This window comes from Brachybacterium sp. AOP29-B2-41, assembly GCF_052378395.1.
Lineage (GTDB): Bacteria > Actinomycetota > Actinomycetes > Actinomycetales > Dermabacteraceae > Brachybacterium.
Genome location: NZ_JBQSXR010000023.1, coordinates 1 through 41,262, shown reverse-complemented (window position 1 = coordinate 41,262; position 41,262 = coordinate 1). Strand labels below are relative to the sequence as shown.

30 protein-coding genes are annotated in these 41,262 nt (G+C 66.3%); 21 read left to right on the top strand and 9 right to left on the bottom strand.

Translation table 11 applies throughout. The features are described 5' to 3' along the window. Positions 1 to 166: 166 nt before the first annotated feature. On the top strand, positions 167 to 904 hold the full coding sequence (locus ACT3T9_RS16700) for a hypothetical protein (RefSeq protein WP_444607107.1): 738 nt from the start codon (positions 167 to 169) through the stop codon (positions 902 to 904). Next, positions 901 to 1,245, top strand: a complete 345-nt coding sequence (locus ACT3T9_RS16695; RefSeq protein WP_444607106.1) for a hypothetical protein — start codon at positions 901 to 903, stop codon at positions 1,243 to 1,245. Before ACT3T9_RS16700 ends, ACT3T9_RS16695 begins: the two co-directional genes overlap by 4 nt. A 19-nt stretch (positions 1,246 to 1,264) precedes the next feature. On the opposite strand, the gene ACT3T9_RS16690 is transcribed toward ACT3T9_RS16695, so the two are convergent. Continuing rightward, complete coding sequence (locus ACT3T9_RS16690; protein WP_444607105.1) at positions 1,265 to 1,723, bottom strand: GNAT family N-acetyltransferase; 459 nt, start codon at positions 1,721 to 1,723, stop codon at positions 1,265 to 1,267. Between the two features lie 104 nt (positions 1,724 to 1,827). On the opposite strand from ACT3T9_RS16690, the gene ACT3T9_RS16685 reads away from it, so the two are divergent. Further along, positions 1,828 to 2,664, top strand: a complete 837-nt coding sequence (locus tag ACT3T9_RS16685; protein WP_444607104.1) for a M23 family metallopeptidase — start codon at positions 1,828 to 1,830, stop codon at positions 2,662 to 2,664. A gap of 83 nt (positions 2,665 to 2,747) precedes the next feature. Here the strand turns inward: ACT3T9_RS16685 and ACT3T9_RS16680 are convergent, their stop codons facing one another. From ACT3T9_RS16680 to ACT3T9_RS16660, 5 genes are all read right to left on the bottom strand, one after another. Then, positions 2,748 to 4,319 (bottom strand): AbgT family transporter, encoded by a 1,572-nt coding sequence (locus ACT3T9_RS16680; protein WP_444607103.1) that lies wholly within the window; start codon positions 4,317 to 4,319, stop codon positions 2,748 to 2,750. A gap of 3 nt (positions 4,320 to 4,322) precedes the next feature. Continuing rightward, positions 4,323 to 5,492: an NAD(P)/FAD-dependent oxidoreductase gene (locus tag ACT3T9_RS16675; RefSeq protein ID WP_444607102.1), complete on the bottom strand. Its 1,170-nt coding sequence runs from the start codon at positions 5,490 to 5,492 to the stop codon at positions 4,323 to 4,325. Then, positions 5,485 to 6,726 (bottom strand): lyase family protein, encoded by a 1,242-nt coding sequence (locus ACT3T9_RS16670; protein ID WP_444607101.1) that lies wholly within the window; start codon positions 6,724 to 6,726, stop codon positions 5,485 to 5,487. Before ACT3T9_RS16670 ends, ACT3T9_RS16675 begins: the two co-directional genes overlap by 8 nt. Positions 6,727 to 6,878: 152 nt before the next feature. Next, complete coding sequence (locus ACT3T9_RS16665) at positions 6,879 to 8,063, bottom strand: PucR family transcriptional regulator (protein ID WP_444607100.1); 1,185 nt, start codon at positions 8,061 to 8,063, stop codon at positions 6,879 to 6,881. A 429-nt stretch (positions 8,064 to 8,492) separates the two neighbouring features. Continuing rightward, complete coding sequence (locus tag ACT3T9_RS16660) at positions 8,493 to 9,212, bottom strand: FadR/GntR family transcriptional regulator (protein ID WP_444607099.1); 720 nt, start codon at positions 9,210 to 9,212, stop codon at positions 8,493 to 8,495. A 142-nt stretch (positions 9,213 to 9,354) separates the two neighbouring features. On the opposite strand from ACT3T9_RS16660, the gene ACT3T9_RS16655 reads away from it, so the two are divergent. Genes ACT3T9_RS16655 through ACT3T9_RS16630 form a run of 6 tightly spaced genes read left to right on the top strand, consistent with a single transcriptional unit; the run spans position 9,355 to position 15,219 of the window. After that, the gene (locus ACT3T9_RS16655; protein WP_444607098.1) at positions 9,355 to 10,413 is read left to right on the top strand and encodes a zinc-dependent alcohol dehydrogenase; all 1,059 of its coding nucleotides are present in this window, start codon (positions 9,355 to 9,357) and stop codon (positions 10,411 to 10,413) included. Beyond that, on the top strand, positions 10,410 to 10,952 hold the full coding sequence (locus ACT3T9_RS16650; RefSeq protein ID WP_444607097.1) for a TRAP transporter small permease: 543 nt from the start codon (positions 10,410 to 10,412) through the stop codon (positions 10,950 to 10,952). Before ACT3T9_RS16655 ends, ACT3T9_RS16650 begins: the two co-directional genes overlap by 4 nt. A gap of 1 nt (position 10,953) precedes the next feature. Beyond that, positions 10,954 to 12,213, top strand: a complete 1,260-nt coding sequence (locus ACT3T9_RS16645) for a TRAP transporter large permease (protein ID WP_444607096.1) — start codon at positions 10,954 to 10,956, stop codon at positions 12,211 to 12,213. Positions 12,214 to 12,238: 25 nt separating this feature from the next. Then, complete coding sequence (locus tag ACT3T9_RS16640; protein WP_444607095.1) at positions 12,239 to 13,234, top strand: DctP family TRAP transporter solute-binding subunit; 996 nt, start codon at positions 12,239 to 12,241, stop codon at positions 13,232 to 13,234. A gap of 57 nt (positions 13,235 to 13,291) precedes the next feature. Further along, positions 13,292 to 14,557 carry a 3-oxo-tetronate kinase gene (gene otnK / locus ACT3T9_RS16635; protein WP_444607094.1) on the top strand — a complete coding sequence of 422 codons (1,266 nt, stop codon included), beginning with the start codon at positions 13,292 to 13,294 and terminating at the stop codon, positions 14,555 to 14,557. Then, positions 14,554 to 15,219, top strand: a complete 666-nt coding sequence (locus tag ACT3T9_RS16630; RefSeq protein WP_444607093.1) for a class II aldolase/adducin family protein — start codon at positions 14,554 to 14,556, stop codon at positions 15,217 to 15,219. The genes otnK and ACT3T9_RS16630 overlap by 4 nt, the downstream gene beginning before the upstream one ends. A 30-nt stretch (positions 15,220 to 15,249) precedes the next feature. On the opposite strand, the gene ACT3T9_RS16625 is transcribed toward ACT3T9_RS16630, so the two are convergent. Next, the gene (locus tag ACT3T9_RS16625; protein WP_444607092.1) at positions 15,250 to 16,788 is read right to left on the bottom strand and encodes a glycoside hydrolase family 3 protein; all 1,539 of its coding nucleotides are present in this window, start codon (positions 16,786 to 16,788) and stop codon (positions 15,250 to 15,252) included. A 267-nt stretch (positions 16,789 to 17,055) separates the two neighbouring features. On the opposite strand from ACT3T9_RS16625, the gene ACT3T9_RS16620 reads away from it, so the two are divergent. From ACT3T9_RS16620 to ACT3T9_RS16600, 5 genes are all read left to right on the top strand, one after another. Then, complete coding sequence (locus ACT3T9_RS16620; protein ID WP_444607091.1) at positions 17,056 to 17,994, top strand: glucuronyl esterase domain-containing protein; 939 nt, start codon at positions 17,056 to 17,058, stop codon at positions 17,992 to 17,994. A gap of 76 nt (positions 17,995 to 18,070) precedes the next feature. Then, complete coding sequence (locus ACT3T9_RS16615; RefSeq protein ID WP_444607090.1) at positions 18,071 to 20,476, top strand: hypothetical protein; 2,406 nt, start codon at positions 18,071 to 18,073, stop codon at positions 20,474 to 20,476. 41 nt (positions 20,477 to 20,517) lie between these two features. Further along, entirely contained in the window at positions 20,518 to 21,861 is a 1,344-nt protein-coding gene (locus ACT3T9_RS16610) for an ABC transporter substrate-binding protein (RefSeq protein ID WP_444607089.1), read from the top strand. A gap of 6 nt (positions 21,862 to 21,867) precedes the next feature. After that, positions 21,868 to 22,848, top strand: a complete 981-nt coding sequence (locus tag ACT3T9_RS16605; RefSeq protein WP_444607088.1) for a carbohydrate ABC transporter permease — start codon at positions 21,868 to 21,870, stop codon at positions 22,846 to 22,848. Further along, positions 22,838 to 23,746, top strand: coding sequence for a carbohydrate ABC transporter permease (locus ACT3T9_RS16600; protein WP_444607087.1), 909 nt, complete (start codon positions 22,838 to 22,840; stop codon positions 23,744 to 23,746). The genes ACT3T9_RS16605 and ACT3T9_RS16600 overlap by 11 nt, the downstream gene beginning before the upstream one ends. 18 nt (positions 23,747 to 23,764) lie before the next feature. On the opposite strand, the gene ACT3T9_RS16595 is transcribed toward ACT3T9_RS16600, so the two are convergent. Further along, complete coding sequence (locus ACT3T9_RS16595) at positions 23,765 to 24,817, bottom strand: hypothetical protein (RefSeq protein ID WP_444607086.1); 1,053 nt, start codon at positions 24,815 to 24,817, stop codon at positions 23,765 to 23,767. Positions 24,818 to 25,257: 440 nt separating this feature from the next. Here ACT3T9_RS16595 and ACT3T9_RS16590 point away from each other — a divergent pair, with 440 nt between their 5' ends. From ACT3T9_RS16590 to ACT3T9_RS16560, 7 genes are all read left to right on the top strand, one after another. Then, a complete protein-coding gene (locus tag ACT3T9_RS16590) occupies positions 25,258 to 26,511 on the top strand; it encodes a glycosyltransferase (protein WP_444607085.1) in 1,254 nt (417 codons plus the stop codon). Between the two features lie 34 nt (positions 26,512 to 26,545). Continuing rightward, entirely contained in the window at positions 26,546 to 28,258 is a 1,713-nt protein-coding gene (locus tag ACT3T9_RS16585; protein ID WP_444607084.1) for a heparinase II/III domain-containing protein, read from the top strand. 261 nt (positions 28,259 to 28,519) lie between these two features. Beyond that, entirely contained in the window at positions 28,520 to 29,773 is a 1,254-nt protein-coding gene (gene wecC, locus ACT3T9_RS16580; protein WP_444607083.1) for a UDP-N-acetyl-D-mannosamine dehydrogenase, read from the top strand. A gap of 270 nt (positions 29,774 to 30,043) precedes the next feature. Continuing rightward, on the top strand, positions 30,044 to 34,762 hold the full coding sequence (locus tag ACT3T9_RS16575; RefSeq protein ID WP_444607082.1) for a glycosyltransferase: 4,719 nt from the start codon (positions 30,044 to 30,046) through the stop codon (positions 34,760 to 34,762). Between the two features lie 44 nt (positions 34,763 to 34,806). Beyond that, complete coding sequence (locus tag ACT3T9_RS16570; protein ID WP_444607081.1) at positions 34,807 to 36,540, top strand: heparinase II/III domain-containing protein; 1,734 nt, start codon at positions 34,807 to 34,809, stop codon at positions 36,538 to 36,540. 43 nt (positions 36,541 to 36,583) lie between these two features. After that, entirely contained in the window at positions 36,584 to 38,419 is a 1,836-nt protein-coding gene (locus ACT3T9_RS16565; protein WP_444607080.1) for a hypothetical protein, read from the top strand. Then, entirely contained in the window at positions 38,419 to 40,119 is a 1,701-nt protein-coding gene (locus tag ACT3T9_RS16560; protein ID WP_444607079.1) for a DUF6270 domain-containing protein, read from the top strand. Before ACT3T9_RS16565 ends, ACT3T9_RS16560 begins: the two co-directional genes overlap by 1 nt. Positions 40,120 to 40,125: 6 nt before the next feature. Here the strand turns inward: ACT3T9_RS16560 and ACT3T9_RS16555 are convergent. Beyond that, a partial coding sequence (locus tag ACT3T9_RS16555; protein WP_444607078.1) for a hypothetical protein occupies positions 40,126 to 41,262 on the bottom strand: 1,137 nt, incomplete at its 5' end.

Genomic DNA, 41,262 nt, shown 5'->3' with positions numbered 1-41,262 from the left:
GGAAAAGCTTCCCTTCGATGCTCTCCGGGTGGTGTAGCACGACTACCCCGGTGGGTGGTTCGAACAGGAGCCCAGCAGTGCCGAGGAAGGTCGCCGTCGCATCGAGACCTTCCGTTCCCTGCTCACCTCTGATGTCGCCCTGCTTCTGGTCGACGGCCAGAAGCTGGTGGATAACGCCGGTGAGGAGGACCGCTACCTGCAGGCGCTCTTCGCCAACTTCAACACCGGACTGCTGAATCTTCGCGACGACCTGCTCGAAGACGACAAGCCCCTCATCACGTTCCCCCGGATCTGGGTGATGGCACTGTCCAAGGCGGATCTCCTACCCGACATGACGGCACACGATTTCAGCACCCTTCTCATCGAGAAGGCCGGCGGGCACATGGCCGAGCTTCGCCGCACGATCGCGCTGATGGTCGAGGGCGATGCCGCGCTCTCGGTGGGCGAGGACTTCATCGTGCTGTCCTCCGCGAAGTTCACCCCCGGCAAGATCGATGTCTCCGACCGCATCGGCATCAACCTGCTTCTCCCTCTCGCTGCAGCGCTGCCATTCGAGCGTCATGTGCGGTGGGCGAAGAAGAAGGAGATCCCCGCCAGGGTCGCGCAGCAGATCCTCAATAACTCGCAGACGATCTTCACCACCCTCGCTGTCCTCGCACCCTTCGCGAAGCTACTGAAGAGAGTGCCGCTTCCTGGCCCAGTGGGCCTCATCTCGAAGTACGCGGTCATCCTGTTCACCGGCGGCTATCTGACGAAGATGGCAGACCTCGCCGGGGAGAAGCTCGCCGAGGTGAATGAAGAGGCCAAGGCGAAGAACCACAAGATGACAGCCGTGCTGACCGGCTTCCTGCTCGCTCTCGAGAAGGGCGAGGAAGACCAGGTCCTGCTCCGGAGCAACCGATGAGCCTCATCTGGGCCACCCGAGGGAAGTCCTGGGGATTCCGGTTCCTCCGGTCAGGCGGATCCGCCGATCCGCTGATCGACTACGAGGACGTGTTCTCCGGACTGGATGACCAGTCGCAGGCGTTCCGGCGCCTCGGCGACCGTGTTGCCCTGCGCTTCACCGACCCCGAAGCACGCAAGGACGCTGCCGGCCGGCCCATCCCCCACGAGTTCGTGCTGACCGGCGAGACCGCAAAGGGGATGAGCTCGCTGGAAAAAGCACGGGAGAAGATCTGGCCGCTGGTCGCTGACGAGTACGCGAAGATCTGGGACCAGCCGTCGCCGCCTGCGGCCCGCGACTGACTGCCGCAAGCCCTCCCCCTCACCGCTCGTAGCGGTACACCCGCTCCCAGGGCCAATCCTCGGCGAGCCACTGCGCAACGGCGTCTGCCAGCGGCGTATCGAGCTCCGCGTGGGAGGCCCGCACCCAGGACTGCACCTCCGCGTGATGCTCGGGCGAGGGAGTCGGGTAGATGTACACGCAGCCGATCACGTCGCCGCCTGCCGAATCCAGCACGGTGAAGGTGAAGCCTCGGCGTGCCGTGAAGTCGGCAGCGTGGCGTTCGAGGTCCTGCCGGTTGCGTTCGGGGGTCATGCCCTCGGGTGGCGGCCTGGAGCCGTCGGGGTAGCCGGGGGTGGCGCGGATGTGCGCGACGCTCGAGGTCCAGGCGGCGAGATCGGCCTCGTTGTGCTGGGGACCGAGCGGCTCGAGCCGGAAATGCTCGCGCACAAGAGAGGTGGGCGGCACGAAATCGGCGGGGACGAAGGCGTCGGGGTCCATGTCCCGACCGTAACCGCGGCCCGTCATCGCGGCCACGGGTTTTCCGCGCGGCCCGCGGCACGTACGGTGCAGGGAGCCCGCCCCTCTCGTGACAAGGAAGCCCTGTGGCTCTTCTGCTCCGCCTCTCCGGTCCCGCAATCGCGCTCGGCGCGGTGCTGATCATCGTGACCGTCTCGTTCGGCGACGGGATCGGGCCGCTGTACCTGGCGGGCGTTTCGCTGCTGGTGCTGGGGATGGCGGGGCAGGTGCTGCGTGCTCGCCGCCAGCGCCCGACCCAGGAGCGGGAGCCGCTGCTGATCGGGACGCCCGTGGCCGGGCGGTGGCGGGGCCTGAACTCCCCCGCCTCGAAGGTCCCCTCGCACATGCACGGCCTCGCCCAGACCTACGCCCTAGACATCACGCACGAGCCGCCGGGCGCCTCACCGCGGGCGATGGACTGGCTGTGGCCGCAGATGCGCCGCCCGCAGGAGTTCCCGTCCTTCGGCAGGCCGGTGCTCGCCCCCTTCGACGGCGTGGTGGTCGCGGCGCGAGGGACGAGCCGGGACCATCTCACGCGCCTGTCCCCGCTGGGGCTGATCGTCATGCTCCTCGAGGGCTTCGTACGCAGCCTGGGCGCGCCCCGGCATCTGCTGGGCAACCATGTGCTGCTCCGCGTGGACGCCGACGACAGCACGCCCGACGACACCGTGGTGGCCGTGCTGGCGCACCTGCGTCGCGGCTCGCTGCAGGTGGCGGCCGGCGAGCGGGTGGTCGCGGGGCAGCAGATCGCCGAGTGCGGCAACTCCGGCAACTCCTCGGACCCGCACGTGCACTTCCAGCTGATGGACAGCCCAGACATCACCACCGCGCACGGCCTGCCGTTCGAGTGGGAGTACCGCGGCGAGGACGGTGCTCCGAGGCGAGGGGTGCCGGCGAACGAGGAGCTGTTCGTGGTGGAATGACCGGAAAAGGGCGGAGTCATCGCGCCGGACCTGCCACGGAGTCTAGGCACCAGGCGGTCGCCCTGTCGTCACTGCCGCTCAGCTCACGGCCCCAGCGGTATCCCCAGCCCGGTCCAGAGCAGGAAGAAGAGCATCCACACCACGCCCATCCCGAGGGCCATCGGGATGGTCATCGAAGCCAGCGTTCCGATGCCCGCGCTGGGGATGTACTTCTTCAACAGTGTCACCACCCAGAGGAAGTAGGGGTTGATCGGATTCGTCGGGTTCATCGAGCTGTCACCGATGCGGTAGGCGGTCTGCGTGGTCTCGGGATCGATGCCGACGCTGAAGAGCATCGGTACCAGCACCAGCCCGACCATCGCGTACATCGCCGCGCCGCCCAGTGTGGTGAGGTCGAGGATGGCGACCACAACGATGATCAGGGCGAGTAGCAGCGGGATCGGCATGTCCACGTTCTGCAGCCAGGTGGAGCCCTCGATGGACATCACCTGGGCGAGGTTCGTCCATTTGAAGTAGACCGTGAACTGGGAAATGATGAAGAACAGCACGATCATCGGGGCCAGCTCTACGACGCCGTGAGCCATGAACTTCGGCAGGTCCTTCTGCAGAGAAGCCATCTTCCCCGAGACCAGCCCGTAGACCACCCCAGCTGCCATGAACATAGTGGCGCTGATCGCTGCGATACCCGCGAAGACCGGCGCCCCCTCGAGGGACCCCTCTGCAGTGCGCAGCGGCGACCAGCTGGGGATGATCGAGATCAGCAGGAGCGCCAGGAATCCGAACAACACCACGGTGGCGAGCGCGACGGCACGGCGCTCTCGCGGCGTCTTGGACTCGCCGCTGCGGTCGAGATTCTGGAAATAGTCCGGCAGCTGGTCGATGGGCCCAAGCGCGGCGACTCGCTTGTCGATGATCAGCTCCGTGATGCCCGAGAGCACGAGCGCCAGCACCAATGAAGAAGCCGCTGTGAAGAAGAGGGTGTCGATCGGGCTGACGTGGTAGCCGGGTTCAATGAGCTGGGCAGCCTCGGTGGTCAGGCCCGCAAAAGTGGCATCCGACGGGGTGACGGACGGCGCTGCGGCATAGGCCGCTCCGGCGGAGACGTAGGCGAGCACGAGACCGGTGATCGGGTTGCGGCCGACCAGGTAGAAGGCGATCGCTCCCAGCGGGGCCATGATCACGTACGAGGCGTCGCCTGCGACGTGCGCGATCATCGCAAGGTAGGAGACGGCGAAGGTCACGAGCTTCTTAGGGACCTTCTGCACCACGCCCATGAGCAGTGCCTGCAAGTATCCGCTCTGGGTCGCGACGGAGACGCCGATCATGATCACCAGCACGGTGCCGAAGGGGCTGAAGGTCATGAAGTTGTCCAGCGAGGTCTCGACCGCCATGCGGATGCCTTCGATGGACAACAGGCTGCGCACCTCAACACGCTCTCCGGCAGCATCCACGGCCCCGGCCCCGAAGGCCGCCAGGGTGGCGCTCGCAACTGCGACAGCGAAAATGAGAGCGGCGAACAGGAACAGCGGATGCGGGATCTTGTTGCCCACCACCTCGATGGTGTTGAGGAACTTCGCCAGGATCCCCGTGCCTCCGCCGGAAGTTGGTGGTCGCTCGGACGGAGCGTCGGCGTCTTTGTCGAGCTCTGCAGTCATCGGTCAGCCTTTCTGGAATCTGTAAGGTCGGAAATCCACGAGCTCGGGGACATCCGTGCCCCGCAGCTCTTGGTGCACGCACTGCGCGAGGTACGGGGCGAGGGTGACTCCGCTGTGGGTGAGGACGACGTACACGCCCTCGGTGAGCCAGCCGCAGACGGTCCGCCCATCACGCGGCCAGACCCGTGGCCCGATCCGTACGCTGCGGGCTCTGATCTCGCCAAGTTGCGGCACCAGGGCCTGCGCCCTCGCGAGCAGAGTTGCGGGGAGGTCGAGCAGCTCGGGGTCCGAGAGTGAGAACGAGGCTGCGGTGGCGTGGTCGGCGATCACCGCTCCCCCATCCCTGGTAGGGCGGAGGGAGACCCCGTGGGAGCGCAGCACCGAGGTGGGCAGATTCTCCAGCGGGAAGGTTTCGATACTGAGGCCGACGTGCTCGCTCTCCGCCCCGTCCTCGAGCAAGGAGAGTCCGGGGCACAGTCCGTCGATCAGAGCGGGTGCCCCATTTCCATTGGCGATGACCACCTGACGGGCACGGAGCACCCGACCGTCGGCCAAGGTGACGCTCGGGCCGTCGGTCGACGTGGTCACCGCAGTGGCGGCGAGCGGTGCCAGCACCCGCCCCGCAGGCAGGGCCGCGAGTGAGGCGTGAACCTGATGGCCGACGTCCACCCATCCCTCGCGGGGAAACAGAGTGCCCCCGGTGATCTCTGCGGACAGCTCCCGGTCAGCGAGGTCCGCAGCGGTGAGGGACACCGCTGGGGCACGGCCGTCGAGGTCGTCGTATTTCGCGTCGGCGGCGCCGCCCTCGTATACCGAGCCTGCACCGAGGTGGCCTCCGGTCTCGACTTCGAGGGCACCAGTGGGGTGGAACCACGGGGCTTCGCCGGCGTCGTGCTGGCGGTGATGTGCCTCGAGCCCCATCAGGTTCAGTTCCCGGTAGGAGCGCGGGGTCTTGTCCGTGCTCGCGTTCACCCAGGCGAAGCTGATCTCGGAGACGGCACGGCCGGGGATGTGGGCGTCGACCACGAGGCAGTCCACGCCGCCGCGGCGCAGCTCGAGCGCAATCGCGGCGCCGATCACGCCGGCGCCGATGACGATCACGTCAACCTGCTCGGCTGTCTCCGTCAGTTCGGTCGCTACCTCGGATGCTGCTGCAGTGACGGGTTCAGACATGATCCGCCGTCTCCCGTACCGCGGCGTCGTAACCGCTGGCTGCGGCTACGCCCATCGCGCCCTCATAGGAGCCCTGGGTATTCGCCATGACGCGCTCGAGGTCCCAGGTCATCTCCCGAACGCAGTGTTCGTCGAGGATCTGGACGATCTCACGCAGCTGGTGCAGCGCCGGGTAGAGGGCGCTCGTGATCACCGGGCCGTTGACGTTGATGTCGGGCTCACCGAAGGCGACTGCGTCAGCGACGATCTGGGAGGCGGCCTGGATGCCGAAGGAGTACTGGATGACCATATTGGGGATCACCGGGTTGACCTTCCCGGGCATGATCGAGGAACCGGCCTGGGTCCGGGGCAGGTGCAGTTCACCGAGTCCGGCGCGGGGTCCCGAGCTGAGCACGCGCAGGTCCTGCGCGACCTTCCGCAGGATGAGCGCAGCGCGGGCGGCTGCATGGGCGACCTCGGCGTAGGAGTCGCTGTGGGCGAAGGCGTCGATGAGGTTCGGCGACTGCTCGAGGTCGAGCCCGGTGGATTCCCGCAGCTCGGCGATCGCGAGCTCGGCGAACTCCGCGCTGCTGCCGACGCGGGTGCCGAGCACGGTGCCGCCCAACGGGATGCGCAGCATAGTGGTGGCCGCATGGCGGAGCCCTGCGGCGAGGCGGTCCATCGCGTCGGCCTGCCCGCGGTGGGTGGCGGAGATCGGGACCACGACCGCGTCCTGCCAGACGGTACGTCCCAGGCGCTCGACGCCGTCGAACTCGGCGGCCTTCGCGCGATAGGTCTGGGCGAGGCGTTCGAGCTGCTCGGCCGCGGCGATCGTGAGCGGGTGCAGGGTCAACTTGAGCGCGGTCGGGTAGACATCGTTCGAGGATTGGGCGCGGTTGACATGATCGTTCGGGTGGACCGGTGTCTCGCCGTCGGCGCTGTCGCGATTGGCGGCGAGCGCGATCGCCTCATTGGCGTTCATGTTCGAGGCGGTGCCGCCGCCGGCAGCGATGATCGGCAGCGCGAAGGAGCGGTGATTCTCACCTGCGATGAGCTCGTCGCAGGCGCCGATGATCCGGGCGGCGAGCGCCGGGTCCAGGGCACCGAGATGCTGGTTCGCGAGCGCCGCGGCGCGCTTGATCCGTGCAAAGGAGACCACCAGCTCCGGGTAGTCGTACAGGTGCTGGGCGACCACCGGGGAATGGGCGAGGGAGCGCGCAGTCGTCGCTCCCACGGGGCTCTGGACTTCGGTCACTTGAGCGGCCTTTCTCTAAACTCCGCCACACCGAGTGGTGCGGATCACGTCGAGTCAGGCTAGGCCTGACCTGCACAGATCTCACTCGTCAACGGCACAGACTCTTCGACGTCCGTTTGCGTTTTGTGCAAATACAGGCAGTACGCCGACCGTCAGGAAGGGCCCTGGGAGCGCAGGGCGACCATGATCTCGAGGATGCCGTCGGCAGTGAGCGGATCACTTCCCGTCAGCTCACGGATCCGGCCCAGGCGGTAGCGGACGGTGTTCGGCTGGAGGTGGAGATGCTCCGCGGTGAGCTTCGCGTTGAAGTTCGTGTGGAGGAAGATGCGGGCGGTGAGCAGTAGGTCGCTGCCGTGCTCGCGGTCGTACTGCTCGAGGGCGCCGACGACGTCGCCGCGCAGCGCGTCCGCGAGTTCGCCATGGCGGAAGATTCGGTTCAGCCGCGCGTCCCGGGCGGTGTACGCCCGGTGCTCGGCGACGCCCGGGGCGATGCTCATCCCGGTCAGGGCGCTGCGGTAGCCGCGGCCGATCGCGCCGGTGCCCGTGAGTGCCCCGCTGATGCCCACGGAGAAGCCCGGAACTTGCGTGGCCACGGCGTGCGCCACCTCCTCCGCCTCGGCAAGGGCGTGGTCGCCGAGCGTCGTGATGAGCACGACGTCGTCATGGCGAATGCCATTGGCGACGACGAAGAAGGGGGCCCGTTCGAGCATCCGCACGGACTCGAGCAGCGCCAGCTCAAGATCCTGCTGCCGCGGAGCGCGCTTGCCCCGATGCCGCAGCACCATCACCACATGCGGCTCCTCAAGATCTATCTGCAGGGTGATGAGCACGCGGGCTACGAAGTCGTCCGACTCCTGTGTGGAGACGAGCGCATCGAGCAGATCGGGGCGCAGGCGCTGCCCGGAGGTGCGAGAGCCGGCAGTCTCCTCGAGATAGATCCGCGAGACGGCCTCACGGGCCGTCTCGAGGTGCGTGGCGAGATGGGAGGCCACGCGAAGCGCCATCGCCGGCTCTATCTCGCCCCGCCCCTGGGAGAGCTCCGTCCAGAACTCCTCGGCCCACAGCTCGTAGTAGCGGATCAGCGACTGCACGGAGACGCCCTGCCGGATCCGACGCACAGTGCTGTTGCGAAAGATCTCCTGGCTGGGCTCGATGCTCGCCTCGAGGGACGAGCGGATGAACTCTGTGTGCCAGCGGGTCATCGGCCGCACATCGGAGTCGATGACGTCCTCCGGCAGCGCGCGCAGATCGGGGATCTCGGCGAGCGAGCGCTCGAGCACACGCTCGATCAGCGCGTCACGATCCAGCTCGTCCAGAGCGAAATATCGGATCGGCATGCCGGGAAGTGCCCCCTCGGGACGTCGTCGTGGTGGGTGGGGCCGCATCCTGCGGGCGACGCTTCGGCGGGCCGGCCATGGCAGGAGGGATCAGTTTTCGGAGAGTCTGGCCCATTGGGGCGGGTGGGCGCATTGTGGTCCAACACGTGAGGACACCTCACCCTGCCCCCTGCGCACACCCCCGGCACCTGCAGTTCCATTGGCATCACCAGCATCCGACGCGCGAGCATCCGCCACTGCTGGTCTGAGCCCTTACGCACGGATCGGCGTTCTTACTCGCAAAACCGATGGGATTTTCGACAAGCCCGACATCCACTGGATCAAGTCCAGGGGGAGCACACGTGCGGTGTCGCCGCACCTCGGTCACGGATTCGCCGGAGCTCACTGGGGGACTGCTCCCCATCGCACTCAGCGAGGGCGGGCCCGGCACTATTCCGTCTGTGGAGTCCAGAGGTTCCACGTCTCCACGACCTCGGTCAGATGCTCTCGCATCGACTCCGCGGCAGCGTCCGTGTCGTGAGCAGCGATGGCCTCGGCGATCTTTCGGTGGGCGGCGGCCACCGTGGTGAGGCGCTGCGGGTCCATCGAGAAGGTGGCGACCCGGGTATCGAGCAGTGACCGTCCTAGCGCGTCGAGCATGATCACGAAGTAGCTGTTCTGGGAGGCGACGGCGATGTTGCGGTGGAAAACGGCATCGTTGCGCGAAGCGTCGACGAGATCGTCGACGGTCAGGGATTCCAGCTCGTCGCACAGGGCGAGCAGCTCGGCGATCTGCTCGTCGGTGATGTTCTTCGCGGCCTGGGCGCACATGGCGGGCTCGAGGGCATATCGGACCTCGTGAAGGTCGAGATAGCGCAGGTCCGGCTCGCCTCGAAAGTAGAAGTCGAAGATCTCGGCGACGTCCTCGATGGTGGTAGTGCCGACGATCAACCCAGAACCAGGCACAGAGGTGACCAACCCTTTGGCAGTGAGGGTCTTCACGGCCTCACGGATCACGGTGCGGGAGACGGAGAAGTGCTCGCACAGCTCACGCTCGGAGGGCAGGGAATCGCCGGGGCGCATCTTGCCGGCATCGATCAGTTCACGCAGCTGCTGTGCAACCTGGTCGGAGAGCCGCGGCTGGCGCACCAGCGGGCTCGCCGCGGGCAACGAATGACCCGGCTCCTGCATACACCCACCCCCTGTGTCTCCACGGCAGTCTACAAGGGCTCGAGAGCCCGCCGAGGCTCCGCTGAGGTCGCTCCAGCGCACCGCTTGCGCCAACTGGTATGACCGGATACTCTCCTACCGGATGCAGCCCGGTGGGCTGAATTCGCTGATCAAAGAAGCTCAACGAGGGGGCCCAGTGCGCGGTATACGTTTCGAAGTCGAGGGGCGAGCCCACGTCGTCCCCCTGCCTGAGCCCGTCCCCGGGCCCGGCGAGGTGGTCGTGAAGGTGACGTCGACCGGAGTGTGTGGATCGGATCTCTCCGCCCTCAGCGGCACGCACATCTTCCGCAGACCACCGCTGATCTCCGGCCACGAGGCCGGCGGCATCGTCCACGCCGTGGGCGAGGGCGTCACCGACGCACAGCCCGGCGACCGGGTCGTGATCGACCCGCAGCGCGTCTGCGGCAGCTGCGAGAAATGCCGTACCGGTCGCTACCACCTCTGCCCGAGCAAGCAGATGCTCGGCATCAGCGAATGGGACGGTTCCTTCGCGGATCTGGTCGCCGTACCCGAGTACACCCTGATCCCCGCACCCGCGGAGGTGAAGGACGAGCACCTGGCTCTGGCTGAGCCGATCGCCGTCGCCGCCCATGCCGTGGGCCGGGTGGATCTGGGCTCGGTGAGGCGGGCGCTGGTGCTCGGCGGCGGCACCATCGGCTCGCTGATCGCCCGGGTGCTGAGCACCCGCGGTGTGGAGACGGTGGACGTGGTCGAGCCTCGCGAGTTCCTCGCCCCCACCTTGATCGAGATGGGCGCAACCTCGGTCCACACACCGAGCACCTTCAAGACCGGCCCCGACGCCCTCTATGACGCCGTGTTCATCGCCGCCGGCGTGCCCGCACTGCTGGAGACCGCCTTCGAGTCGGTCGCCACCGGAGGCACCATCGTGCAGGTCGCGGTGTTCAAGACCGGTCACACCGTTCCCGTCGGCGAGCTGCAGGTCAAGGAGATCTCCTTCCTGGGCACCGCGATGTACGTGCGCGAGGACTTCATCGAGGCACTGGAGATCCTGGCCCGGTACCCGAAGCTCGCAGAGCTGCTGGTCACTCGCACCACGTCCCTCGAAGAGGGCGCGGAGCTGATCACCACGATGGCAGCGGAGGGTCCCGGGGACATCCTGAAGCTGGTGATGGTGCCATGAGGACCTTCACCACGATCCTGGACCGGCTCGAGAAGATCCTGTTCGTCCTCGCGGCGCTGACCATCACGGTCATGGTCGGGGTCATCCTGCTGCAGGTCTTCCTGCGCTACGTTCTGAACAACCCCACCAGCTGGTCCGAGGAAGTCGCGACTCTCGGCTTCGTATGGTGCGTCATGCTGGCGATCCCGCTGGGCGTGCGCCATCAGGAACACATCTCCATGGAGTTCCTGGTGCAGCGCCTGGCCGGTGCCCGCTGGCGGTGGGCGCAGATTCTGCTGAACGCCGTGGTCGGCGCAACCTTCGTGGCCATCGGCGCCGCCGCGTTCGGACTGTTCGATTCGGCTGCCCGCCAGGTGCTGCCCGGCCTCACCATGGCCACAGGGGCAGGCATCCCGCTGTTGATCATGTACCTCGCCCTGCCCATCGGCTGCTTCGCTGCCGGGCTCTACGCCCTGGAGCGCATCGTGCTCCTGGCCCGTGGTGAGATCCAGCAGAGTTCGCCGGAGCTCACCCACACTCCGGAAGAGGAGATGATCTGACATGGGGTACGTACTGATCGGAGGGTTCATCCTCCTGATCGTGATCGGTCTGCCGATCGCGATCGCCATCGGACTGGCCTCCCTGCTGGGGCTGGGGATCTTCACCGATGTGCCACTGGCACTCGCCTCACAGCGGATGCTCTCCGGGCTGCGGTCATTCCCGCTGCTGGCCATCCCTTTGTTCGTGCTGGCCGGAGCCATCATGAACGCCGGCGGCATCACGCGGCGCCTGATCGATTTCGCCTACGCCCTGGTGGGCCCGATGAAGGGCGGCCTCTCCGCCGTCAACGTCGTCACCAACATGGTCTTCGGCGGAATCTCCGGATCCGCGGTGGCCGATGCGGGCTCCGTCGGCCGCGTGCTGATCCCACAGATGAAACAGCGTGGGTACTCCCCCGGCTACGCCGCATCGGTCACGGCCACCGCCTCCACGATCGCGCTGGTGATCCCCCCTTCGATCACGCTGATCCTGTACGGCGTGACCGCCGAGGTCTCGATCTCGGATCTGTTCTTCCATGGCCTCTACATCGGCCTCGGCTTCGGGGCGGTGTACATCGTCACCGGCTGGCTGATCGCCAAGAAGCGCAACTACCCCTCCGAAGCGCGGATGAGCGGGCGGGAAGCACTTGCGGCACTGGGCAAGGCACTGCCGTCGCTGTCGATCCCGGTCGTGGTGCTGGGCGGTATCCGCATCGGCGCATTCACCGCGACCGAGGGAGCGGCAGTGGCAGTGCTCATCGCGCTGCTGCTGGCCGGAGTCGTCTATCGCGAACTCACCGTGGCGAAGATCAAGGAGGTGTTCCGGGAAACCTTGATGCTGGTCGCGGCGATCATGATGATCATCGCGATGGCGCAGATCTATTCGTGGGCGTTGGTGGTCGGGAACATCCCGCAGAGCATCTCCGCAGTGATCCTGGATATCACCTCGAACCCCTACGTCATCTTGCTGCTGATCAACCTGCTGCTGCTCGCGGTGGGATCAGTGATGGAGGGTAACGCCGCGATCATCATCTTCACCCCGATCCTGCTGCCGGTGATCACTGCCGCCGGCATCGACCCCGTCCACTTCGGGCTGATCGTGGTGATCAACCTGGCGATCGGCCTGATCACCCCACCGGTGGGCATCTCCTTGCTGATCACCACCAAGATCGCAGGAATCTCCATGGAGAAGAGCCTCCGAGATCTCCTCCCCTGGTTGGGCACTGCTCTCGGCCTGCTGATGGTGGTCAGCTACACCCCCTTGCTCTTCGGTCTGTACTGATCCGATGACCGTGAAAGGAAACGTCATGCGACGTATGTCCCGGAGGTCGCTGCTGACCTCTCTGGCCGTCGGCACCACCGCCACGGCCCTCGCCGGCTGCGCGAGAGGCACAGCCAACCCTTCCCCGTCAGTGCTGCGGCTCGGACACACCTACGGTGGGGGCAGCCTGCAGAACCGCGCCTCGGACATGTTCGCCGAGGAGGTCGCTGAGCGCTCCGGCGGGGCAATCACCGTTGAGGTGTTCCCCTCCGGCCAGCTCGGCAGCTGGGAGGACATGCAGGAGGCCACCGAGATCGGTGCGATGCACTTCGTGATCGAATCGGTGGGCTCCCTGGAGCGGTACTCCACGCTCGCCTCCATAGAAGGCCTGCCGTTCCTGTACGACTCGGAGGAGCAGTTCCTGTCCGTCTGGGACGGGGACCTGGGCACGCGAATGATCCAGGAGATTCGGGAGGACAGCGGGTTCTTGCTGCTCGGTGACATGTACCGCGGCCCGCGAGTGCTGAACTCGATGCGTGCCGTGGAGTCGCTGGAGGACGCGGCCGGGCTGAAGCTGCGAGTGCCCACCCAACAGACGTACATCGACACCTGGCGGATGCTGGGGGCGGCCCCCACTCCCCTGGCGTTGACGGAGGTGTTCGCGGCGATCGAGCAGGGCGCGATCGACGGGCAGGAGAACCCGATCGACGTCGTCCGCTTCAACTCGTTCTTCGAGGTGGCCCCCTTCGTGACCAACACGAACCACCTCTACGGGAACTTCCACTTCCAGACCTGGGGAGATACCTACGACAACTGGGACGACGCCACCCGCCAGGTGGTCGACGACTCCATCGCAGAGGTCTCGGCGTGGTATCGGCAGACCTCCATCGACGAGACGGCGGAGAACGTCGAATTCCTCGAAGAAGCCGGCGTGGAGTTCTTCGAGATCGACGCTCCGAAATGGCGGGAGGCGATCCTGCCGATGTACGACCAGGCGGATCCGACGGTGCAGTCATGGGTCGAGGAGATCCAAGGCAGCTGACCCCGGCAGTTGACCCCAGCAGCGAGACGATCCAGCAGCAGGAATGGAGAAGAGGAGATGGCGTTGAAGGTTGCCGCAGTAGCGGATGACGTGACCGGTGCGACGGACCTGGCGGGGTCATGGCGCAGCCGAGGCCTGCGCACCGTGGTGGTGCTCGGCGAGCCCACCGCGGGTGACGAGCAGATCACCGGGCCGATGGACGCGGTCGTGTTCGCGGTGAAGATCCGCTCGGTCCCGCCCGCGGCCGCGCAGCAGGTCGCCGAGCGGATGGGCACCCACCTCGCCACTCTCGAGGGCGTGCAGGTCTACGACAAGTACTGCTCGACTTTCGACTCCACCTCCGAGGGGAACATCGGCCCGATCGCCGATGCTCTCGCTGATGCCGTGGGGGCGCAGCGTGCCGTGGTGGTCCCCTCGATGCCGGCGAATGGCCGCACCGTCTATCAAGGGCATCTGTTCGTCCATGATCAGCTGCTCTCCGAGAGCCCGATGCGCAACCACCCGCTGAACCCGATGCAGGATTCCAATGTCGTGCGCCTGCTGCAGGCACAGACCTCGCGCACGGTGGGAATGATCCCGCTGGCCACTGTGCGCGCGGGAGCCCCCGCCCTGCGGGAGGCGTTGGATGGCGCGCAGGCTGAGGGGACCTTCTATGTGGTCATCGATGCGATCGACGACACCGACCTGGAGATCATCAACGCCGCCACCGCAGATGACGTGCTGGTCACCGGCGGGTCAGGCTTGGCACTCGGAGCGCCGGCCACCCGCGCCCGACCCGCGCCGATCCGCACGGTCAGCGGGCATCGTCTCATCCTCGCCGGCAGTGCCTCGACGGCCACCCGCCGCCAGATCGGTATCGGGGAGAATGCCTATCCGTCGCAGGCTCTGGACCTTTCCCGGGTCGCTCAGGATCCGGACGTCCTGGCCGAGGAGCTGATCGCCTGGGCGCGCGAGCAGTGGGAGCTGGACCCGGCGCGACCGGTGTTGATCCACTCCGCCGCGGGAACTCTCTTGGACTCCTCGCCCACTCGCGAGCAGTCCGAGGGGGTCGAGGCGACGATGGCGGCTCTGGCACGACGTGCCTACGACAGCGGTGTGCGGCAGTTCTTGATCGCCGGTGGCGAGACGTCCGGCTCCGTCATCTCGGGCCTGGGCATCCGCTACCTCGAACTCGGCGAGGAGGTGGACCCGGGAGTCTCCTGGGTGCACGGCACTGCTCCGGCCGCCGACGAAGACAGCAGCGGCCGCGACTGCAATCTGCTGCTGAAGTCAGGGAACTTCGGCAGCGATGACTTGTTCATCTCGGCATGGGAGGCACTGTGAGCACTGCAGAGGAACTCGCCCGGCTGGGCAGGCGACTGGTCGAGCTGGGGCTGTCCCGCGGCACGGCCGGGAACATCTCGATCCGCGAATCGGGCGGCACAGTAGTGGCCAGCCCCAGCGGGACCGATCTCGGTGCCCTCGATCCCGCACAGCTGAGCGTGCTCACGTCGACGCCCTCCGGCGCCCTGGAGCAGGTCTCCGGCGCGAAGGCGTCGAAGGAGGTGCCGATGCATGCTGCGATGTACCGACGATTCGGCGCGGGCGTGGTGGTCCACACCCATTCGTTCCATGCGGTGCAGAGCTCCTGCCTGCCGCCGTGGACCCCGTACTGCGCGATCCCGCCGTACGCCCCCTATTTCGCGATGAAGATCGGGAACCTCCCGCTGATCCCCTACCGGCATCCCGGAGATCCCGCCCTCGGTGAACTGATCGACGAGGCGGACCTGGAGTTCCGCGCCGCTCTGCTGGCCCACCACGGGCTGGTGCTGTTCGCCGAGACCGTGGACGAGGCGATCGCGGCCACGGTGGAGCTGGACGATGCCTGCCGGCTCGCGGTGAGCCTCGCGCAGATCCCGCAGGCACGCGCGCTGGAGGAGGAGGCCGTCGCAGAGCTGGCAGCACGGAACGGGCGACCGTGGGGGCCTCGAATCACGTCATCCTGAGGAGGCTCGTCGCAGAGGGGAAGGGGCCACTCAGCTGTGCTCCGTCATCTGTACCAGAGCTTCCACCGCGGGCACCAGAGTTGCTCTGGATGCCATCCCGAAGACGTCGATGGTGGGGACCATGACCGTCGGAAGCTTCGTCGATGGCAGAGCAGCCAGCGGCCCTGCGATCAGCGCTGCGGCCGGCCGAGCTGCCGCCGCAGCACGCTCGATGTACTCGATCTCGGTGGGCGATGGCCCTGCCTGCCCGTAGCTGACCGCCAGCACGGCGTCCACCTCCTCGGTCTGCTCGACCCGGATGCGCCGCACCTCGCACTCGGCGACGACCTCGAGCGTCGACAGCAGGGAGAGGGGCGGCGCGTCGGTGTCCCTCGGAGAGTCGACGAGCACTCCCAGCACTGAGGCTGGCTCGAGCCGCAACGGAAGCTCACCGCCCGGGTCATGGCGCTCGAGCAGCTGGGGAAGGCGGATGTCCGTGTAGGTTCCGGTGTCCTCCGAGGGCAGGGGCCCTGGGTCCGGCACCGCGCGCTGCGACGCACGCACCACCCTGACGAAGGCGGTGTGCACTGCGGTCTCGTCGATCGCCCCAGTGGCATAGAGGCGCTCGAGCTCGTCGAGCAGTGGATCGACCTCATCGGGCCAGCAGCGGATGTTCATGACGTCGCATCCGGCGTGAAGGGAGGAGACGAACGCCTGGGCATATCCGGCCTTGTCGGCGACCGCCGCCATGCGCAGGGAGTCGGTGACCAGGAGGCCCTCGAAGCCGAGCTCGCCGCGCAGCAGGTCGGTGCAGATCTCTCGGGAGAAGGTGGCGATCTCGTCGATCCCCAGCTCCGGCAGGAGCAGGTGGGCGGTCATGAGGCTGGCGACCCCGGCGTCGATGACTCTGCGGAACGGTTCGAGGTGGATGCTCTCGTGATCAGCCCGGTCTCTGGAGACGATCGGCAGCCCGAGGTGCGAGTCGACCTCGGCATCACCGTGGCCCGGGAAGTGCTTCGCGGCGGCGAGGACCCCCGCTCTCTGCAGTCCGCGCACGAAGGCGACACCGTGCTCTGCCACGGTGTCGGGATCGCTCCCGAAGGCACGCACCCCGATCACCGGATCGTGCACGGCAGTGCGCACGTCGATCACCGGCTGGAACACCCAGTCATATCCCGTGGCGGCGAACTCCCTGCCGACCGTTCTGCCCACCGATTCTGAGAGTGCCGGATCGGCGATTCCGAGCGCGGCAGCGTACGGCACATCCGTACCGCCGGTGCGCGTGGTGTAGGAGAGGCCACGTTCAGCATTGGCGCCGATCAGCACCGGGATTCCACTGTGCTCGGCGCTGAGCCGATGGATCTCCGCATTGAAGTCCCTCGCGACCGTGGGCCCGGCCGGGCCCTCCCGTTCCAGCAAGGGTGGTCCGTGGACTGCGCCGATTCCTGCCCGGAGCACCTCGATGGTCCGCTCGGTGGGAGCCCCGCGTGAGTCCATGTCAGACCGGATCAACAGCAATCGGGCAAGGCGCTCCCGAGGGGTGGCGCCATCCCAGCTGCGATCAGCGTGCTCGTCGAATTGGACTGTCATCGGGGTCCTCCCGGATTCCTCGGTGGACCCTCACCGTAGATTCTGAAACCAATTTTTACAACCGGTTGCAGAATGCACGCCCAGCCTCTACCGTGACGCACAGCACTACTATGCAACCGGTGGAGGGAGCCGTCCGTGGCGACAGTAGATCGAGACGAACTCGTATCGATCCTCCGCAGCGCCGTCTATGGGGAGGGTCCGGCACAGCCGGTCTCACTGCAGGTGAGTATCCATTCCACGGCGATCGGTCTCGGAGGCACTGCTCGCGTGCGTAATCTGCTGCTCGAGCTCTCCACCCCGCAGGGAGTACATCCCCTGCTCCTGACCGTGTTCACTCCGGCTGCCACCGATTCTGTCCCGCTGATGGTGGGCTTGAACTTTCGCGGCAATCACACCGTCAGTACCGATCCCTCGATCGCCGTGCCGTCGGAGGTTCCCGGGCCACTGCACTACGACCGCTTCACCGAAGATCCGCAGCCGAGGGGCTCCTATGCCTCACGGTGGCAGGTGCCGACGCTGATAGAGCACGGTGTCGGCCTGGCCACCGCGTGCTATCTCCAGCTCGGGCCGGATTCTTCCGCACTGCGCACCACCGGCGCCTTTCCTCTGCTGCAGGGTTCTGGCGCGACGGACTGGGGCGGGATCGGACTGTGGGCGTGGGTGATGCAGCGCATCCTCGACGTGCTGCGCGAGCACTCCCTCGGCAGCGAGCACATCGCCTTCGGCCATTCACGCCTCGGCAAGACGGCGCTCTGGGCAGCGGTGCAGGACGAGAGGTTCGCCGGCGTGATCGCGAACAATTCAGGGTGCATGGGGGCGTCGATGTCAACCGCCTCGGGTGCTGAGACCCCAGAGCTGATGGCGGAGGTTCGCCCGTACTGGTTCAGTGAGGACTTCCCGCAGCGCGTCCAAGAAGGTCCTTCTTGGCCCGGCGCGGACGAACTGCTCTCCGCGATCGCCCCTCGCCCCGTCTATGTGGCCAGCGCTGCGGACGATGCCCCGGCAGATCCCGCCGGGGAACTTGCAGCTGTGGAGAGCGCCCGTGAACGCGCACCAGAGGGAACGTTCGGCCACCACCAGCGCGACGGGCCGCACGACGTCACCGCCATCGACTGGGAGCACTTTCTGACGTTCTTCGATACCGCTGTGAGCACCGCCGCTCGAGCGGCCCAGGCACCGCCGACGAGAGGCAGCCCAATGCCCTGACACTCCGGTCTCCGCCCATATCTCCACCCTCCGCTTCGACGAATCCCCCCGGTCCACCACCTGCAAGGAAGCAGTGATGACGACACGCTGGATCAAGAACCTGACCGCCCTCCTCGCGGGCGCCGCACTCGCACTCGGCGCCGCCCCCGCCCTCGCCACGCCCTCCGAACCCGCACCTGCACCTGCACCTGCGCCAGTCGCTGCTGCACGCTCCGGCACCCCTCACCACACCACCATGCTGGGAGACTTCGCCGCCCCGATCTACCACGAGGAGACCTCCCCCGAAGGTGTGAAGCTGGTGAACGCCGAGGCGACCCTCGATGCGCTCGAAGAGGCCAAGGTCAACACCTACGCGTACCCGATCTTCGGGCTCCCCCACTACGGGGACGGCACCGCCGGCCCGCTCGAGATCACCCAGTCGCAGTGGGACCGGATGCCTGAGTTCGCCGATGCCGCCGCCGAGCGGGGCATCGACGTCTACCCGTACCTGGTGCCGCCGTCGATCGGAGCCCTGGACACCAGCGTCCCGCGCCCGGAGCAGGAACCCGGGATCGCGCCGTTCGGCTGGGACTACATCGCCTGGGCCGAGGAGACCGCGAAGCTCTCGAAGGAGCATCCGAACATCGGCGGTCTCTTCATCGACGACTTCGACTCCAACACGCTATATCACCACAGCCCATACAGCTTCGCGTTCACCCCGGAGTACGTGGAGCAGATGTCCGCCGCGGCGAAGCAGCACAACCCGGACTTCACGATCCACGGAGTGGTCTACTACCAGTCACTCGAAGTCGCGTCACATTTCCGGGGTGCTCTGGACGGCGTCGTGTTCCCCTACCGTGCGCATACAGGAGACCCGGGAACCGCGGATGCGTCGAAGGTCCGCGAGGAGGGTGAGGTCTACGGCGACCTGACCCATTGCCTTTCGGGCGACACCTGCTTGCAGCTGGCGTCATTCGCGGAGGCACCTAGCAACAGTGCCGCCACCGCGAGCACGAGCGTCGATGTCACCGACGGCGAGCAGCACGAGCTCCAGATCGCGCTGAACCACGACAACTACCTGCCAACCTGTGAGGACGGATCCTGCTACCAGTTCTCGGTCCCCAACTACACCCCCACCGCCAACGGTGACTACACGGCCATCTCCCAGGAGGTGACGGTGACCGGTGACGGTCCACACCGCCTCTCCTTCTGGACCGGAGCGGTCCACGGCAGCCTGGCCGGCTATCACGTCCTCGAGGCGCTCGTGAACGGCGAGGTCGTCGCCTCACGCGACGTCAATGATCCCGCCGGCCCGAAGGGCTTCGACGTGGACGTCACCGCGCATGTGGCGGACGGCGAGACCGCGACGGTCACGTTCCGGCTCCACAACGCCAAGGGCGTAGGCAACTACGACGGTCAGATCTTCCTGGATGACATCGCGCTGACCGGGGCGGAGATACACAACGCCTCGTTCGATGATCCGGGATCGCAGGCTTGGGCGACGGAGCAGGTGGGCGAGGCCATGAGCTCCGGCTACACCGCCGGTCAGCATGTGGTCGAGCTCCTCGTCGACGAGACGGTTGCCGCCTCATTCCCCGTCGGCGGCTACACCCGGTGGAGCACGCACACGGCCGATCTCACTGACGCGCTGTCCGGTACCGATGCGGCCGAGGTCTCGGTACGCCTCCGCACAGTGGGGAACGATCATGCTCGCCACGTGTGGGTGGACGATCTGAGCATCTCCGGCACCAGCCTCGTGGGTGAAGGGTTCGATGATCTCGAGGGCTGGGCTCTCGATGAGGCCGACGGCACTTCTGCCGAGCAGGTCGAGAGCTTCGATGCTCTGTTCATGCTCTACGCCTCACGGCTCTCCAGCGACGTGCCCGGGCACCAGCCGAGCCCGGAGTACATCCGGGAGGTGCAGGCCGCCGGACTGGCGATGGTGCAGGAGCAGTTCTTCGACGGCTCGCTGATCTACGTCCTGAACCTCTCTGCACCGCTGGACCATCCGGACGGCGTGGAGCGAAGGATCATCGGCGAGCTTCACGGGGACTTCCTGGCCACCGACACCGCGACCTGCGATGTCGTGCTCACGGATGATCAGCGCAGCCTGACGGTCGAGGAGGGGCGCACCTGTGTGATCGGCGCAGACGTCCACGGGAGCACGATGGTGCACTCCGGTGCGGAGCTCACGATCATCGACTCCGAGATTCGCGGCCAGGTGACGGCCCACGGCTCGATCACGCTGTGCGGCACGGATCAAGGCGGCTCCTTGAACATCACCGGGGCCCCGGAGGTCCGGATCGGAGCCACCCCCGAGCTGTGCGCAGGGAATGCACTGCGAGGCAGCGTCACCATCTCGGACACGGCCGGAGTCTTCACCATTGCGGGCACCACCGCTCGCGGTTCCCTGGAGTGCACCGGCAACGCTCTCGCACCGGCCACGCGAGAGACCACCAACCAGATCAGCGGCGCGGCCGGTGGCCAATGCTCCGCGCTGTGATCGCCACGTCAGCTGTGTTCACCCAGTCAGAGGAGACTCCCATGACCACCACCCGACGCACACTGCTCGCCACCGGCGCGGGCCTCTCAGGACTCGCCCTGGCCGGATGCCTCAGCACCGGAGGCGGGGAGTCCGGAGGCGGCTCCGGTGAGTCCGGCGCCGCCTCGAGCGGCGGCGGAGACGACGGCCCCCTCGAGGGCAGCGTCAAGTTCTGGACGATCAACCTGAGGAAGAACTTCCAGGCCTACTTCGACCAGCTCATCGCGGATTTCGAGGATCAAAACCCGGAGGTGACCGTCGAATGGGTCGACGTCCCCGGCCAGGAGATGCAGACCAAGTACCTGGCCGCGCTGACCACGGGAGACGTTCCCGACGCGGTCAATGTCGACTCGAAGAACCTCGGCCAGCTCGCCACCACCTTCGCGGACATCGAGGGGATCTTCTCCGAGGAGGAGCTGGCGGTCTACCAGCCGGGCCTGGTGGACGGGCTGCGAGTGCAGGGCACCCTCTACGGCATCCCCTGGTACAACTCGGGCACTCTGGTGGGCGTATGGCGGAAGTCGACCATGGACGAGGTCGGTTTCGATCCCTCCAGTCCCCCACAGTCCTGGGAGGAGGCTCTGGACCTCGCCGATGAGGTGCACGAGGCGACCGGCGTGTACGGGACGAACACCGATCCGAGCATGCGCAGGCTGCAGGCGATGGGCGTCGAATTCGTCAACGAGGATCTGACCGAGGCGACGTTCGCCACGGAGGACGCCGCGAACCTCGTGAGCAGATTCCAGGAGTCCTATGCCGGAGGCGGCATCGCCCCCGGCGCATCAGCGCTCGATGCTCAGGAGCCGCAGACGGTCGCCAACGGCCAGATCGCCTTCCAGGCAGATATGGGTCCCGGCCAGATCACCACGCTGCAGAACGACGCCCCGGATGCTTATGCGGACATCTACGTGACCACCTCTCCGCGTGATCAGAACGGCAACGACCAGATGACCGGACAGCACTCGATGGCAGTCCCTGCACAGTCCGAGAACCCCGCCGCGGGGGCAGCGTTCATCAAGTTCATGACCAGCGCCGAGGCGCAGCTGGCCTTCTGCGAGCTGGTCCCGATCTTCCCCTCGGCGAAGGAGACGCTAGAAGCTCCGCTGTTCACGGAGGAGGCGGGAGACGATCCGGCCGAGCAAGCGCGCCGGATCGTGGTGGAGAACTTCCCTAATGCGGTGGATACGACGGTGCAGCTGCCGCCCGGCATCCCGGATCAGATCCGCCAGGACTTCATCATGGCGATGAAGGAGACCATGCGGTCCGGCGATGATCCCGCCCCTGTGCTGGAGACCCAGCAGGCGGCTTGGCAGGAGCAGCTCGACTCCGCACAGGATGCCGGCTGAGGACCCATGAGAGCCGCAACCGCTGCCCCTGAGGCTGAGTCCCGCCGCCGCGCCACCCGCGGCGGCGGGGACAGCCGCCCCTCCGCGTCGCCGCCGATTCGCAGGCGGCGGGGCGGGCCCCGCGCGGTGACCTGGTACGCGCCGTGGCTGTTCCTGCTTCCGATCGCGATCCTGTTCGTCGTGTTCTTCCTGTGGCCGGCTGTCCTTGCCGTGCAGCTGGCGTTCTACGACTACTCGGTGATCCGGCCGGCGGAGCTCGTGGGGTTCGACAACTTCCGCCGCATGCTGGGCGATGAGCGGTTCTGGCGCGCGACGCTCAACTCGCTGCTGTACATGGTGGGATTGATTCCGCTGAACGTGGTGATCCCGCTGGTGCTGGCGGTGATGGTCAATCAGAAGATCCGCGCGATCGGCGCCTTCCGGGCGATCTACTATCTACCGGCCATCACCTCGATGGTCGCTGTCGCGATCGCCTGGCGGTATGTGTACAACGACGCGGGAGTCATCAACTGGATCCTTCAGGCGGTCGGCATCACCGACCAGCCGATCCAGTTCCTGCTGTCCACGGACTGGGCGCTGCCGTCCATCCTGTTCATCGAGGCGTGGAAGCAGATGGGCACCTACATGCTCATCTACCTGGCCGGTCTCCAGGCGATCAGCAGCGATGTGTACGAGGCTGCGAGGATCGACGGCGCCAACGCCGTCCAGCAGTTCCTCCGCATCACCGTTCCGCTGACCATCCCCTATGTCGCAGTGGTCCTCACCCTGACGATGGAGAGCGCCTCGAAGGTGTTCACCTCGGTCTTCGTGCTCACCGGCGGGGGCCCGGACGATTCGACGATGTCGCTGGGCTACTACATCTGGTCGCTCGCCTTCCAGCGTTTCGAGATGGGCTACGCGAGCGCGATCGCCCTGGTCCTGTGGGGCGCGCTGATCGTCCTGGCCATGCTGAACTTCCGAGTCTCGAGGTCGCGCTATGACGTCTGAAGGAACCACCGTCCAGGACCGCCCCCTTCTCAGCGATCCCCCGCCGCCGACGAAGCTCAGACGGCGGCGCCGATCTCCGCGCCGGATCGCCCAGCGGGTCGCGAACTACGGGCTGCTCAGCTTCGCCGCGGTGTTCTTCGTGGTCCCATTCCTCATCCTGCTGACCACCTCGCTCACGCCGCTCGGGGAGACGCTCTTCTCCGACCCGCCGCGCCTGTTCGCCTGGCCGGCTTCGCTCAGTGCTTACGTCACCGCCTTCGAGGCGGTGCCGATGCTGACCTATCTGGGCAACTCGCTGCTGTATGTGGTCACGATCGTTCCCTTGAGCGCTGCCGTGTGCGTCCTTGCCGGGTATGCCTTCGGGGCGCTGGAGTTCTCGGGGCGGAATCTCTTCTTCCTGGCGATCATTGCGACGATGTTCCTGCCCGCCGAGGTCATGCTCATCCCCCGCTTCATCGTCACCACCGATCTGGGGCTCGCCAATGAGTACCTGGGAATCATCCTGCCCAGTCTGCTCACCGCCTTCGGGACGCTCATCATGCGTCAGGCATTCTCCGCGATCCCCCGGGAGCTGAGGGACGCCGCTCGGATCGACGGCGCCAACGAATGGCAGATCTTTCGCCGGGTGATGCTGCCGGTGGTGAAGCCCTCCATCGCGATCGTGGCGATCTTCGGATTCGTCAACGTGTGGAACGACTTCCTGTGGCCGCTGGTGGTGCTCAACGACGAGTCGAAGTACCCGGTGGCCCTCGGGATCGCCTACCTGGCGGGCATCGGCAGCACCGACGAGCGCTCGCTGGCTGCCGGCTCGGTGATCTCGATCATCCCGATCGTGATCTTCTTCCTGATCCTGCAGCGGCAGATCATGGACGGGATGAAGGGGTCCGTGAAGGGGTGATCTGCCGACGCACACCGCTCACCACGGATCGCCCACCCCGACGAGCGACGAGTTCGAGCGATGCACGACCACCGGCGCGGGCCCCTCGTTGTGCACACTCACGGTGAGCCGCACCGTCTCTCCGCACGGCTCCGCGGGCAGCAACTCGATGAGCTCGAGCGACAGCAACCGGTGATGCCTCCAGATATCGATGTGGTCCGGCGCCGTCGACTCGGTGCCGAGGACACCGCACACCGCTCCGCTCGCATCGACCAGCTCAGCCTGCAGCTCGGCGCTGACGGTGCTGCCGTCCTCGTCGAGGGTGTCTTCCGAGCACCAGGTGCGACCGTCCTCCCGGGAGCCATTGAGGCCGGTGCAGGCGGTCAGGTGGAGCGTGGTGAGTGCCCGCAGCTCATCCTCACCAGCGGCCTCCACGGGCAGGTCCACCGTCATGACCACCTCGTCGGCTCCGACGGCGACGGTGCGGGGCAGCCCCTCCTCCGAGTACTCGAGCGCCTCCCCGTCCACGGGTTCGGCGCGCCAGGTGCCCTCTATCTGGAAGGTGGTGCCATCGGAGGCGACGTCGTCGTAGGGGGCGGAGGCCTTGATGCTGCAGTCGATCGCGCCGTCCTCGGGCACGCTGATGATCCCCTGGTTGCGGTACGGCGTCACTTCGCCGGTGAGCATGTTCTGGGTGCCGCCCACCGAGATGCCGGGGCCGCCCGCCTGCGGGGAGCAGCTCAGTGTGATCCCCAGGTACATGGAGCGGCCGCCGCTGCCCTCAGGTTTCATGCTTTCGAGGTCCATGGTCACCACGTAGGTGGCGCCGGCCTCGGCCCAGAAGGTGTTCTGCGCGAAGCGGGTCTCCTCGGGCACGGTGAGCGTGACGTCGTCCACGGTGGAGACGGGGGCGAGGGGAAACGGCGGCGGCGTGACCGGAGCGGCCGACGGTTCCGGAGCGGTCTGCGAGGCGCCATCTCCCTCACGGTTCAGCATCACAGCGAGAACCACCACGAGCGCCACCGCAAGGAGCCCTCCGAGGAGGAGCCGAACCCGACGGCGCCATACGACGTGCGGGTCGACCTCGGTCATCGCCGTCCTTCGGGGAGTCAGGGCTGCTGGCCCGTGCCACAGTACTGGGCAGCACGCACGCGGGCGACGTCGAGGCGCTCCCGATGCCCTCTAAGATGAGCGCCAGCCCATTCCCATCTCGGAGGTCCGCTGTGCCCGTCCCGTTGTCCAAGAGCATTGCGTCTCTCCGCAAGGCCTTCTGGCATTTCCGGCAAGGTGGTGCCGCCCAGGTCAAGCTCTGGTGGAGCCGCGAGGACTCGACGGGGCTGGCCTCATTCCGCAAGGGCCTCTGGCATCTTCGCCATGGCGGCATATCGGGGTTCCGCACCTGGCGAAGCCGTCAGGCCACCCGGCGCGCACGGCCTTCGGGAGCGCACGGAGAGCGGTCGGGAGCGCACGCGAGCTCAGGATCTGCAGTCCGCAACTCCGACCTGGCACGTGAGGGCTTCCCCTTCCCCGAGATGCGCCCCGAGCCGGAGTACGCGCCGCGGCAGGATCACGTGCTGTACATGCTGCACAACGCCCTCCCCCACCACTCCGGTGGGTACGCGACCCGCACGCACGGTCTGCTCACCGAGCTGAACCGTGCTGGCTGGGATGTGGACGGCGTGACGCGCCTGGGCTACCCCTATGACATGCCGAAGATGGCGGATGTCCCCGATCTGCCGCTCCACGAGCGCGTGGGCGAGGTCGATTACCACCATCTGCTTACGGGTCGCCAGATCGAGAAGAAGAACCCGATGTTCGACTACACCGAGCGGTACACGGAGGCTCTCCTCCCGCTCGCCCGGGCGGAGCGCGCGGCGATCCTCCACGGGGCCTCGAATCACTGGAACGGTCTGGCCGCGGTGAAGGCCGGCCGCCTCCTCGGGATCCCCTCGGTCTACGAGGTGCGTGGTCTGTGGGAGGTTACTCGAGCATCGCGCGATCCCGAATGGGGTCGCAGCGACCAGTACAGATATCTGGCGCGGATGGAGGCGGACACCGCGCGCGGTGCCACCCGCGTGCTCGCCATCACCGAGGCGCTCAAAGCAGAGCTGGTGGACCGCGGCGTCGACGCCGACAAGATCACGCTCGTCCCCAACGGTGTGGACTCCGAGCGCTTCACCCCCATCCCCCGCGACGAAGAGCTCGCCGCTCAGCTCGGAGTCACCGGCAGGACGGTGATCGGCTATGTGGGCACCGTCGTGGACTACGAAGGCCTGGACCTGCTGCTCGAATCCGCCGCCGCCCTGAAGCGCACTCGCGAGGATTTCCACGTCCTGATCATCGGGGACGGCGCCAAGCTCGAAGAGCTGCAGGCCGCGGCGAAGGCTGACGAACTCGGGGATGTCATCACCTTCACCGGGCGGGTGCCGCATGAGGAGGTGGAGCGCTACTACTCGATCATCGACATCACGCCCTTCCCCCGCCTGCCGCTGCCGGTGTGCGAGATGGTCTCCCCGCTCAAGCCGTTCGAGGCGATGTCGATGGGCAAGGCAGTGGTCGCTTCCGATGTAGCTGCGCTGGCGGAGATCGTCACCCCCGGAGTGAATGGTCTGCTGCATGAGAAGGGCAGCGCCGAGTCGTTGACCGAACGGCTCACGACCCTGCTCGACCGGCAGGACCAGGTCCAGCTGCTCGGCGAGCAGGCCCGCCAGTGGGTCGTGGAGAACCGCGACTGGCGGCAGCTCTCGGCGCGGATCGCAGAGGTCTACTCCGAGGTGACCCGCTGAATACTTCGATGCTCCTCCGACGGACGGCCAGCCGATGACCCTTGATCTACTCGCGGCGACCCGCCAGGACTTCGTCGCCTCGTTCCGCCCGGCAGATGTGAAGCAGCTGCTCGCTGGGCGACTTCATATGTCACCTCATCCGGCGTGGGCCCTCCCAGAGGAGCCCACCTGGAAGGAGGACCCGTTCACAGACAGGAACTGGACCTTCCAGTACCACATGCTCCGCTGGTTGGAGCCGCTGCGTCGCGCCGCGGCGAAGGGTGACCAGCGGGCGTACGCGATGTGGTGGCGATGGACAAAGGACTGGGTGGAGAAGAACCCTCGTTCCGCACCCCAATCACCCTGGGCGTGGACTGATATGTCCGACGGGATCCGCGCACAGCAGCTCTGCCTCGCCGCTCCACTGCTCGCGAAGCAGGACCCGCAGCAGCTGGAATGGCTCGAAGCCGTGATCCGTGACCATGCCGAGCACCTCGCCGACCCGAAGTTCATGGGCAACGCGAACCATGCCCTGCACCAGCAGGAATCGCTCTTCGTCTGCGGCCGGGTGCTGGGAGACGAAGACTTGTGGACGCTCGCCGCCGACCGCATGAGCGCTCTTCTGCACGAGCAGTATGACGAGCAGGGCGTCAATGCCGAGGGCGCCGTCGCGTATCACTACAACAACTACCTGTGGTGGGAGCGTGCGCTCAAGCGCTTCGATGCGGAGCGGATGCCCCGCCCAGATGGCGCGGACCGTCACCTCCATGCCCCCGAGGAGATCGCCCACGCCACACGGCCCGACGGGACGCTGGTCTCCATCGGGGACACCGATCTTCAGAATCCGAAGATGGTCGAGAGCCCGTTCACCGCGTTCGTGACGTCCAATGGCAGATCGGGCACCGCCCCCAAGGACCTGGTGAAGGTCTATGACGCGGGCTATGTGTTCGGTCGCAGCGGCTGGGGCACTCGGTCGAGGCCGTACGCCGACCAGACCTTCTACTCTCTCCGTTTCGGTCCGTCGCGCCGGGTGCACGGCCATCCTGACGGGACGTCGCTCACCTATTCGGCGAGCGGTGTGAACTGGCTGGTAGATCCTGGGAAGTACCAGTACGACAAGAGTCCAGCGCGCGCCCATTTCACGTCGCGCGCTGCTCATTCCGTGCTCACGATCGAGAACCGTAAGGTCTTCAGGAACGCTGATGTCCAGCTGGTGAGTCAGCTGACGACCTCCCGGATCCACGACTTCACCCTGGAGGACGACAGCTTCTCTGGCGTCGAGCTGCGCCGCCGGGTCATCTTCTCGATCACTGGCGAGTACCTCGTGGTCATCGACCATGTGGCATCGAAGCGGAAGGTGACCGGAACCCAGCGTTGGCAGTTGGGGCCGGATGTCGAGGCCACGGTGGGAGACCACCACGTCGGCCTCGCCTCGGGCGAGCGCCGTGGGGCCCTCTGGTTCGACCAGGCACCATTGGATCTGTCGACGGTCACCGCGCAGGACGACCCCTTCGACGGCTTCGTCTCGACCGGGTGGAAGAAGATGGCGCCGGCGACGGCAGTTCTGGCTCGACGCTCCGGCACGGAGCTCCGTTTCGTCACCGTGCTCGCTGCGGGCCCCGGCGGCACTCCGACGGTCGATCCCGTGCCCTTCGGCCAGCCTGACTGGATCTGCTTGGACATCGATACCGGGAGGCTCCGTGAACGGATCCTGATCTCCCCGACCGCGGTGTCCCTCCCCACCATCCCGTCCGCCACACGACTGTAAGGCGACATGACCCGGTCAAAAGGTCGCGCGCCAGGTATCCCGCGGGCAAGCTCAGAGATGACCGTCCCTGGGAAGAGTGCGCTCCCTGCGGCAACGCGAGAGGATCTTTAAGAAACGGTTACCTCGCGTTCATTTTTTGTGCAGGTGTCGCGATGATGTTGTCTAGATGACAATCGACCCGCTCCAGGCCGCCCGGGGACGTCCACAAGATACGGTGCTCTGGTCAAGCCCTGTCCCCACCCTCATGTCCAGGAGTTCACGATGAGCCCGAACGCTTCTCTCGATACCGTCAGCGTCATCGGCCTCGGCTATATCGGCCTGCCGACAGCCGCAGTCCTCGCGCAGGCAGGCAAGACGGTCATCGGAGTCGACGTGAAGCAGGGTAACGTCGATGCGATCAACGCGGGCACCGTCCCTTTCGTCGAGGAAGGACTCGAGACCGTCGTCGCAGGCGTCGTCGCTCAGGGCAAGCTGTCCGCACAGCTGGAGACGCCGAAGGCTGATGCGTACATCGTCTCTGTGCCCACCCCGTTCAAGGGTGACCATGACGCGGACCTCTCGTACATCGAGGCTGCCGCTCGCGGGATCGCCCCTCAGCTCTCCGGTGGTGAACTGGTGGTCCTCGAATCCACCGCCCCTCCCGGAGCGACCGAGCACATGGCCCAGGTGATCCTCGACACCAGGCCCGAGTTCACTCTCGAGCCGAATCTCACCAACTCCCTCTACTTCTCACACGCCCCTGAACGGGTTCTCCCCGGTCGCATCATGATCGAGATGGTCGAGAACGACCGCATCATCGGCGGCATGACCAAGGAAGCCGCGGAGATGAACCGCGAGCTCTATGCGAGCTTCTGCCGCGGTGAGCTGCTGCTCACGGATGCGAAGACGGCGGAGATGGCGAAGCTGACCGAGAACGCCTTCCGCGACGTGAACATAGCCTTCGCCAATGAGCTGTCGATCATCGCGGATCGCCAGGGCATCGATGTGTGGGAGCTCATCGAGCTCGCCAACCACCACCCGCGCGTGAACATCCTCCAGCCCGGCCCGGGCGTGGGTGGACACTGCATCGCCGTGGATCCGTGGTTCATCGTCTCTGCCGACCGCCAGTTCTCCAACCTGATCCGCACGGCCCGCGAGGTCAACGACTCCAAGCCTGAGCTCGTGATCGAGAAGGTGCTCGAGAAGGCTGACCGCTTCAAGAACCCGACAGTGGCAGCACTCGGTATTGCGTTCAAAGCCAACATCGACGATCTGCGCGAGTCCCCGAGCCGCAACATCGCCGGGGCTCTCGCCGAGAAGCTGACCGGCGGCACCGTGCTCGTCGTGGAGCCCAACGTGGACGAGCTCCCCGCAGAGCTCGCCGCAAAGGACAACGTCGAATTGACCGACCTCAGCTCCGCCCTCGAGCGCGCTGACATCGTGCTGCTGATGGTGGATCACGCCCCCTTCAAGGAGGTCGACCGCGAACTCCTCCAGGAAAAGATCGTCATCGACACAAAGGGCCTGTGGCGCTGAGCGCTCCTGCATATCCGTGGTAACCCCTGCCTCACGACGCCGTGGTCTCCGCGCGTCGTGGGGCAGAGGCCTGTCCCGCGGGCCTGCGGACGACAGTCCTACGACTCTGGGCGCGATCTATAGCGCTCCTTATGCACGCTGTCGCCTGGGACAGTAGATTCAGACGCACCGCATTCTGTTCACGAGACCTGAGTGCCCGGACGCCGTGCACTGCCATCGGCCTAAGACACCCACCCTCCCCCGCTCCCCTGGACTGATACGGAACGAGTCATGAACTACGACGAGACCCGCCCTGACGATGAGATTCAGCTCCTCCGCGCCCAGGAAGCGATGTCCGATCCGGTCTCCTTCCTCCGTCGTTTCGAGAAGCTCGCCGCTCGTGACCGCCGTCAGAGGCAGCAGATCAAGACTCTGGAGACGCAGCTCAAATCCGCTGCGAAAACGGCGGAGACTGCCACGCAGCAGAAAGTGACGATCCGTCGGCTCGAGCAGAAGCTGCAGAAGCTCGAGCAGATGCATCGCACCAAGCGGGATGAGCTCCTGGAGCGACTGACAGACGCACAGGGACGACACGTGGAGAGCGTGCGGGAGAGCCGACGGCTTCGTGAGGACCTCGAGCGGGTACGCGGGTCACGGACATTCCGCGTAGGCAAGGCCGTGCTGAGCCCCACCAAGATCTTCCGCGGATCCACAGCGGCACCGCATGAGGTGCCAGTCGCAGACCCGTCTCCGGAGCTGCCCTCCGCGGTGGGTGCAGACGACGCGGCGCCCTTGCAGTCCGCTGAGCAGCTGACGCCCAAGGCGCCACAGCCCGTCCCCAGCGAGGCCGCTGGCTCGGAGCCCACGACGGCGCCGACAGCGATAGTCGCGGGCCCCCCGCAGGTGACGGCTCCCTCGGATCCCGCCGACGCCCTGGCAGCGGCCCTGACACCAGAGGCATCTCCGTGGGAATCCCCGCTTCCCGTGGGGCAGCGCGATCTGGAGACCCTGCGCCACGAGCTCGATGTCCATCCAGACCCGGTGACCTTCTATCGGGTCCTGAACCGCAGCTGGTACGGGCACGGCATGATCGACGAGCCCGCGCAGCTGATCCTCGACCACCCCGAGCTCGTCGATGCGCTCGCTGAGCGGGAGCGGTCGATCACCGACCGAATCCTCGGCGACCATCGGCTCCGCCATGTCGGCGTCCCTGTGCCTCCACGCACGGAGGGGATCGCCTACCTGCCCGAGCCCGAGCGGGTCATGTACTGCGTGCACTCCACTCCGGCGTTCAACTCCAACGGGTATTCGACGCGTACCCGCGGTGTCGCGAACGGATTCCACCATTCAGGCACCGACGTGCGCGTCGTCGCACGCGCCGGCTATCCATGGGATACCCGCGCCGATGTGCCCAAGCCCGCCGCGGTGCGCACGGTGCGCACCCTCGATGAGGTGCCGTACGTGCATCTCCCCGGCACCGGTCTCGGCACCGTCCCCATGGATCGCTATCTCATCGAAGCCGCGGATGCTTTCACCCGCGAAGCACTGCTCCAACGCCCGTCAGTGATCCAGGCAGCGTCGAACTACCGGACCGCGATGCCCGCTCTGATCGCAGCTCGACGGGTCGGCGTTCCCTTCGTCTACGAGATCCGTGGCTTCTGGGAGATGTCGCAGGCTGCGGACAAACCGGCGTGGGACGGCAGCGAGCAGTACCGCACCATCGAGCAGCTCGAGACTCAGCTCGCACGGGAAGCGGATCACCTTCTCGCGATCACCCGCCAGGTGAAGGACGAGCTCCTGCGCCGAGGGATCCCCGAGCACAAGGTCACCGTCGCCCCCAACGCTGTGAACACGGACGAGTTCGTGCCGCTCCCCAAGGACGCCACCTACGCGAAGTCCCGGAAGATCCGCACGGACGTCCCGGTGATCGGCTTCGCCGGGAGCATGGTCGGATACGAGGGACTCGCCACGCTCATCGAGGCGTCCTCCACCCTCTCGAGCCAGGGTGTGGACCATCAGGTGGTGATCGCGGGCTCCGGCCCGGCGGACAAGAACCTCCGTGCCCTGCGCGCAGAACTCGGTGCGAAGGAGGTGATGTTCTTAGGTCGGCGTCCGATCGAGGAGATGCCGCGCCTGCTGAGCACCTTCGACATCGTGCCGCTGCCCCGCCTCTCCCTGCCGGTGACCGAGATGGTGTCGCCGCTGAAGCCCCTCGAAGCGTTCTCCACCATGAAGGCGGTGCTGCTCTCCGATGTGGCGCCGCATCGGGACCTCGCCGGGAAGACTGAGGGCCGGGCGCGTCTGTTCCGGGCGGGCGATGCGGAGTCCCTCTCCAAGGCTCTCGCGGAGCTGCTCACCAACGCGGACGCACGTCGCGACCTGGGACGGTCGGCCCGCCTCTGGGTCCTCGACGAGCGCACCTGGACCACCGTCGCCCGCACGATGAGCGCTGCTCACCGCTCGGCGGTCGCGGAGCATGCGGCCTCGGTCGCGCCGATGAGCGTCGACCTCAGTGACGTCACGATCGGCCTCATCGCTGACGAGTTCACCACCAAGTCGATCTCCGCCTCGGTGAACACGGTCGCCATCGATCGCGAGCGCTGGCTCGCACAGCTCGAACAGGATCCGGTCGATCTCGTGCTGGTCGAATCCGCCTGGTCCGGGAACAACGGGCAGTGGCATCGTGCTGTGGGCGCGTACGAGCCCCATGAGCACCAGGACATCCAGGACCTGCTCGGCTACTGCCGAGAGAACGGCATCCCGACCGCCTTCTGGAATAAGGAGGATCCGATCCACTTCCAGCGGTTCGAAGCGACCGCTGCGCTGTGCGATCACGTGTTCACCACCGATGGCGGGATCATCGGCCGGTACCTGGCCACCCCGGGCTCGGTCGCACGCACTGTCTCCTCGATGCCGTTCTACGCGCAGCCCGCGATCCACAACCCGCTGCCCACCGAGCGCCCCTACCGCCACACGGTCGCCTACGCGGGCACTTACTACGGTGACCGCTACAAGGAACGCTCACAGGACCTCTACCGCATGCTGGAGGTCGCGGCAGGGTTCGGACTCACGATCTATGACCGGCAGGCCGCCTTCCCGGACTCCCCGTACACGTTCCCGCCAGAGTTCGCCCGCTTCAGCGACGGAGCACTGCCGTATGACGAGGTGATCGATTCCTACAAGTCTCACCTCGCCCATCTCAACGGCAACTCGGTGATGAACTCCCCGTCGATGTTCTCGCGCCGCGTGGTCGAGATCGCCGCCTGCGGCGGCATCGCACTGTCTGGCCCCGGCCGGGGAGTCGAGGAGACGTTCGGCGGGCTCATCCCCGCCTCGAAGGATGCCCTGTACTGGCGAGCCCTCCTCCACTCATGGTCCACGGACCCGGAGGCCCGGGTGCGCGAGGCCTGGCGCCAGATGCGTGCGGTGCACCGTTCTCACACGGTGCTGACCGCGATGACGTTGCTGCTCCGCACTGCGGGAGTACGGGTGCGGGCCCCTCGGCTCGACGACTACGCCGTGGTGCTCACCGCGAACTCTGCCGATATCGTCGACGGGGTCCTCACGCAGTCGTACCGGCCCCGTGAGGTGTTCGTTCCCGGTGGTTCGACCGAGACCACGCGCCGGCTTGAACTCGCCGGGATCACCGTTCGTGACTCCTCCGAGACGGGCCAGGCCGATTCTCGCTGGATCGGGCTCATGGATGCTCCGCTCCCCCGCACCTGGTTCGAGGACCTGCTTCTGGCCACCCGCTTCGGGAGCTGGGACCGCATCGACGCGGAGAGGGCCGACGCTGATTCAGTGGGTCGCACCCTGGCCGCGCCCGGTGCCTCGGAAGGCTCCTCCACAGGGCTCGTGGCCACGGTGATCTCGAAAGGATCCCCCACGGTGGAGGACGCCCTGCGTACTCGCACCGAAGACGCCGTCACGCTCCTGGTGGCCGCGCCCCGTGCGGAAGAACTCTCTGTCCACACCGCCGCTGACAGCCATGCTCTGGATGCTCCGCCAGCCGCGCCACAGACGATCATCGTGGCGGGCCACGACCTGAAGTTCGTGGGACCGCTGGTCGGCGCCCTCGAATCCGCCGGGCACACTGTGCTGATCGACCAGTGGGAGAGCCACACCCAGCACGACGAGGAACGCTCGCTCGAGCTGCTGGCTCAGGCCGACACCGTCTTCTGCGAGTGGGGGCTCGGCAACGCGATCTGGTACTCGAAGCATGTGCGACCCCAGCAGCGGCTCATCGTGCGGGTGCACTCCCAGGAGCTGTTCCGGCCCTATCTGAGCCGAGTTGACCACACCCGCGTGGACCGCTACATCTTCGTGGGCGAGCTGATCCGTCGCGCCGCCGTGCAGGGCCACGGGGTCCCAGTGGCGAAGACGCAGCTGATCCCGAACTTCGTGCGCACCGAGGATTTCGCTCTCGAGAAGCGAGAAGGCGCCGCCAAGACCATCGGGTTCGTGGGGATCGTCCCCCGCGCCAAGCGACTGGACCTCGCGGTGGACGTGCTCGCGAAGCTCCTCGAGGAAGATCCGGAGTACCGCCTGGTCGTCAAGGGACGCCGCCCGGAGGAGTTCCCCTGGATGGTGAATCGCCCGGAGGAGATGGACTGGTACCGCGAGCAGTACTCCCGCATCGAGGAGATCAATGCCGCTCACCCGGGTGCGGTCACCTTCGACCCGCAGAGCGATGACATGCCCGAGTGGTATCGAAAGATCGGGATCGCGCTCTCGGTCTCGGACTTCGAGTCGTTCCACCTGACCATCGCCGATGGCGCGGCCTCCGGGGCGCTTCCCGCATCGCTGGCCTGGGCAGGAAGCGACTTCCTGTACCCACGGGAGTGGCTGAGCGCTACCGTCGACGGGACGGTCACATCGATCCGAGCACGCCAGGCCCTGGCGCGCACCGAGCGCGAGGAGATCGAGAGGCGGTATGCGATCAGCACATCGATGCCCGCGCTTCTGAACGTCCTCGGCGCGGCGGACGCACAGACCGGGCACTCCTCATGAACGGCGCGGATCCCACGGCCCCGGCACGGCGCTTCTCTCGCGAGATGGCCGAACAGCTCGCCTTCGGCGCGCCTTTCGCACCGACGCCACAGGACGCGCAGAAGGCCGCTGCCCTCGTCGCAGGAACCCTCGACCTGCCGCCGAACAAGACCTGGAGGATGCCGGCGGAGATCACCTGGTACGAGAATCCGTTCAAGGAGCCGAACTGGGTCGCGCAGTTCCACATGCTCCGCTGGATCGATCCATTGCGCCGGCAGGCGGAGAAGGGGAATGTCGCCCTCCTCGACCTCTGGCTGCGTATCGCGGAAGGATGGATCGAGAAGAACCCTCCAGGTCGGGGACGCGCCAACTATTCCTGGGCCGACATGATCGAAGCTGCGCGGGCCATGACGTTCGCCTTCGCCCTCCCCGTGATCGAGGACCATCACCCGGAGAAGCTGCCGATCTTCCTCGACTCGCTGGAGCAGCACGGTGAGTGGCTGGCTGAGGAGAAGCACATCCGCACCGGCAATCACGCGCTGCAGCAGCACCAGGGACTCCTGGTCATCGGGGCCGTGCTGGAGCGCCCGGAATGGGTCGAGCTGGCGGTGCAGCGAGCAGAGCAGATGCTCCATGAGTCGTATGACGATCAGGGGATCAACGAAGAGGGAGCAGTCCAGTACCACCAGATCAACTTCCTCTGGTGGAACGCCCTCGGGAAGCGGGTGCAGATCGCGACCGGCTCCACCCCGGACGCTTTTCAGCGGGTGGCCAAGGCTCCCCTCGCGATGGCTCATGCGACCCGCCCGGACGGACGGTACGAGCTGATCGGTGATACCGAAGAGTTCACCCCTCGCGCACTCGGCCATCCGGCGATCGACTATGTGAGCAGCGCCGGCACCAAGGGGATCGCCCCTCTCGACAGGGTGGCCATCTTCGATGCGGGCTACGCCTACGGGCGCTCCACCTGGGGAGACTCGCGCCAGCGCTTCAAGGATGCTTCCTTCTACAGCCTCCGATTCGGGCCCCAGAACAGAATCCACGGCCATGCCGACGGGATGGCGCTCACGCTGTGGGCCGGGGGCGAATCGCTGCTCGTCGACTCGGGAAAGTACGCGTACGACGCGAAGGATCCCTACCGGGCCCATCTGCTGAGCCGCGAGGCCCATAACTCGCTCTCGATCGCCGATGCTGAGTATGACAAGACCGCCGCCGTAGAACTGGTCACCTCGAGCACGCACGACGACTTCGAGCATTACCGCTTCGACGATCACGGCTATGCGGGCGTGCACCTCACACGGAACGTGCTCATCTCTCTGCGCTGGCAGGTCGCGGTGCTGGTCGACTCGTTCACTGCCGACCGTGACGTCACGATGAGCCAGTGGTGGCACCTCTCCCCCGAGGCGAGCCACCGGCGCGAGGACCCTGCCATCATCGCCCGCACTCCGACCAATGAGCTTCGCCTCGTCTGGATCGAAGACACCACCTCCCGGATCACCCGCGGCACGAAAAGCCCCTACCAGGGCTGGTTCTCACCGACCTGGCGCAAGCTCGAGCCGACCCGCACCATCGAGGCGACAGCATCAGGGCGGTCGGGCCGCCTCATCACGGGGCTCAGCTTTTCCACTGCCGCTGCTCCTCGCTCCTTCAAGATCACGGCGGCTGATGAGCAGGAAGGCCTGCTCCTCCGCATGCAGCGTGGAGATAGTCAGATATTCACCGCGCTCGTGCAGGAATCTGCCGCAGCACTCACCCTCGGGGACCACACCGCGTCCGAAATCGCGCTGGCCCTGAGATAATCGTTCACCCCTCCTGCACCGCAGGGACCTCGAAGGAGAATTGATGCGCCTGTTCGTCGGAATCCGGACCAAGAACGATGTTCCTCGTTCCGAACGCGGCCCTCTGCGTGATGCCGTGCGTGCGGCGCAGGCTGCGCTCAATGCCGTGCAGCCATGGCCAGAGGAGAACACGACGCAGGATCTCCGCTGGATCCCCGGAGAGGGCAAGGTCGCCACGCTCTTCCACTCCAACGAGGAGCCGCCCATCCCCGAACGGGAAGGGTGGATCGGCAACAAGGCACGCATCTGGTCCTGGTCAGGAATCATGGGCAGCGACCTGCACGCCGGCCTGAAAGCATCGAAGGCCGATTCCGTCGACGATGTCGCCGTCTGGTCGGGCATCGGCAGCTTCGCCCTGCTCGGCGCGACACCGGACACCCTGGTGGCCTTCACCAACCAGCACCGCTCCGAGGGGCTGTATTGGATCTCGACCCCTACAGCCGTGGTGGTCTCGAACTCCGCGGCCCTCCTGGCGGTGATGCGGGGCAACGGGGCTCCGGAGTACAGCCGGATCGGCACCGCTGCCTTCCTCATGCACGGCCTCCCGTTCGCGGACGCAACGCCGTTCGCCGGAGTTCGTACTCTCGAGGCCGCCGCCAAGCTGATCTCGGACGACCGCACCGATGCCCGGATCGAGTTCGACGAGGTGGAGCAGGACGCCGGTGCCACCGACGTCCACGCCACAGCGGAGAAGATCGCAACGGGCCTCGTCGAATACGCGCGCATCCTCGCCGCCGGGTCCGGGGAGGTTGCTGCAGCGATCACCGGAGGCAAGGACAGCCGTTTGGTCGTCTCCACCCTGCATGCCGCCGGCATCGACTTCTCGACCTACACCAACGGGTTGCCCGAGAGCGGCGAATCGGCCGTGGGAACCCGTGTCACCGAGGCCCTCGGGGTGGAGCACAAGCTGCACACCCCACCCGTGCGGCGATCGGCCAGTGGGAAGTCGATCTTCGAGGCGCGCCCGGAGGCCCAGGCATGGGCGACGCTGCGCTCCACCGGAGGTATGGGCAATGCCTTCACCGTGCTCCCGGACCCGTCTCGCGCGCATCTGTCCGTCACGGCGAAGACCAACTTCGGTGGTCAGGGTGGGGAGATCATCCGCGGGGGCTTCGCTCGGGAGCTTCCCACCGATCCGAGCAGCAGCGACGCCTTCACGGCGTTGACCTCGCGCTGGTTCAACAACAAGGACCTGCTCACTCCACTTGCAGCCGAAGCCGTCATTGCTGACGTGCAGGAGCACCTCGACATTGCAGATCGCGACCCGGTCCAGGCCGCGTTCCTCGCCTATGTCACCAACCGCACGGGCCGCTGGCTCTCGACCATGCGACATGGAGAGTCCGTGACGGCGTCGCACACGACCTTGCTGATCAACAATCAGATGATCCGCCAGCTGCGTTCGCTGCCCTCCTCGATGCTCCTCGGGGAGCGGATCGCCCACGAGGTGATGTCGATCCTGGCTCCCGAGATCGTGGACCTGCCGTTCTTCCGGGATCGCTGGGCGTTCGAGAAGAACGGGCCGGACGCGACGTACAAGCCCGAGAGCTGGGACGAGCGTGCGCCGTACACCGCGCACGATCAGCCCCGTGCGAACTTCAACTGGCGCGTCGCGTACAGCCAGCCGCTGAGCGCGTACTTCAAGCAGTTCGTCCTCTCGAATGAGTCCCACCTTCTCGATGACATCATCGATCGTGCCGCAGTGAGCGCGATGCTCGACGGCAAGAAGTACCGCGCACCCGCCGCCTGGGCGCTGTTCTCCGCAAAGTTCATGGCGAACGATCAGTGGTTGAGCACGGCCGCTCCCCAGGGTCAGATGATCGAGATCGAGGTTCCTTCCTGATGAGTCCCAAGCCCGAGAGCACCTCCGCCGCTGAAGGTGACGACTCCGCGGCCCCGACGAATGTCTTCATCTGGGGAAGCTGCGTCAGCCGAGACACCTTCGGCTTCCTGCCCGAAGAGTTCACCTTGGCGCGATACGTGGCCAGGCAATCCCTGATCAGCGCGGGTACCAATGCGAGCTCTGTGCGTTCACAGATCACCGATCCGGCGTCGAAGTTCCAGGCACGGATGATCCTCGGCGATCTCACCGGAGATCTGTACCGCTCACTCGAGCAGCACGCTGCGGAGACCGACATCGTGCTGGTGGACCTCGTCGATGAGCGCGGCGGAGTCATCGATTTCGGCGACGCTTACGCCACAAAGCTCAGCGAGTTCTGGGGCGCCGGCGGGCGCGATGCGTCACGCGGCGCGTCGCAGATCCCCTTCGGCACCGACGGGCATTTCGCGCTCTGGCAGGAGGGGGCACGACGATTCGTCGGCGCGCTTCGCGCCGCAGAGCTGCTGCCCCGCACCCTTGTGCTCCACTCACCGTGGGCCAGCGAGTTCGACACCGGCGAGCAGCTCGAGATCCAGAGCTGGATGAAGGACCCCGCCACCGCGAACCAGGAGTACACCCGGTACGTCACCTTCCTCCGCGATTGCGGACTGCAGGTGGCGGAGCTTCCTCCGGAACTCGCAAAGACTTCCAGGGACCACCAGTGGGGCCCCAGCCCGTTCCACTATCAGAACAGCGCCTACGAGTACTTCGCGAACGCCATCACCTCGGTGACCGACTCCGCTGCGGAAACCGTTCGACGAGAGCCATTCCCACGCCGCGACACCTCCGCATGGGGCGACGGCGACTTCACCGACGTCAGCACTCCGAGCGAGATACCCGCGACGCTGCCGGAGTCCCTGTATCTGACGATCTGGCACAACGGGTACCCACTGGACCTCTACGTCGAGAATCTCGGTGCTCCGACCACCCTGGTGAGCTTCCATGCGGCGCTCGGCGGATCCGGTCTCAAGCCGCCTATCTTCACGGGCCGCGCCATCAGCGCGGGCAGCGGGATGAACAGGATCTTCGTCTCGGATCCCGGGCTGCTCACGGCGGACGACCTCGGCCTGGCCTGGTACCTGGGCACGAACTCGCTCTACCTCACCGCACTGCTCACCGAGGCAATCCGCGAGCTCCAGTCCCGCATGAGCGCCAAGCACCTCGTGTTCTTCGGAATGTCCGGAGGTGGGTTCGCCGCCCTGAACTTCTCTCACGAGTTCCCGGGATCTCTCGCCCTCCCCGTCAACCCGCAGACCCGCATCCTCGATTACGCCGAGATCCATTGGGACGCCATGGCTCGAGCATGCTTCGGGACAGCTGATACTGCGCAGTCACGCGCGGCGCTGGAATCCCACCCACGGGCAGACCTGCGCGCGGTGTACGCAGCAGGGTTCGCCAATACGGTGATCTACGTTCAGAACTCGGCAGACGCCCACGTCTCGACGCAGCTCATCCCCTGGTTCGAGGCCGTCAGCTGGCGGCAGAACGCCATGCTCCTCTTCGGCGATTGGGGCAACGGCCACGTTCCGCCGCCAGCCGTCGTCCTGAAGAAGCTGATCGAATCCATAGCTTCCGCGGACGGCGACTGGGTTTCCCTTGCTCGGGGCTGGCATGCGAGCGTTCAACCGAGCAGAGAAATGGTCAAGCAGCGCACCGGGCGGTGAACTGCCTCAGGCGCCGATGTAACTCCGCACCATGGGTGGGGCCTCCGGCATTGCCAAGGGGAGCATCCGTTCGTCTCCGTAGCTGCTGGCCCAATTGAACAGTCGAGCCAGCATCCGCCCTTGTCCTCGCAAGTCCGTGGGCGGCGCGGCGCGAAGAGAATCGATCAGAGAAGTCTCCAGACCGTCCGTCTGCATCTGCTCCGCCAGCGCCGACAGACCAGTCATGATCGCCGGCGCCATATCCGGCCGTGGCCTGCCGCGATAGCGGTTCGGACGTATCGCCTGCTGGGACCGCTTCTGTGCTTTCCGGTAGTCGTCGATGCGGGAGGCGATGCTCGACCAGTCCCGGATGGGAGAGCGTTGCCCGCTCCAGGGCCACGGTCCGGACTGGTACTCGAGATCATGCAGTTCAGGAGCGAGGCTCTCGACGATGTCATAGAGGACCTTCCCTTCGTACCGCTCGGCCGGGTCGAGGGCCTCGGAGGCACGCAGCAGAGCTGACTGCTGCAGGATCGAGACGTTGGTGGCCCCGTAGGTCTGCCCCCAGCGACGACCGCCGGCATGTCCACGCATCCTGAACGTCTCATAATGACGGTCGAGCGACTGCGCAAGCGTGGAGCCCGGCAAGTACCTTATAGCCTCTATGAAACTCTGCTCACCCTTCTCCGCGAGATCACCAGGAATGTGGAACGGGCTTCGGAGACCCTGTAAGAGAGTTCTCGCGTCAGCGTCTGTCGAGTCTTCTGTGTGCGCCATCCGCTTCCACGAGGGGTGGGACTCCAAGACCCCCGCCCAATACCCTCGGTAGATCTCGCCTCCAGCGCCATTGATCCGCGCTTCAGGCTCCGTGAGCCGGTACGTCAGCCCCAGCGGAACGAATTGATTCGTCAGGCCGTGTCGGTAGTTCTGGAATCGAGCGAGCTCTCCTTCAACCGTCGTCGGCCATAGATCTCGTGGACTGCGCCAATCGACCCATCCCAGCCCTAGCCCCTCGACGAGCCTGGAGGAGATCTCGAGGTCCTGCTGGACAGTTGGCGAATGCGCGATGCTTCCGCCTGGCGGAGTCGGATCCGTTGCTGCGATCTGGACTCGATCTGCGCATCCAGCGCCGAGAACGAGCGCCAGCACCACCCGCGAGTCCTT

Coding starts and splice junctions, on each gene's coding strand:
- wecC (WP_444607083.1), top strand. CDS start 28,520: ATGAGCCCGAACGCTTCTCTCGATACCGTCAGCGTCATCGGCCTCGGC.
- ACT3T9_RS16650 (WP_444607097.1), top strand. CDS start 10,410: ATGAGGACCTTCACCACGATCCTGGACCGGCTCGAGAAGATCCTGTTC.
- otnK (WP_444607094.1), top strand. CDS start 13,292: ATGGCGTTGAAGGTTGCCGCAGTAGCGGATGACGTGACCGGTGCGACG.
- ACT3T9_RS16625 (WP_444607092.1), bottom strand. CDS start 16,788: ATGACAGTCCAATTCGACGAGCACGCTGATCGCAGCTGGGATGGCGCC.
- ACT3T9_RS16605 (WP_444607088.1), top strand. CDS start 21,868: ATGAGAGCCGCAACCGCTGCCCCTGAGGCTGAGTCCCGCCGCCGCGCC.
- ACT3T9_RS16565 (WP_444607080.1), top strand. CDS start 36,584: ATGCGCCTGTTCGTCGGAATCCGGACCAAGAACGATGTTCCTCGTTCC.
- ACT3T9_RS16675 (WP_444607102.1), bottom strand. CDS start 5,492: ATGTCTGAACCCGTCACTGCAGCAGCATCCGAGGTAGCGACCGAACTG.
- ACT3T9_RS16575 (WP_444607082.1), top strand. CDS start 30,044: ATGAACTACGACGAGACCCGCCCTGACGATGAGATTCAGCTCCTCCGC.
- ACT3T9_RS16680 (WP_444607103.1), bottom strand. CDS start 4,319: ATGACTGCAGAGCTCGACAAAGACGCCGACGCTCCGTCCGAGCGACCA.
- ACT3T9_RS16665 (WP_444607100.1), bottom strand. CDS start 8,063: ATGCCGATCCGATATTTCGCTCTGGACGAGCTGGATCGTGACGCGCTG.
- ACT3T9_RS16645 (WP_444607096.1), top strand. CDS start 10,954: ATGGGGTACGTACTGATCGGAGGGTTCATCCTCCTGATCGTGATCGGT.
- ACT3T9_RS16585 (WP_444607084.1), top strand. CDS start 26,546: ATGACCCTTGATCTACTCGCGGCGACCCGCCAGGACTTCGTCGCCTCG.
- ACT3T9_RS16590 (WP_444607085.1), top strand. CDS start 25,258: ATGCGCCCCGAGCCGGAGTACGCGCCGCGGCAGGATCACGTGCTGTAC.
- ACT3T9_RS16640 (WP_444607095.1), top strand. CDS start 12,239: ATGCGACGTATGTCCCGGAGGTCGCTGCTGACCTCTCTGGCCGTCGGC.
- ACT3T9_RS16600 (WP_444607087.1), top strand. CDS start 22,838: ATGACGTCTGAAGGAACCACCGTCCAGGACCGCCCCCTTCTCAGCGAT.
- ACT3T9_RS16570 (WP_444607081.1), top strand. CDS start 34,807: ATGGCCGAACAGCTCGCCTTCGGCGCGCCTTTCGCACCGACGCCACAG.
- ACT3T9_RS16655 (WP_444607098.1), top strand. CDS start 9,355: ATGCAGCCCGGTGGGCTGAATTCGCTGATCAAAGAAGCTCAACGAGGG.
- ACT3T9_RS16695 (WP_444607106.1), top strand. CDS start 901: ATGAGCCTCATCTGGGCCACCCGAGGGAAGTCCTGGGGATTCCGGTTC.
- ACT3T9_RS16560 (WP_444607079.1), top strand. CDS start 38,419: ATGAGTCCCAAGCCCGAGAGCACCTCCGCCGCTGAAGGTGACGACTCC.
- ACT3T9_RS16610 (WP_444607089.1), top strand. CDS start 20,518: ATGACCACCACCCGACGCACACTGCTCGCCACCGGCGCGGGCCTCTCA.
- ACT3T9_RS16615 (WP_444607090.1), top strand. CDS start 18,071: ATGACGACACGCTGGATCAAGAACCTGACCGCCCTCCTCGCGGGCGCC.
- ACT3T9_RS16595 (WP_444607086.1), bottom strand. CDS start 24,817: ATGACCGAGGTCGACCCGCACGTCGTATGGCGCCGTCGGGTTCGGCTC.
- ACT3T9_RS16690 (WP_444607105.1), bottom strand. CDS start 1,723: ATGGACCCCGACGCCTTCGTCCCCGCCGATTTCGTGCCGCCCACCTCT.